Raw genomic sequence first — 57,671 nt, 5'->3', positions numbered from 1 at the left:
CCGGCCAACAGGACCGGGCGCCTGCCGACGTGGTCGGACAGCTGGCCGAACAGCAGCAGGGCCGCGATAACGCCCACGGCGTAGACGGCGAAGATCACTGTGATCATGAGCTCGGAAAAGCCCAGCCGCTGCTGGTACAGGTCGTAGAGGGGAGTGGGCAAGGTCGTGCCGCACATGGCGACCGCGAAGGCGCAGGCCGCCGCGACCATCGGCCACGTCTGTTCCGCCGTGCCGCGGGGCCTGGACCGGCGGTCGGGCTGTGGGCCGGAAGGGACGCCCTTCACCCTCACTCCTCACCTGGCTGTCTGCACCTGACTGTCGTGGCGCCGCACTCACGGGCCTGGCGGCCGTCGGCGGACCGTTTCGGCGGCTACGCCTCCTTGAGGGTCTCGCCCCAGGCGTGCCAGGTCTCGATCTCGATCCAGGCGTTCACACGGGGCCGTACCCGGTCGGGATAGGGCTTTCCGGTGTAGAGCTGGGAGAGCCGGTCGATGCCTTTGCGGTCGGTGTCGTCCTCGAAGCGCGTCACCCGGCCCTGGACACTCACGTGGGTGTACCAGTTGTCGGAGTCGAGTGCCGTGAGCGAGACACGCGGGTCTGCCTTCATATACGCCAGACGGCGCCGTTCGGCGTCCATGTTGACCAGGATGCGTCCGTCGTCCCATGCGTACCAGGTGGCCACGGTCACCGGTGAGCCATCCGGGCGTAGCGTCGCGATGACCGCCGGGTTGGGACGCGAGAGCATGTCGATCACGTGCGGGGGGAGCGGGAGAGCGGGCATGACGGTTACTCCTTGATTGGTCGCTGCGTACGGCCTGGTGCCGGTCCGCCTCGTGTCGACGGCGTGCCGCTGACTACCGATGCGGGTGTGATTTGAATGGTGTTACTCGTTGTCCTTCTCCGCGACTCGGTAGACATCGGTGGACTGCGGCCGGGAGCGGGGGTCAGAGGAGTTGGTCGCCGAGGACGCGTCACCGGCCTGGCGGGGCCGGTGACGCATGCCGTATGAACCACGCACACCGAGCGAAACGTTTGCGTTTCGTCCGTATGCGATCTATATTCGGAATTAGTACGAAACAGTTTCGATTCGATGGGAGAGGGAGGTGGGAGATGTCCGCCACCGCGGCCCAGGCCGAAGGTGCCCGCCGTACCCGCCTCACCCCGGAGCGCGAGGGCGAGCTCTACACGGCCGTACTCGACCTGCTCCGCGAGGCCGGCTACGACGCACTGACCATGGACGCCGTCGCGGCCCGCTCCCGGTCGAGCAAAGCTACCCTCTACCGGCAGTGGCAGGGCAAGCCCCGACTGGTCGCCGCAGCATTGCGGCATCAGCGGCCGCCCCTGGACCGGCTCGATACCGGCTCGCTCCGCGGAGACCTGCACGAGCTGGCCGGGCGATTGGGTGAGGCGAAGAAAGACGTCGCCGTGCTGCAGGCCGTCGCCCCGGCCGCCCACAAGAACAAGGACCTTGCCGAGGCCCTTCACGAGGCCCTGATCCAACCCGAGCTGGACGTGCTCCAGGCGATGCTCGACCGGGCGGTGGCCCGGGGCGAGGCCGAGGCGGACGCGCCGGCTCACGAATTCTTCCCGCACCTGGTGACCGGTGTCCTGATCGCCCGCCCGCTGATCGAGTGGTGCGAGGCGGACGCCACCTACCTCAAGCGCTATCTGGACGCGGTAGTCCTTCCGGCGCTGTTGCGGAACTGACAGCAGAACTGACCAGAGTCACCCCGGAGGACCCCACATGTCATCCACCTCTGTCGAGGCGCGCGCCACAGCCCCCGGGCGGGCGCACGCAAAGCCCCCCAAGGAGGCGGAGCATCACGTTCCGCACCGCTGGTGGGTACTGGCCGTCATCGGCCTTGCCCAGCTCATGGTGGTGCTGGACGCGACCATCGTGAACATCGCCCTGCCGTCCGCGCAGCAGGACCTGGGCTTCTCCAACAACGGCCGGCAGTGGATCGTCACCGCGTACGCGCTCGCCTTCGGCAGCCTGCTGCTGCTCGGCGGCCGCCTGGCCGACCTGATCGGCCGCCGGACGACCTTCCTGATCGGCCTGATCGGCTTCGGCACGGCCTCGGCACTGGGTGGCGCGTCCAACGGCTTCGTCATGCTGGTGATCGCCCGTGCGTTGCAGGGCGTGTTCGGCGCGATGCTGGCGCCGTCCGCGATGTCCCTGCTGACCACCACATTCACCGACGTCAAGGAGCGCGCCAAGGCGTTCGGCATCTTCGGTGCGATCGCCGGTTCCGGCGGCGCCATAGGGCTGCTGCTCGGCGGTCTGCTCACCGAACACCTCAACTGGCGCTGGACGCTGTACGTCAACGTCGGGATCGCCGTCTTCGCGGTGGCCGGCGCTATCGTCTTCGTCCGCCGTCAGGTGCCCGCCGAGCGGCCCAAGCTCGACCTCCTGGGCGTCGTGCTGGTGGCGGCCGGGCTCTTCGGCCTGGTCTACGGCTTCTCCAACGCCGAGACGCACAGCTGGGGCAACTGGATGTGCTGGGCGTTCCTGGCCGCTGGCGGGGTCCTGCTGGCGTCCTTCGTGTTCTGGGAGACCCGGGCCCAGCACCCACTGCTGCCACTGCGCGTGCTGCGCGACCGGAACCGGGCAGCGGCCTACGTCAGCATCTTCGTCTCCGGCGCGGGCATGTTCGGCGTGTTCCTCTTCCTCACCTACTACCTGGAGGTGACCCTCGCCTACTCGCCGGTGCAGACAGGTCTGGCCTTTCTGCCGATGGTCGGCGCGCTGATGGTCACCGCGCAGCTCGCCATCAACGTGCTGATCCCACGGATCGGCCCCAAGACGGTCGTGCCGGTCGGTATGGGACTCGCGGCGGGCGGCATGGCCTGGCTCACCGCGCTCGGCCTGAACAGCGGGTACGTCGCGCATATCCTGCCGCCGCTGCTGATGATCGGCCTCGGCATCGGCCTGGTGATGCCTCCGGCCATGAGCCTGGCCACGCTCGGCGTCGCACCCGCCGACCAAGGCGTGGCGTCGGCCATGGTCAACACCATGCAGCAAGTGGGCGGTTCGATCGGCACCGCGCTGTTCAACACCATCGCGGCCACCGCGGCGACCAGCTACGCCACGAGCCACCTCGGCACCCCGAACCTTGCCGCGCATGCCAGCTTGCACAGCTACGCGGTCGCCTACTGGGTGGCGGCCGGGTTCTTCGCGGCCGGTCTGGTCATCTCGCTGCTGCTGTACCGGCGGGGCCGTCCGATGGCCCAGGATGCCGCCCCCCGGGTTGAAGCGCCGGCAGCAGAGGCCGCCGGGCCGGGAACCAACCCCGTTGCCCCGCTCGTGGCCACTGCGGCCGTGCCCGGCGACCTGCCGGCCAGGCCCTTCACGGGCATCCGGGGCCGCGTGCTGGCCGCCGGCGGTGTCCCGGTGCCGCGCACTGCGGTGACCCTGATCGACGCGAGCGGTCGTCAGCTCGCCCGCACCATCGCCGCAGAGGACGGGCGCTACTCCGTGGACGCCCCGCGGCGCGGAAGCTATGTCCTGGTCGCCTCGGCCTCCGGCCACCAGCCACAGGTCGCCACGCTGGCCGTGGGATCCGCCCCGGTCGACTTCGACCTGGTACTGGCCGGGGTCGGGGGTCTGGCCGGGACGGTCCGCGCGGCGGGCACCCCGCTCCCCGGCGCGCTGGTGGTGGTCACCGACGAGCGTGGCGAGGTGGTCGGCTCGACCACCAGCGATGCCGACGGAGGATACCTACTGGCCGAACTGGTGCCGGGCGGCTACACCCTGACGGTCAACGCGACTGGCCACCGGCCCTTCTCCGGCCCGGTGCTCGTCGCGGGCGCCGCGCCCACACGGTACGACGCCGAGCTGCGCTCCGCCGCCGCGATCCACGGCACGGTGCGCAACCGCGCCGGGCAGCCGGTCGAGGACGCCCTGGTGTCCCTGCTGGACTCGGCGGGAAGCGTGGTCGGGACGCGCACCACCGGTACCGACGGCGCCTACGCCTTCACCGATCTGGCAGGCGAGGAGTACACGATGATCGCCACCGGCTACCCGCCGGTGTCGGCCCGGGTGACGGTCGCCGGGAGCAATCTGGAGGGCTTCGACCTCTCCCTGGGGCACAGCCACTGACAGTGAGCGCCATCCGGTCGGCGTGTCGCGGACATGCCCTGGTCGGTTGCGCGCTCCGGAGCGGTCACAGCGTTCGTGCTCGGTACACCTCAATCAGCTTGTCGCTGAGCGCATTGACGCGCGGGTCAACCTGCCGTCGGCCGGAGTCCTCATCGTGCCAGGCGATGATCTCCCTGGCGCCCTCGGAGAACGGAACCTGTGCCACGAAGTCGGGCACGATGCTCCGGATCTTCGAGTTGTCGAAGACCATCGAGTGCGCCTTGTCACCGAGCAGCGCCGCCCCCCAGGCTTCGTCCATGGCCGCGACCGCATCAGAGGGGACGTGGACCAGCCGCGCCGGAACACCGGCGGCTTCGGCCATCGTGTTGTAGATCTCGTTCCAGGCCGGGGCTTCGTGGGAGGTGATGTGGAAGGCATCACCGATGGCGGCCTGCTTGCCGAGGAGCCCTACGAAGCCCCGGGCGAAGTCGTGGTGATGAGTGATCGTCCACAGAGACGTGCCGTCACCGTGGACCAGCACCTCCTTGCCCCGGCGCATACGGTCGATGATCGTCCATCCCCCGTCGAACGGAACGAGCGTCGAGTCGTACGTATGGGAGGGGCGAACGATGGTGACGGGGAAGCCCTGATCCCGGTAGGCCTTGACCAGAAGGTCCTCACAGGCGATCTTGTCCCGTGAGTACGCCCAGAAGGGGTTGCGCAGGGGAGTCGACTCGATGACGGGGAGGCGGCTCGGGGGCGTCTGGTATGCCGACGCCGAGCTGATGAAGACGTACTGGCTCGTGCGCCCGGTAAAGAGGTCGATGTCAGCCTGGACCTGCTCCGGGGTGAAGTTGACGAAGTTGACGACAACGTCAAACTCGTGGGCGCCGAGGGCGGCGCGCACCGATTCGGCGTCACGGATGTCCGCACGGAGGACCGGTACCCCTGGCGGGACGGGCCGCAGCGACGAGTTGCCCCGGTTGAGCAGGTACAGATCGATGCCGGTGTCGACGGCCCGTTGCGAGCAGGCGGCGCTGATGACGCCCGTTCCGCCGATAAAGAGGACCTTGAGAGAGGTCATGAGAGTCCATCCGGTGTCTCATCGTTGCAGGATGCTTAAGGAGATCTCTTGGTGTTTTGGCAGTGCTCCAGGTACCCGAGGTGGGCAGCCGGTTGATGCTTCAACCGTGCCAATAGACAACGTTGGTCCCTGTCTGTCAATGTTCGATGGTGGTGCACCTTCCGGGCGCTCCTCATCCTCAGGCGGAACACCCGGGCCGTTCGCGTCGCCCGGCACGGTCGTCGCCTCCGAGACCTCAGCGTCGCCCTCGGCGACGGCGAACGACCAGGCGTTCGGGCCGCTGACGTGCAGGGCGGCATGCGGATGCGGCGCAGCCGGCGCGCTTTGAGGCGGTCGCTGGGCTTCCCCTACTGCTCGCGCTGACGCGCCCGCCGGGTCGGCCGGGGGCTCTCGGCGGGGGTGGCCAGATGTCCGTCGACCAGGTGGTTCAGTGCGCGAAGCAGGGCCTCCCGGTCGCCGTCGGGGAGTGTGGTCAGTGCCCTCCGGTGTATGCCGTCGACGATCTCCTGGCTCCGACTGGCGATGCGGGCCCCCTCCTCGGTGACCGCGATGATCCGGGCTCTCCGGTCCTGGCTGGAGGGCTGCCGCTCGGCGAGACCGGCCTTCTCCAGGGCGTCGACCGTCACCACCATCGTGGTCTTGTCCATGTCCCCGAGTTCGGCGAGCTGGGCCTGGGTGCGCTCTTCCTCCAGGGCGTGGACCAGTACGCAGTGCATGCGCGCGGTCAGCCCGATCTCGGCGAGCTCCGCCGACATCCGGGTTCGCAGGACATGGCTGGTGTGATCCAGTAGGTACGACAGGTCCGGTGCGGTGCGCGCCGGTGTCATGGCAGTCATGTCCACCAGCGTAGCAATTCGATCTGTGGCGGATTATCCGGAAGAGGACTGTCCTGTCTCGGGCGTGTGCGGGTGGGACGAAGCTGTGACCGGCTCAGTCTTGTCCCTGCCCGGTGGCCGGCTGGTGGCGGTAGGCCGGGAGGGTCACAGCCAGCCGCGGCGGGCCGCTGTGAGACTGGCCTGGAAGCGTGTTGTGGCGCCGAGTTGACTCATCAGCCGGTGGATCCGCCGCTGGGTGGTCCGCTCGCTCCAGCCCTGTGAGCGGGCGATGGCCGCGTCGGTGAGGCCGGAGGCGAGCAGAGCCAGCAGGGAGCGGGTATCCGGATCCGGCTGGACGGGAACGGCCCCGGGCCATTGCGTCCCGTTGCCGGCAGGAGGCGGTCCGGCGTCGGACAGCGCGACGGCGCGCTCCCATTCGGCTTCGAACAGGGACTCCAGGGCGACGAGCATGGGTGACGGGTGGATGAGATAGGCCGCCGACTGACCGCCGGCCGCGAGGCTGAAGGGGATGATGGCCGCCCGGCTGTCGCTGATCACCAGCTTCAGCGGCAACTCCGGGCGTACCCGGGCCTTTTCCCCCGCCCTGATGCTGGGTGCGATGTCGTTGTGCATCCTGCCCGGCCAGGCCACCGCTTCCCGGTCGTAGATCACCCGGTGGACCACGCCGTGCCGTTGCCGCTGGATCTGCAGGTCGAGGTTGCTTCCCGGGCGGTCGATATACGGCGGCCGGTCGAACGCGCGCACTTCGCGTCGGGCCTCGGCTGTCAACCGGCCCACCGCCGAGCTGATGTCGTCCCGGTCGGTGAGCAGTTCCACGGCCATCTCCGGATGCGCGATCCGGGCCGCCTCCCGGTAGGTCTCCATCAACCGGTGCACCAGGGAACGCGCTTCGCCGAGGCGGTGTTGCTGCTCGTCGATCAGAGCGGTCACCGCGACGTCGGGGGCGGTGGCGGAGAAGCGGGGCGGCCGTCCGGCGGTCCGGGTCGCGAGGCCATCCCTGATCAGCACGGACAGTAGCCGCCCGACGCCGGCCGGGGACAGTCCGCAGGCCTCGGCCAACTCGGAGGCGGTGCAGCGCGGATGCCCTACCAGGGAGGTGTAGACGTGCTCTATTTCCTCCGTAAGTCCCAGCACGTTAAGTTCCATGGCCCCTCCGCCGTGCTTGTGGCGACTCTCCGCCATCCGGCGTACTTCAGTCACCATCATTGCCTTGCGTCACTTCCGTCTCGGTTGACATCTTCCACCAGTAGGAAGGCAGCGCCTTGCCTACCCCTGCAAGTGGCAGTGCCTCCCTACAGGCAGCCTGCCGTGTTCCACCGGAAAGGCTTGCCCATGCTCCATGCGCATCCCCGATACAGACGGCACGGCGCCGCAGCCCTCGCGCTGGCGGCCCTGGCCGCAGCCGTGGTCTCCGGCACCGCGTCCGCGGCTCCGTCGGCCGCCGCCGCCTCATTCGCGCCCGCCGGTTCCGGGCAACTGCCCACCGGCGAAACGCCGCTGGACGGCACCTCGAAGGGCACCGCCGAGCCGCCCGCCCAGCGCCAGGGCGTGGTGCCGGGCCAGGTGCTGGTCACCCTGGACCCGAACACCTCGGTCACCGGGCCCGCGCTGTCCGGAAAGGCCCAGCACCAACTGGCCGCCCGCGCCCCGCAGACCAGCGACACAGCGCTGGACGCCAAGCTGCGCGCGGTGGGCGCCACCTCCCTGCACCCGCTGTTCCCCTCACTGTCCACAGCCGCCACCGGCTCGCTGACCGAGGCGGCACGCGGCCAACTGGGCGCCGGCGCGCCCGACCTGTCACGTACCTACGTGGTCAAGGTGAAGCAGCAGGACTCCACGGCCGTCGCCAGTACCCTCCAGGGCACCTCCGGAGTCGCGCACGTCGAGCCGGACCGCTACGTGAACACCATGAACGCCGGAGCGCAGCCGCTGCCCGCCGCCGCCGTGCGATCCGCGGCGGCCCCCGCCGCCCGCGCCGCGAAGGCCCCCGCGACCACGCCCGCCGCCGGGACCAGCCCCGCTGACGTGCCGTCGAACTACGCCCTGTCCTCCTCCGCCCAGACGTTCCTCAACGCCGGGGGAGTCAATGCGGTGGGCGCCTTCTCCACCCTTCAGGGCGGCTACGGCCAGCAGCCCGGCACCGGCGAGACCATCACCAATGTGTCCATCGGCGACCTCACCGACCAGTCGATGGCGGACGCCGGGGACAACTACGTCAAGGGCAACGGCCCGACCACGGTGCTGAAGGACGGCAAGCGCTACCTCGACCTGCCGTCGATGCCGCTGATCCCCACCTACGTGGCCGGTACCGACGGCACCCTCGACCCGTCCGGCTCGACCGAGAACCAGGACCCCTCGCTCGGCGAAGTGCTCCTTGACTTCGGTGTGATGTCCCCGCTCCCGCACGACCAGCAGCGCCAGGGCGCCACCGGCAGTGCCTACACCGACCTGCTCGGCATAGCCCCGGGGGCCGACTACCGCCTGGTCGTCCCCCAGGAGCCGACGATCGAGCAGATAGCCGGCGCGCTGCTGGCCGCCGCCAACCAGTCGCCGCGCCCCGACGTCATCACCGCGAGCCTCGGCTTCGGCACCGACTCGGAGGGCTTCCCGGGCCGCTACCTGGAGGACGACCCGTTCGTCCGGTCCGTGGTCGCCTCGATCGTCCAGAAGGACGGCATCGTGGTGTCGATCTCCTCCAACGACGGCACCCGGCTCTACACCCCCGCCGCGGTCGGCCCCGACGGCGGCAGTACCCCCACCGACACGGCCGTGAACTCCGCCTCCGCCACCACCATCGATGACGACGCGCAGACCACCACCCCGTCCAAGGTGCCCGACAGCGGCGCCATCGCCGCGGGCGGCACCACCCTGGACGACACACTCGCCGTACCGGCGAACTCCAGCAGCGCGCAGGCCGGCACCGGCACCTTCGCGGAGACCCGGATCAGCGGCTTCGGGGTCTTCTCCTCCGGATTCGGCAGCCGGGTGGACCTGTCCGCCCCCAGCGACAACATCATCGCCTTCGAGCACAAAGGAGGCGGCAGCGCGCAGGCCGTCACCCCGGTGTTCAACGGCGGTACGTCGGCGTCCGCGCCCGAGATAGCAGCCGCCGCGGCCGTCGTGCTCCAGGCCGGCCGGCTGGCCGGGCACCAACTGAGCCCCAAGCAGGTCCGGGACCTGCTGGAGCAGACCGGCCGCGCGGTCCAGACCCCGCCGCAGATCGACCGGACGCTGCACGTCGGACCACAGATCGACGTGACCGCCGCCACCGAGAAGGCGCTGGGCGGCAAGCTGAAGAGCCACGGCCCCTCGGTCGTACGGCTCTCCGTCGCCCACCGGGTCACCCAAGGCGGGCTCGGCGGCACCTTCCTGGAGACCACCGACCAGAACCGTATCGACCTCGGTGACATGGCCTCCGGCGGCAACGGCGAGGGCCTGGTCGGCCCGGTGACCTTCGCAGCCGACGTCACCGGACTGCCGCAGGGCGCCAAGCCCCGGTACACACTCACCGTCGCCGCCGGGCATCCGGTCACCTTCTCCTCCGGCACACCGGCGATCCGGGTGACACCCAGTCAGCTGCTGTCGGCGGCAGGGCTCCCGGTCGTCTCCACCACCGACCGCAGCGTCGATCTCACCTTCCAGGTGCTCATCGGCGGCAAGGCACAGGCCACCGTGCACCGCACCCTGGCCATCGGCCCGAGCGACGGCCGCTACGTCGAGTCCACCGCGCCGCTGGCCCCCGCTACCGCCCAGGCCGGGAAGACGGTCACCGTCTCCTACGACCTCACCGGCGTCAGCACCGCGACCGCCCCCGAGCTGGTCGTGTCCACCGTCGGCCACTGGAGCCCGGTCCTCGGCCCGATCTTCTCCGCTGCCTGGCACCAGACCCTGACCGCGACCACCGGCACCGTCACCATCCCCGCGGACGCCTTCAAGGGCGGCGGCGGGATCTACGGCATCGGCATCGCTCTGTCCGGCTTCGGCGGCAACCCCAGCTACATCAAGTACGGCGAGTTCGCCCCGATCCGGATCTCCGGCAGCACCGCCGCCACCCGACCGGACGCACCGACCATCGCCGGGACCACCGGCCTTGAGAACGGACTGAAGAACGGCACTTACGCGCACACCGCCGAGGTCACCCGCACCGCCCCCGGCTTCGGCCTGCGCTATGACGTACGGGGCATCCCGGGCGCGAAGTCCGCGATCGCCGAGTTCTCCGCCCCGGCACCGACGCTCTACGGCTCGCTGAACACCTTCAGCAACGCCAACGGCTCGGCGCTGGACAACGACGCAGTGGACACCCCCTCCACCGCGAGCAAGACGCTGTCCGCCGCCTCCGGCACCGTCCGTCTCGACGCGCTGTCCCTGGGCCTGGCCACCTCCGCGACCTACAGCGTGCGGGTGCTCGCCCTCGACAGCCACCAGCACGTCATCGGCCAGGCATCACCCGTCTCCAACCTGTCCGTTGACGACGGCCTGGCCCCCGACGGCAGCACGCTGCTGAGCTTCACCGCCGCGGGCAAGGACTCGATCGCCGCACTGCGCACCACCGACGGCGGCACCGAGGTACGGCACTACTCCACCGCGACCGGTGCCTACGGCGCCGTGCTGACCTCGGACTCCGGCAGCGGTTCGGACTACCAGGTGATCGGCGTCGCCACGGACGCGCACCGGGTACTGCTCGGGCACGCGACCCAGGCCGGCGACGTCCAGCTGGAGACCTGGAACACCGCGACCGACACCCTGGTCGGCAGCTCGACACTGCGGGCCGCCGACTACTGGGTGGTCGCCGGACGGGTCGACGCCAAGCGCGACCGGGCCGCCGTACTGCTGCGCGCCAAGGTGGGCAACGCCGACTCGGTGCTCCCCGTCGACCTGGCCACCGGCACCACCGGCGACCCGATCCCCGCCGACACCGGCGCGATCCCGGTCGGGACGTACAGCCTGCTGGACATCGACCAGTCCACCGGCGATGTGTTCCTGGGCAAGATCGCCACCGCGTTCCTCTGCCTCGGTGGTGTCGCCCCGGCCCGGGTGGACCTCGACACCAGGACCGTGACCGCCTCCGGGTCGGTGTCCGCCTGCGGCCATGGCATCGCCTCGGACGGCTCGGGCACCCTCTACAACCTGTCCGCCGGCACGCTCAGCACCAAGATCGCACCGACCGCCACCCTCACGCCTTACGACGAGGGCACCCAGACCACCGGTGCCGGGTTCGCACTGCGCAAGGGCACGCCCGTATCGCTCGCCGTGGACGGCGTCCATCACCTCGCCCTGGTGTCGTTCGCGGCCCCGGAAGGCACCGTGTACTTCGGCTCCCAGCAGGGCGTCGTATCCGACAACAACGCGACCAGCCAGATAGAGGTCGTCGACCTCACCACAGGACAGCCGGTCCGCACCTTGAACGCCGTCATCGTCAAAGGCCGGAGCGGCATCATGCTGCACGGCGTACAGGACCCCTCGATCCAGCTCGACCCGGCCACCCGCACTGGCTGGACCTACGGCCCGGACGGCACGCAGATCCAGCAGTTCTCCTACTGATGACCTGTTGACCCCCACCTGACACGCGGGACGGGGAGCGGCCACGCCGCTCCCCGTCCCGTCCGCGTCATGGTCCCCCTGCTCGGCATCGCCCAGGCTGGGCGCCGGCAGCGGCGTAGAGCGCGCCGGCTCAGTGGTGCGTCCCCCGGCGCGGGGCGGTGAGGGGCAGCAGAACTTCGCGCACGACTGCCGCGATCTCGTGTTCGGGGATGGTGCCGCCTGCCATGTGCTGGGAGACCAGCAGCCGGTAGGCCCACGGCCGCGATCCGGGCGGTGACCGTCGCAGGGCCGGCCTCACCGCGTTCCGCGCCGGCCCGCAGGATCCCGCCGCGGATGCCCGGTCGGCAGCAACCTCCTCGGAGACGACCAGCCCGCCAAGGTCGACGCTTTTCACGCCGAACCCCTGGCCTGGCTCAAGAATGAGCCGACCGCGGCCCATCCGGCCGATAGCTGACCCCGGAGCCAGTGGTGCTCGTGAGGCTCAGACGTAACTGAGAGGTTCGTGTGAGACGCTGAATAGGTTCTCGCCTTCCGTAGTTCGTGCCTCCGGATGACGGATCACTTGGTGCCCCCACGGGCCCGGACGCGCACCGCCCCACGCTGCCGTCCGCGCCTCCAGGAGATCGCGTCTTTTCCGCGCGGACGCGGTGGGCCAGCCCCCCCAAACAGAGAAGCCCTTCATGAACCTCACCGTCATCAACGGACTGCCCGCGCACGTCCTGTTCGTGCACTTCGTGATTGTGCTCGTCCCCCTGACCGCTTTGGCGCTCGTGGCGTGCGCCATCTGGCCCGGGAGCGCCCGGCGGCTGGGTCTCCTGCTGCCGATCCTGGCGTTCGTGACATTGGCGAGTGTGCCGGTGGCCACGCACGCGGGTGAATGGCTGGAATCACACGTAGGGCGCGACCCGCTGGTGCGCGCGCACGCGCAACTCGGCGACGGCCTGCTGCCGTGGGCCCTCGGCCTCTTCGTGATCTCGGCCGTCGTGTGGTGGACGGCCCGCCGCTCGGCGCCCGCCCCGGGCGGCTCGTCGGGCGCCGCATGGTCGCCCTCGGTACTGGTCCGGGGTGTGATCACGGTCCTTTCGCTCGCCGTCGCGATCGGCGCGGTGGTGGACGTCTACCGGATCGGAGACTCGGGCGCCAAGGCCGCCTGGCACGACGCCTATTCCAAGACGGCCACGAGCAACCACGGCGGCTGACGGACGAGGCCGGCGGCCGGCCGGCAAATATCGTCATCTCGACGATAACCATCGGCCCCCTTATTGTCTTCCTGACGACAAGGGGGCCTCCGTGGCCGACATCAGCAAACGCTTCGGGCTGCGGCACCTGCGCGCGGCACCTACCTCGCACATCCGCCACCTGCGCCGCGGCCAGGTCGCCCGCGACGGCGCCGGGCTCGCCTTCTGGTTCCGGCCGCTCGTCGCTGCCCTCTCCGAGGTGCCCGTCGACGACCGCGAGCTGGCCATGCTCTTCCACGCCCGCACCGTCGACTTCCAGGACGTCACCGTGCAGGCCACGGTCACCTTCCGGATCACCGAGCCGGCCACCGCCGCCGCCCGGCTCGACTTCAGCGTCGACCCCGACACCGGGATCTGGCGCGCCGGTCTACGCCCGGCACACGTCCAGGGGCTTCACCGCGCCGCCCTTCAAGAACCTGATGATGGTGATGAACGGACTGTTCGCCCAATACGGGATGCGGCAGGCGCGCCGCCACGGCACGATCGAGCGGCTGGAGCAACTTGCCGCCCGGAATGCCGCCGGCGGAGGGGCTGGGGATGTGCGGGTCGCCAAGGGCGCGGGCGAGCCGGGCGACGCTGTGCCGGGCCAGGGCCTGTCCGGCGGATCAGGGTCGGATAGGCCGCGGCGTCCGGTGCGGTGCAGCGCAAGGCGCCGGAGCGTCCTGATAGCGGAGCTGTCCGGGCCCGGCCGCGCCGGGGGCCCATGGGGCGCAGCCGGCAACGCAGCGAGGTGCCGTGCCGGACGCCGCGGGCCCGGCCATGATCCGCCGGACAGGCCCTAGGCGCTCGCTTGCCGCGCGCGCCGCAATGTCACCGACCGAGGGACACCGCCGGTTCAACCTGAGTAGGGTCTGTTGCTGTGCGGTCGGCGGGCGTCATCAACAGTCTTACCGAGTCTGTCGGGAAGCCGTCGGGACGATTCGAAGTGCTGCGGCGGCACCGGCAGTGGCTGTTTGTGCTCGTCGTGGTCGCGCTCCTCGCCGAGATGGCGGTCGCCATGGTCACGACGGCCGTGGAACAGACCCCGACCATCGACGAGCCCGTGTACGTGGGCACGGCGGTGGTCTACGTGCAGCAGCACAGCCTGCGCTACAACCCTGAGCATCCGCCGCTGGGCAAACTGATCATCGCGACCGGGCTGGTGTTCGCACACCCGTATCTCGACCGCACCTTCGTCGGCGACCAGACGGCGCTCGGGCAGCATGTGCTGTACGAATCGGGCAACGATCCGTGGCTGCTGATGCTGCTGGCACGGCTGCCGGTGATCGTGCTGACGCTGCTGTTCGGGCTGGTCGTCCTGGCGTTCGCCGGTGATCTCGTCGGGCCCGGACGCGCCTTGGTGGCACTCGCCCTGTACGCGTTCTCGCCCGACCTCATCACCCACGGGTCGCTGGCCACGCTCGACGTGCCGGAGGCCGGCTTCCTGCTGACGTCGGTCTGGCTGCTGTGGCGGGCGCGGCTGCGGCCGTTCCTCTATCTCCCGCTCGCCGGGCTGGCGCTCGGCGCGGCCGTGGCCACGAAGATGAGCGCGCTGCCGGCGGTTCCGGTGCTGATGCTCCTGGCCGTCCTGTCGGTCTGGCACGCCCGCCGGACGGACGAGACCGGCACGCGCGGGAAGGCGCGGCTGCTCGCGCTCGGCGTGGTGGGCGCCGCCGTCATGGCGCTGGTCGTGGTCGTCGTCGTGTGGGCCGCCTACTTCGCCGTCGACCCGCGGCTGCGCTGGGCGCCGCCCGCGGACCTGCCGGCCGCTCACGGGCTGCGCGGGCTTGCCGTCGGCTGGCTGCCGTTCCCGCAGCCCTACCTGGACGGGATGCGCATCCAGTTCGGCTTCGAGGGCGGGAGGTGGGAAAGCTTCCTGTTCGGCCGCCACTACGTCGGTTCGCTGTGGTATTACCTGCCGGCCGCGCTGCTGGTGAAGACGCCGCTCGGCATGCTCGCGCTGTGGCTGGCCGGTGCCGTCACGATGGTGAAGGTTCCCCGGCTGCGGCCCGCGGCACCGTATGTACTCGTCCCCACGGCAGTGCTGCTGGCCTCGGCGATGACCGGGTCCCGCAACCTCGGTGTGCGGTACGCCCTCTTCGTGCCGATGTTCCTGGCGGTCGTGGCGGCCGGTGTGGTCGCGGTCCGACGGCGGTGGGTACACGTCGTGACGGCGGTGCTGGTTCTGTTCGTCGCGGTCAGCTCGCTGAGTACGTACCCGTACTACCTGCCGTACTCCAACGAGGCCTTCGGCGGGCCGTCGAAGACCCATCTGCGCCTGCACGACTCGAACGTCGACTGGGGCCAGGACCTGGGGCGGCTGGCCGACCGCCTCCGGGAGCGGTACCAGGGCCAGAAGGTGTGGCTGGTCTACAGGGGCAGCGGGGTGCCGTCCTACTACGGCATCGACGCGGCCGACCCGCTCACGGTGCCTGCGAGCGAGGTCCACGGGCTGCTCGTCGTGTCGGACTCCTCGATCGCCAAGTCCGAGGGCCGTTCAGTCACCGTTGCCGAGGGCCGGTTGGCGGCGCTGCTCGACGGCAGCCGGCCGGTCGACGAGGTCGGCCGCTCGATCACGATCTTCCGCCGGGCGTAGCACGGACCGCGGCTGACGGACCGTGCTATGCCCGGCGAGCGGTTACTTGGACTTGACCGACGAGGACGTTGACGGTGACACGGACGCGGACGTTGACGGGGACGCGGACGGCGTGGAGGCCGCCTGCGGACCGTACGCGGTCAGGAAGCGGTTGCGGAAGGTGTCCATCCGCCAGACCGGGGCGTTATGGGCGGGCTGGAGGCTGTCCGTCCAGCCCCAGCTGGAGATCTTGTCGAGCACGGACTTGTCGTGGGCGACGATCGCGACCGGCACGTCACGACTGGCGGTGATGCTGCCGGTTACGGTCGTGACGGGCTGGTGGTCGCCGAGGAAGACGAGCACGGTGTTCTTGTTGGCGTATTTCATCATGAAGTCGGTCAGGTTGGTCACCGAGTACTGGATGGCCTTCCCGTACTCGTGGCGCACGCTGGCCGCGCTCTTCCAGACCTGCTCGGGGTCTGTGCCCTGCTTCTTCTGCGCGGTGTAGACCGAACCGTTACCGACCTGGTTCCAGCCGATTGTGTAGGGCAGCGGCGACCAGGGGTTGTGGCTGGTGGCGAGGACGATCTCGGCCATCAGCGGCCCTCGGTTCTTCTTGCCGTACGACAGCTGCTCGAAGGCCTTCAGGGTGTACTGGTCCGGCACCGGCGACCAGCTGAACTTCGGGCCCGTGTAGCCCATGTTCCTTGAGTCGTAGACCTTGTTGAGGCCGAAGAACTTCCCCTCCGGCCAGGCCCGCGTGACGCCCGGCATCATGCCGACCGTCTGCCAGGCGCCGGTCTGCTTGAAGGCACTGGTGAGGGTCAGGCGGTTGCTGGAGGTGACGTTGCGGTAGCGCTGCTGGTTCTGCACCCACAGCCCGGACAGGAAGGTGGTGTGCGCCAGCCAGCTGCCCGCGCCCGTCACCGGCGAGGTGAGCCAGCCGCTGCGGGTGGCGAACCCGGCCTTCTTCAGTGCTGTGGTCTGCTTCGTGAGCACCGCGTCGACCCCCGGCGCCATCGCCGGGTCCTCGACCGCGCTGCGGCCGTAGCTCTCGATGAAGGTGAAGATGACGTCCTTGCCACGCAGCCCGGTCAGCAGCTGGCTGGCCGGGGTCTTGGCGAAGGCGTCGTGGGCGGCCTGCTTGGCGAACACTTTCTCGTCCTTCAGGGTCGTGCTCACCCGGTCCGCACGGTCCTGGACGCGCTGGGTGGCGCTTCTGGAAGCGATCGGCATGCCGGCGAAGAACTGCACACCGAGCGTCGCGCAGGTCATCCAGACGGTGCCGAACATCACGGTGGTACGGGTCGCCGTGGCCCGGTGCCGGACCATGAGGTTGCTCAGCCGGACGACCGTCAGCACCATGAGGACGAGCACGGCGATGACGAGGACCGCGAGCCCGATCACGGCACCGATCGTGCCCGCCTGTCCGATCGAGTCCTTCAGGAACGACTCGCCGTCGCCGAACAGAGTCCAGTCGAGCACCGGGTCGAACGGACGGCTGAGGACCGAGTAGAAGCCCATGTCCACGCAGTTGAGGATGGTCAGCAGACCAAGGATCAGGCCGGAGACCACCGCCACCACCCGCCGCGGCCTCGGCGGCAGGATCAGCAGCAGGGCGGCGACGAGGATCCCCTCCACCGGGATGCGGATGAACCTGCTGAGTGTGAGGAGCTCGAGCCGGTTCGGCATGAGGAGGGCGAAGAGCACCAGCACAGTGGCCAGCGTGGTGGTCCCCGATGACACGGCCCGCGCGGCACCCGGGTGTTTGTCCCGCCAGCCACCGCCGGTGGCTGGCTGGCCCGGTGGTTCGTCACTGGTGGCGTCACTGGTGGCGTCACCTGCGGCGGTGTCCGCACGGGCGGCCTTGCCATCACTTGCCGTGGCGCCGCCTTCGACGTCCGCCTCCAGGTGGTTGCCGGGCAGGTGATTGCCTGGTTCCTCGCCGGCGTCGTCGTCGCGCACGCCGTCGGTGTCGTCCGGGTGGTCGCCGGTGGTGGCACCCGCGGTGGCGTCCTGGGGAACTCCGCTGCCATCACTTGTGACGGTGTTCTGGCCCTCGGCGGTGTCGTCCGGCGTGTACTGCGGGAGAGCGTCCGCCGTCGGGCCCTCCTGTGTGTTTGTCTCGTCCGTTTTCGGCAGCTGATCGGAACTCCTGGAGAGCGACAACCCGACGGTCCTTCCGTGCGAAGCATGGTGGTGGGATGGTGGATCAGACTCGGGAGGTCGGGCCACCGTTATCTGTACGGCTCTGCGACGGCGTCAGTTCAATCCCCAGGTTCACCGGCACGGGAAAAGTACCCCGGTGGGATGAACCGGATGGCGGATTCTGCGCGACATGCGCCCTGACGCGCCAGAGCCACCTGATGTCGCGCCCGAAGGACCAGACGAGCAGGGCCAGCGCCAGGAGGACCGCCGCGAACGCCGCCGGGCGCGGGATGATCCCGGCGCCGGCCACGAGCAGCACGATCCCCTGCAGCGCGGCCACCGCCTTGCGAGCCGTGCTCGGAGGCAGCGGGCCGCGCAGCCACGGCAGTACCCGGGCCGCCGCCACGAAGACGTACCGCATGACGCCGATCAACAGCACCCACGCGCCCAGCGGTACGGCGACGTAGACGCTGAGCACCAGGATGAGGACGGCATCGACCTCCATGTCGAAGCGCGCCCCCAGGAGGGTCGCTGTCCCGGTACGCCGGGCGACCTGGCCGTCGACCGCGTCGAGGATCAGCGCGACCGTGGCGAGGGCCACCAGGACCGCGACCGATGGCGGGCTCTCGAAGGAGTCCGCGACCAGGGTGGTAACGCCCCCGACGAGGATGGCCCGGGCCAGCGTGACCCGGTTGGCCGGTCCGAAGGACGGAGGCCGGGGCCACGACCGGGACAGGGCGTGGGTGAGGATGGCCCAGGTGGCGAGCGCGAACGCCAGGCCGGTCAGCCACCCGGCCGGCCCAAGACCGATCGCCGTGCCGAGCAGGACCACCAGGAGGATCTGGGCGCCTGCTCCCGCGGCTGTCTCCTGCCGCAGTCTCAGCAGCCTCGTGTCGTACGTGTTGCTCAGGGCCACAGTGCACCCTTTCGGCTGGGTGGCAGAGTCGATGTTGAGCCGCGTACGGTGTGCACGGCTTCGTGATGAAGAGAACGTGAAGCGCCGCCCGACCGTTCAGCCCGACTTTTCAGGAGGACGCCGATGAAGCGCGCCGCCCGCGCCTTCTGGCTCCGCTCTCCCGGCCACGGCGAGATACGGGACCTTCTCCTGCCGGAGCCCGCCGACGGCGAGGTCATGGTGCGCACACTCTGCTCCGGGGTGAGCCGTGGCACGGAGACCCTCGTCTTCCGTGGCGGCGTACCGGAGAGCCAGCACAGCTCGATGCGGGCGCCGTTCCAGGATGGCGACTTCCCCGGGCCCGTCAAGTACGGCTATCTCAACGTCGGACTCGTCGAGGAAGGACCACCGCACCTCCTCGGCCGTACGGTCTTCTGCCTCTACCCGCACCAGACCCGGTACATCGTCCCGGCGAGCGCCGTGACACCGGTGCCGGACACCGTCCCCGCCGAGCGGGCCGTGCTCGCCGGGACGGTGGAGACCGCGGTGAACGCCCTGTGGGACGCCGCACCGATGATCGGCGACCGGATCGCCGTGGTCGGCGGCGGTATGGTCGGCGCCTGCGTCGCTGCCCTGCTGGCCCGGTATCCCGCTGTCCGGGTCCAGCTGGTCGACGCGGATCCCGCGCGCGCCGGCATCGCCAGGGCGCTCGGCGTCGACTTCACCCTCCCGGGGGACGCGGCCGACGACTGCGACCTTGTCGTCCACGCCAGCGCCACCGAGGACGGACTCGCGCGCTCACTGGAACTCCTCGCCCCGGAGGGGACGGTGCTGGAAATGAGCTGGTACGGCGACCGGCGGATCAGTCTGCCGCTGGGGGAGGCGTTCCACTCCCGCCGGCTGATCCTGCGCAGCAGCCAGGTGGGGGCGGTGTCCCCGGCCCGGCGCTCCCGCCGGACCTTCGCCGACCGGCTCGCGCTGGCGCTCGGTCTGCTCGCCGATCCCGCCTTCGACGCGCTGGTCACCGGCACCTGCGCCTTCGAGGAGCTGCCGGAGGTGCTGCCCAGGATCGCCGCCGGCGACCTCCCGGGCCTGTGCCACCGTGTCCTGTACGGGGCTTGAACAAAAAATGAACAAGGGCGACGGCCCGGCCGTACTACCCGATGTCGCTCCGTCCCAGGACAGACGTGCCACGCCAGGAGGGTCATCCGTTGTTCAGCATCACCGTCCGCGATCACCTGATGGTCGCTCACAGCTTCCGCGGCGAGGTCTTCGGCCCCGCGCAGCGGTTGCATGGAGCGACATTCATCGTGGACGCCACCTTCCGCCGGGCCGAACTGGACGCTGACAACATCGTTGTCGACATCGGACTGGCCACCCAGGAACTCGGCGCTCTCGTCAGCGAGCTCAACTACCGTAATCTCGACGACGAACCCGACTTCGCCGGCATCAACACCTCGACGGAGTTCCTCGCCAAGGTCATCGCGGACCGGCTCGCCGACCGGGTCCGGGCCGGGACACTGGGCGAAGGCGCACGCGGCCTGGCCGGCATCACGGTCACCCTGCACGAGTCGCACGTCGCCTGGGCGAGTTACGAGCGTAGCCTGTGACGGCCGGGCACCCGGTGCACTTCATCATGCCCGGTGACGTCCATGACCCCGCCGCCCCCAGCGGCGGCAACACCTACGACCGCCGGGTCTGCCGCGAACTGCCCGACGTCGGCTGGCAGGTCCACGAACACGCCGTCGCGGGCACCTGGCCGCAGCCCGGGGCCGCCGCTCGCGCTGAACTGAGCCGGATACTGGCCGGCTTGGCGGACGGCAGCGTCGTCCTTCTCGACGGACTCGTCGCCTGCGCCGTCCCCTACATCGTCGTCCCCGAAGCCGAACGGCTGCGCCTGGCGGTGCTGGTGCATCTGCCGCTGGGCGAGGAGATGGGGCTCGCCCCCGGCCGGGCGGCGGATCTGGACGTCCTGGAACGCAAGACCCTGCGCGCCGTGCCGGCGGTCGTGGCGACCAGCCGCTGGGCTGCCCTCAGGCTCGCGGCGCACCACGGGCTCGCTCCAGGCAGGATCCACGTCGCCGCCCCGGGCGCCGACATCGTGCCCGAGACGCCCGGCACCGACGGCGCCTCACGACTGCTGTGCGTCGCCGCCGTCACCCCGCGCAAAGGCCAGCACCGGCTGGTGGAGGCGCTGGCAGCCGTCACCGACCTGAATTGGAGCTGCACTTTCGCCGGCGGGCTGCGCCAGGCCCCCGACTACGTCGGCCGGGTCCGGGAGCTGATCGAGGAGTACGGGCTCGGCGACCGGGTACGCCTGCTCGGCCCGCAGGCCGGTGCGGAGCTGGACGCGAGCTATGCCGGCGCCGATCTCATGGTGCTCCCTTCGTACGCCGAGACATATGGCATGGCCGTGACCGAGGCGCTCGCGCGGGGCATACCGGTGCTGGTGACGGCGGTGGGCGGACTCCCGGAGGCGGCCGGGCGGGCGCCCGACGGCACCGTGCCGGGCCTCCTCGTACCGCCGGACGACCCGGCGGCCCTCACGGCGGCGCTCCGCCGCTGGCTCGACGAGCCGGACCTGCGCCGTCGGTTGAAGGCAGCCGCAAGCCGACGACGCGCCGTGCTGGACGGCTGGGAGACGACATCGCTGAACCTGGCCGGCGCGCTGGAGCAACTCCGGCGGGAACAACTCCGGAGGGCCGCGTGAGCACCGCAGATGCGACAGAAATGCCCCGGTACGCCCCGGAGTGGCTGGAACTGAGAGAGGGCGCCGACGCCGCCGCCCGGGCGCCCGAGGTCCTGGAGCCGCTCAGCGGTTTCCTGACCGCGAACCCGCTGGTGATCCGCGATCTCGGCTGCGGCACCGGCTCCATGGCGCGCTGGCTCGCACCCCGGCTGAACGGCCCGCAGCGCTGGATCCTCCACGACCGCGATCCCGGTCTGCTCGACCTGGCCGCCGCGCGGGCGCCCAGGTCGGCCGCCGACGGCAGCCCCGTCACAGTCGCGACGGAACACGGTGACATCACCCGGCTGACCGAGGGCAGCCTTGCCGGCACTTCTCTGGTGACCGCCTCCGCCCTGCTGGACCTGCTCACCCGCGACGAGCTGGAGCGGCTCGCCATGGCCTGCGCCGGAGCCGGATGCCCGGCGCTGCTGGCACTCTCCGTGGTGGGACGGGTCGAACTGACCCCGGCCGACCCGCTGGACACCGAGATCGCCGACGCCTTCAACGCCCACCAGGGCCGCAGCGATCACGGCCGTCGCCTGCTGGGCCCCGACGCGGCGCGGATGGCCTCCGAAGCCTTCAGGTGGCATGGCATGACGGTACGGACGTACGCCAGCCCGTGGCGGCTCGGCGCCGCGGAGTCCGCGTTGACGGCGGAGTGGCTAGGCGGCTGGGTCGGCGCGGCCTGCGAGCAGCGGCCGGACCTCGCACCGCGCGCCGAGGCGTATCTGCGGCGCCGCCTGGCGGCTTGCGCGGGGAACGAGTTGCGGGCGGTGGTGCACCACAGCGATCTGCTGGCGCTGCCGCTGCCGACGGGCGGGACCCCGTGACCGGCCGGGCGATCCGGTCCCGCCTCGGCACGCTCGCCGGAGCGGGCATCCTCGTGCTGCTGCTGTGGCGGATGGGCTCCGGCGCCTTCCTGGACGGGCTGCGCAGGATCGACGGCACCTCCCTCCTGGCCGCTGTCGGTCTCGGCCTGCTGACGACCGTGTTCAGCGCCTGGCGCTGGTGCCTGGTGGCCCGGGCCCTGAACATCCGGCTGCCACTGCGCCGGGCCGTCGCCGACTACTACCGCGCACTGTTCCTGAACGCCGTGCTGCCCGGCGGCGTCCTCGGCGACGTGCACCGCGCGGTACGGCACGGGCAGCACGCCGGTGACATCGGCCGGGGCGTGCGCGCGGTGTTCCTGGAACGGACAGCGGGTCAGGTGGTCCTCATCGCGGTCGGCGCGGTCGTCCTGCTCGCCGAGCCGTCCCCGGCCCTGGCGGAGGCCGGGCACCTGGCCCATCGCCTCCCCGCGACACCAGGCGCCGCACTGGCCTCCGCCGCGGTCTGCGCTCTCGTGGCCGCGGCCGCCGTCCGGCTCCGCGGCCGGCCCGGCGCATCGCGGTGGCGCCGAGCGGCCCGCGCCGCGCTGGCCGAGGCGCGGGCCGGGCTGCTCACCCGCCGGAGTCTGCCGGGGGTGCTGATCTCGTCCGTAGCGGTGCTGGCGGGGCATCTCGCCACGTTCCTGCTCGCCGCCCGGGTGGCCGGATCCTCCGCACCGATGGCCCAGTTGATGCCCCTGGCGGTGCTGGCGCTGCTCGCGATGGGGCTGCCGCTGAACGTCGGCGGCTGGGGGCCCAGGGAAGGCGTCACCGCGTGGGCCTTCGGCGCGGCGGGGCTAGGGGCGGCCCAGGGACTGACCGTCGCCGTGGTGTACGGGGTGCTCGCCTTCGCCGCCGGCCTGCCCGGTATCGGGCCGCTCGCCGGCCAGTGGTTCGCCGGGCTGCGGCGTTCCCAGATCGATGTCGAAGAGCGTGTCCTCTCCGAGGGCGGCGCGTCGCATCGGCGGACGCAGAGCGTCCCGCATCACCTGCGGACCGGTGAAGCGCAGCCCGGGGACACCGTCGCCGAGCAGGACCGGTGCCACGGTGACGTAGAGCCGGTGCAGCGCCCGCTCATGGAGAAAACGCGACACGGTTATGCCGCCGCCCTCGATCAGCACCCGGCCCAGGCCACGGCGCGCGAGCGCCCGCAGCAGCGGCCGGGGGGCGAACGCCCCGTCGTCCGGCAGGACCAGTACGTCCACGCCGCCGCTGCCGCCGACGCCGTGCCCGAGGCCGTCGGGAACGACCGGCAGCCCACGCTCACCGGCAGCGCCCACCACCCACAGAGTGGGTGCTGACCCATCCGTGAACACCCGGTGCCGAAGCGGTACCCGGCCGCGCGGATCGAGGACGACGCGCACCGGGTTGGTCCCCGCGCAGGCGCGCACCGTCAGCTGGGGGTCGTCCGCGACGGCGGTGCCGGCCCCGACAACCACCGCGTCGGCGAGCGCGCGCAGGCGATGCAGATGGCGGCGGTCCTCCTCGCCGGTGACGTAGTCGGCGTCGCCGGTACGGGTCGCGATGAAACCGTCCAGGCTCTGCCCGAGCTGGGCGAACGCCAGGCGCGGGCCGGCCAGGCACAGCGGCAGATAGCGGTCCGCGAGCAGCACCGCCTCGGGCGAGGCGTCCTGCCCCCATCGCCGTCCGCCGTCCGCGCCCCGGACCAGCCCGGCGGCTTCCGCGTCCGTGGCGGACCGGATGCCGCGCAGCCGCTCCCATGCCTCCGCCGCATCCAGTACGCCGGAGCCGGTCCATTGGGTCATGGGTACCTTTCGTCATGGTCGTTGCCGACGGCCGGGAGCCGTCGGATTACTCGCCTCTGTCTACCGCACGGATTCTGTCACCGGGTGGCCGCACAAGGCTCACTCGAAACTGACAGGCAGGGAGAGTTCACGTTTCCGGAGCGAGGAGTGAGAGGTACTCACCGAAGGAATCCACCAGGCCGGCCAGCAGTTCCTTTCCCTTTACCGCGGATGCCATTGACGGGCGGCCGATGACGCCGGACTCCGTGTAGGCATGCATACCGAGGGTGAGCAGATGCTTCCGGTCGTCGGCGGTGCAATCGGAGGTTTCATAACCGGGGCGGACCAGTTCCGGATGCGCATGCAGCAGGATGGATGTCTCCACTTCTCCCGCGTGCATGTCGCTGTGCGACCGGGTCTGCACACCGGCCCTGTTCCGCGCCGCGTCCCAGTCCGCCGAGCCCGGGAATAGTGCCATGCGGGTACCGCTGCCGGCGGACTCCTGAACCACGTTGCGCAGCACGTAATTGCCGCCGTGCCCGTTGACCAGAACCAGGGCACCTATACCGGACCGGCGCAGCGAGTCGGCGATGTCCCGCACGACCGCATTGAGGGTTGCGGCGGAAATGCTGACGGTTCCCGGCCAAGCCGCGTGCTCGTGCGAGCAAGAGATCGTTATCGGAGGGAGGTGGTGGACCGGATACGCGGCGGCGACCTCCCGGGCGATGGCGCAGGCGATGACCGTGTCGGTCACCAGCGGAAGAAACGCGCCGTGTTGCTCGAAGCTGCCGATGGGAAGCACGGCGACACCGGCCCGACCAGCCCTCACATCCTCGGTGGTGTCCAGCGGCAGCAGGCCGGAGGCCGTCTGTCGCGTTCCCGAACCGTTCATGATTCCGGCCTTTCGTTCTTCGGGATGAGTCCGCGGCACGGACTGAATGCGGGAGCACGCAGACGGACATTACGTGGGTGGGTGCGCATAGGAGCAGGGTACGCGGCAACGGCGGGCGCACCCACCCAACCTGATCAACCGTCCGCCAGTTGACGCTCCTTCGTCATTCCGGGCACCATGCCTGAGTAGAGCGGATAGGGTCGGCTCATGAAAGAACGTGACGGCATGTTCGACGGTGATACTCGTCTGGCAGGTGTCGAGCGAGTGGTGAATGTCCGGCTACCCACCGTGTACGGCGTTTTCCTCGCCGTCGGCTACTTGGATCTCAATAGCGGGCATGAACAAATAGCGCTGGTATACGGCGATATCACAGGAGAAGGGGCGCTTGCCCGCGTGCATTCGGAGTGCCTGACGGGAGATGCCTTCGGGTCCATGCATTGCGAGTGCGGCGATCAACTGTCCGCGGCCCTGGGCGCCATCGCGGAGGAAGGGCGCGGCATTCTCGTCTACCTCCGGGGGCACGAGGGGCGGGGGATCGGTCTGCTGGCCAAGCTTCAGGCGATGAAGCTCCAGACGGAGGGACTGGATACCGTCGAGGCGAATCTCGCCCTCGGACTCCCGGCGGACGCCCGCGACTACGGGGTGGCTGCGGAGATCCTCCACGACCTCGATGTGCAATCAGTGCGACTGCTGTCGAACAACCCGCGCAAGCGTGAGGCGCTGCTGCGGCACGGCATCAAAATCACGGAACAGGTTCCGCTGCTGATACCGCCACACGAGGAGAACATTCGCTACCTGCGGACCAAGCGGGAGCGACTGGGCCACCACCTGCCGCACTTGGACGACGCGGGCGAATGAGTTTGAGACGCACATGACCGGGTCGGCGCCATCGAGGTGATCGAGCGAACGGCTCACCGCGCACTCCATCCGGCCGGGAGCGCGGTGGCGCCCGCGCGGTCCCGGGGCCGACCGGGGCCGCCTGCCTCCTCCGTCATCCGCTTCCAGGTGCCCTGACGTGCGCCCGCAGTGCGTCGCCGCGCCCCTCGCGGGTGCTTCCCCCGAAGGGCGGCGACCGACGATGATCGCCCTGGGACCGGATGAAAGGCGTGAACCTTGACGGTGCGGGTCAATTCATGGAATGGCTGGGACCCCCTTCGGCACACCATCGTCGGCCGGGCCGACGGGACGATGGTGCAGGCGCCCGAGCCGGCCGTGCGGCGCGACTTCCCCGAGGACGGTTTCCCGCTGGGCAGTTACGGGCCCCGGCGTACTGGTCACCGACTGGACGGCCGAGGAGGGCGCCGACCCCCGTTGGCACGCCGACCGGGCCGCCGCCGAGCGGTCGTACAAACTGTCCGTCCATGATCCCCGCGCCCGCACCGCCACCTATGACCGGCTGGCCGGGCTCCAACTGGCCCGTGGCTGCCGCCTGCTCGCCGCCGGCCGCGCGGTCGTCACCGACCGACTCCACGGCCACCTGCTCAGCCTCCTGCTCGGACTCCCGCACGTCGCCCTACCCGACTGGCACGGCAAGCTCACCGACCTCCGCGACACCTGGATCGCGCACTGGCCCACCGCCCGCCTCGCCCACACCCCCGCCGAAGCCCTGGCGCGTGCGCGTCAAATGGCGGGGGCACGGACCGCATGAGCCGTCCCGAGCGCAGACGGCCGAGGGCGCCGAGGCTACGCCCGACGCGGTGCCGGCACTGGCCGACAGCATCGCCGGGCTGCTCGCACTGTGCGCCACTTTCGCCCCGTACCACCGTGAGCGCACCGGCGCGGGCCGGCGGACTCGGGCGGCCGGCTACGCCGAGGCGCTCGGCGCCCGTTGCAACAGCGTCTGCCCGCCGCCTACCGGTAGTGAGTTCGCCGGCGCCGCCCCGCAGCCGCCCGGTCCTCCCGGCGTCGATCGCGACGGACCCGTCCGTCCCATTGCTCCAGGTGCCGCCGCGCGTACACTGTGTAGCCGCCGCACGTGCGTGCGATCAAGTCGAGTGGAGGCAGAACATGGCCCGTGCCTGGGAGGCCGACCCGGACATCTGGCAGCTCGACAACGGCGACATCGCGGTGATCGGCAGGGATCTCACGGCCGCCTACCGCCCTCAACTGCCGGAGGGCGTGGCTCTCGCCCCGGACGAGCGGCTGGTCGTCATCCCCGGGAACATGCTCAGCGCGGCGAAGGCAGACATCGCCGATGCTTGATCTTCGCGCCCCTACCCCTCGCCCCTGAACAGGGCGAGGGGCATGCCGGCGTGACTTCCGGCAAAGCGATCAACGCGGCCCTAGGCTTCGCGATCCTGGTGCTGGGGGCGCTGCTCACCACCGCGGTTGCCGTTTCGCCGGCCTGGTGACCGTGTCGGTGCGGCGGGGCGGGCTGCCCAGGGACCGGCGGTCGGTGCGTTGGGGCTGAGCACTTCTTCGCCGTAGAGATCCTGCAGCCAGTTGGTCTGGTAGATGGTCTCGAGGTAGCGCTCGCCGAGGTCCGGGGCGATGGCCACCGAGGTGAGGTCACGCGTTTCATGCCGGGCCAGCCAGCCCATCGCGCCGCTGACCACCGTGCCGGTGGAGCCGCCGAACAGGAATCCGCGTCTGGCCAGACGATGGCAGGCACGGATGGTGTCCGCCTCCTCGACGTGGATCACCTCGTCCACATAGGACTCGTCGAGCAGCGGCGGATGGACGCTCATGCCGAGTCCGGGAATCATCCGACGGCCCGGCGCACCGCCGAAGGTCACGGAGCCGACGCTGTCCACCGCGACGATCCGTACCGGCCGGTGCCACTCCCGGAAGTAGCGGGCGCAGCCCATCAGGGTCCCGGTGGTGCCCGCGCCGACGAACAGTACGTCCACGCGCGGGAACTGGCGGGCGATCTCCGGCGCCGTCTTGCGGTAGTGCGCCTTCCAGTTGCCTGGATTGGTGTACTGGCCGAGCCACACGTACCGGTCGTCGGAGGCACACAGTGCGCGGACGTAGTCGATCCGCGCCCCGAGGGAGCTGCCGCTCGTATCGAGCTCGGAGATGATGTGCACCTGGCTGCCCAACGCCCCCATCAGCAGCCTGGTCGACAGGTTGCAGCGGGCGTCCGTCACGCACAGGAACCGGTAGCCCTTGCTCGCAGCGATCACGCTCAGTGCCACGCCCAGGTTTCCGGACGAGGACTCGACCAGGACCGACCCCGGCGTCAGGACTCCGTCCCGCTCGGCGGCCTCCACCATCTCGGTCGCGGCTTTCAGCTTCACCGAGCCGGCGAAGTTGAAGCCTTCACACTTCAGGAAGAGTGAGTGCCCGAAGATCGACCGAAGGTCGACGTAGAGCTGCTCCTCGTTGAAGGCATGGGGAACAGATATGACCGGCACGATGGCCTCCTTGTCTGCAGCAGAGCAAGTTCGGAGCTTTTCCATCCGGTCGTGATGGGCTTCACGCTTTTCTGGGTGAGGCCCTGTGTCCAACCAGGCCGGACGGAGGATCCCTGCGTCAGTGGTTGCGGTGTCGTGCACTGCTGACCTGCGGCGACTTCACTTGTGATCTTTCCCGGGAGCATTGCTGCATAAGCCTCCTTGCATCGGGCATCGGGGTTCAAGCCGCTCATCCGTAGCGGCTCAGCTCATGGAAGAAGTCGTCGACGACGTGCAATTCTCCGGAGCGGACGACCTCGTCGTAGACGTACTTGCCGGCCGCGAGGTCGAGCACTCCGAGGCCGAAGGGCGAGAACACCAGCGGCCGGTCCGCCGGTACCGTCACCCGCCCGGCTATCACGTCGTCCAACGTGCCGTGCAGGAAGTCCCGGTTGCCCGTGAGCTGTTCGGCCAGATGCGGTGAGGTGTTGGCCTTCAGGCAGTGCTCGATGTCGTCGACGATGTTGCTCGAGGCGAGCAGGATCTCCGGCGCGAGGTCGCGCAGCGACACATGCAGCACCAATGGGTTGTGTTCGAACCACGACAGGTCGCTGACATGCGGCTGACCGGCGACGGTGGCGAAGACCACCAGGTCGCTGGAGCGGATCAGCTGCTCGGCGCTGTCGTACACGGTGATCCGGGCGGCGGTGTCCGACTCCTCCAGGTAGCCGCGGAAGCCGGCCGCGTTGCCGGCGGACAGGTCGTGCACGCCGATCTCGTCGAACGACCAGCCGGTGCCGGCCAGGAAGGTGTGGATGTAACGGGCGATCAGGCCCACCCCGAAGAACCCGACGCGCGGCGGGCGCCGCCGGCCGCGGCTGAGCCGGTCGGCGGCCAGAGCCGCCATCGCGGCCGTCCTGGTGGCGCTGATGATCGAGCTCTCCAGGCAGGCGAACGGGTAGCCGGTGTCATGGTCGTTGAGGATCAGCACGGCCGAGGCCCGCGGGATGCCGGCCGCCACATTCTCCGGGAAACTGGAGATCCACTTCAGGCCGTCCACCCGCACCTGGCCGCCGATCGAGGCCGGCAACGCGATGATCCGGGCGGACGGGCGGTCGGGGAAACGCAGGAAGTAGGACGGCGGGTTCACCGAATCACCGGCGCTGTGCAGCCGGTAGGTGGCCTTGACCAGCTCCACGATCTCTTTCTCGCGGCCCTGCAGCGCTTGCTGGACCTGGGCACCGGAGATCACCGCGAACGGTGGCACGGTGATCGGCCCGGACATCGCGGGCTCTGTTGCGGTGGAACGGACGGTGGTCATCCGGCGGTCACCTCGACGGTCGGCGAGCAGTCGGCCAGGCGCACCCCGTCGGCCATCGCGACGAGCACTTCGCGCGGCCCCTCGAAGGGCTCCCTGCTGTGCGCGGTGCGTATGTTGTCGACCAGCATCAGGTCGCCGGTCTGCCATGGCTCGCGGGCGGTGTTGGACTCGTAGACGCTGTTGAGGAGCTGCACGACCTCCTCGCCGATCGGGTCGCCGTCGCCGAAGCGGGTGTTGAACGGCAGCCCCTCGGCGCCGTAGACGTCCACCAGGTACTCGTGCACCTCGGGGGCCAGCGTCCACTCGTTGAGGAACGCGATCTGGTTGAACCAGCAGCGCCGGCCGGTGCCCAGGTGACGTACCACGGCGCTGCGGCGCTGCCTGGTGCGCAAGGCCCCGTCCGGTTGCCACTCGAACTCGATCGCGTTGGCGCGACAGTAGCTCTCGACGGCGCCACGGTCCTCGGTGCCGAACGCCTCGGCGAAGGACGCTCCGATCTCGTCGTTGTAGTTGCGGGTGAGCAGCCAGCCCTCGCGCTCGAACCGCTGGACCAGCTCGGTGGGCAGCGCGTCGAGCACGGCCGGCGAGTCGGCCACCGCGGTCGCCCCGCCGTCGGTGGGCGCGCTGATGCACGCGAACAGCATCAGGCCGGGGAACTCCAGCGTGTAGCTCAGTTCGTGGTGCATGCACATCGGCTGGTTCGGCGGCCACTTCGTTGAGGAGTACACGCCGTCGGAGTAGGTCCGCCGGGGCGCGAAGGCCTCCTTCTCGGTCATCAGACCGGTGGCCAGCTCCGAGAAGACGGCACCGGTCCCGGCCGCGTCGCGCAGCCCGAGGCCGCGGACCAGGACGCAGCCGTGCTCGGCGACGAGGGCGCGCAGCGCGTCCCGGTGCTCGGCCGCCCAGCTCGGCGCGTCGCCGGTGGCCTCGGCGCGCAGCACCGGGGGCGCGCCGGGTCGCAGGTCCATATCGAGCAACGATGCCGGGGATGAAGAGGATGACATCTCGATCTCCTTTCAGTTGCCACTCAGGGAAAAGCCGGCAATTGGGCGGCGCGCAGCACGGCCTGTGCCGCCCCGGCCGGACGGGTGCGCGGGAAGTAGTGGCCGCCGTCGGCGAGCTCGTGCAGCTCGACGTGCTCGGCCAGGAGCTGCCAGTCGCGGTGCCGGCGCGGGTACTGCGCCGTGCGCGGGTCGTCGGCGGCAACGACCACGGTGACCGGTGCGGAGAGCTTGACGGCCGGCGGGTTGTCCAGGGCCTCGGCGAAATAGCGGTGCGCGGACACGCAGTCGTGCCGGTAGGCGGCACCGACATGCTCGGCATGCTGCGGGTCCAGCTCACCGAGCTCGGTGTAGCCGCCGTCCGCGCTCAGCTCCGCGGCGATCTCGGCATCGCTCCGCCCGGTCAGCCCGGCGATGGCGGCGCGCCGGCCGGTGGCGTCACCCAGCAGCTGCGCGCCGAGGAACACCCGCTGGACCTCCACCCCGCGCTCCTGCAGCTTCCTGGCCGTCTCGACGGCGTACGCGGTGCCCGAGGAGTGACCCCACAGCAGGACCCTGGTCAGGCCACGCCGGGTGATCTCGGCGACGACCTGCTCGACCACCTGTGCCATCGACGCGAACGGCTCGTTCACGGCGGCCAGGTCGTGACCGGGCAGCTCGACGGCGTGGACCGCCGGCCCGCTGCCCCGCAGTGCCCTGGCCATCGGCTTGAAGTTCACCGCGTTGCCGCCGGCGTAGGGGAAGCACACCAGGGCACCGGCACGCGCACCGTCCGGTTCCGACAGTGGCTGCAGCAGCCCGGAGGACTGCTCGGACCTGCCGTCGACCAGCCGGGCCTGATCGGCGAGGACCGGGTGACGGGTGACGTCCTTGAGGGACACCGCGCGGTTCAGGGCGATCGCCAGCTTCACTGCCGACAGTGACGTGCCGCCCCGGTCGAAGAAGTGGTCCCGTCGGTCGATCCGGTCCTGCGCGATGCCGAGCACCTTCGCCCAGGCGGCCGCCAGCCGCTGCTCGGCCGGCGTACTCGGTGCGTGGTAGTCCTGTTCAGTGACGTCACTGCCGTCGAGTTCCTCGGCGAGTGCCGTCAGCGTCTTCATGTCGGTCTTGCTGTTGGCGGTCAGCGGCAGACTTTCCCGCCAGTGGAAGGCCGACGGGACCATGTATTCGGGCAGCGACTCACCCAGCTGGTCCCGCAGGACGTCGGCCTCCAGCGGCTGCGGGCCCGAGTAGAAGGCCACCAGGCGCTTGCTCCGGCCCGGCCGCTCGGTGACCACCACCGCACCGTCGCGGACACCGGGCACGCGCAACAGGGTGTGCTCGATCTCGCCGGTCTCGATCCGGAAGCCACGGATCTTGACCTGGGTATCGGCCCGGCCGAGGAACTCCAGCTTGCCCTCCGGCTGCCAGCGGCCGTAGTCGCCGCCCCGGTAGAGCCGCTGGCCCTCGCGATGCGGATCGGCCATGAAGGCCAGCCGGGTGCGCTCGGGGTCGTTGACGTAGCCGCGGCCGACGCAGACCCCGGAGAAGACGATCGCACCGGGGGCGCCGAGCGGCACCGGGGACAGGTGCTCGTCGACGACGTAGACGTGCACATTGTTGACGGGAGGGCCGAGAGGGACCCGTTCCCCGCCCGGCACCAGGTCCATGACCTCGTGATTGGTGTCGTCCGAAGTCTCGGTCAGCCCATAGGCGTTGACCAGCTTGATCTTGGGTTCGGCCGCGAACCAGCGCTGCGTGAGCTCCTTCTTCAGCGCCTCGCCGGTGACCGACACACACCGTAGGTCCGGCAGTTCGCGGGGCTGCTGTTCCAGATAGGACAGTACGACCTCGAGGTACGACGGCACGACCTGGAGCACCGCCACCCGGCCGTCAACGATCCGGTCGACGAACCGTTGGACGTCCAGGATCACCTCCTGCTCGACCAGCAGGGTCTGCCCACCGACCAGGAGCGCGGAGACCAGTTGCCACAGTGAGATGTCGAAGCACTGGGGTGCGGTCTGGGCGACCACCTGGCCCTCGCCGATCTCCAAGTCGTCGATCTTGGCGTAGAGGTGGTTGAGCATGCCCGCGTGCTCGCACATCGCACCCTTGGGCTCACCGGTGGAGCCGGAGGTGAAGTAGATGTAGGCGAGCTGGTCCGGCGCGACGCCGACGCCGAGATCGCCGTCGGCGTGGTCCTCCTCGTAGGCCGTGTCGACGAAGAGCGTCCGGACCCCGGACAGCGAGCCGAGGGCCTGGTCGAGCGCGGTGGTGCTGCCGGGTTCGGTCAGTACGAGCCCGCACTCGGCCCGGGAGAGTGTGGTCGCTATGCGATCGGCCGGGAAATGCGGCTCGATGGGCAGATACACGCCACCGGCCTTGAGGATGGCGATGACGGCGGCCATCCAGTCCAGATTGCGCTCGGTCACCACCGCGACGACGCCTTCGCGGCGCAGTCCCCGCGCCAACAGGGCTCGTCCCAGCCGGTTGGCACGCGCGTTGAGCTCCCGGTAGGTCCACTGCCGGTCTCCGTGCACGGCCGCGACGGTGTCCGGGTGTGCCGTCACCCGCTGCTCGAACAGCTCGTGGAACCGGCGGTCCGGCAGCTCCCGGCACGGTCCGGCGAGCCCTTCGAGCTGGAAGTGGAGTTCCTCGGCGGAGAGCAGGCTCTGCCGCCCGTGCCCGGCATCCGGATCGGCGGCGATCAGCGCGAGCGCGGTGAGGTGGTAGCCGGCGATCCTGGCGGCGCAGTCCGCGTCCAGCACGTCGGTCCGGTACCGCAGCCGCAGCACGCGTCGGCCGCCGTGTTGCGAGATCCCCACCTGTAGCACCGTGTCCTCGGCGGGCTCACCGCCGTTTCCGCTCGGATCGAACACGGTCTCGAATGACGGGTCCGCCAGGCCCAGCTCGCGCCTGAGATCACCGACCGGGAAGTCCCTGTGCGACAGCAGTTCCGACTCGGTTCGATGGGTGTCCAGCAACAACGCCCGCCAGGAGCCGGGTTCGGTCGTCAGCCGGCAGGGCAGTGGACGGCCGCCCTCCACGGCGACGTAGCCGGTCGCGACGTCGCGCTCGCCGGACAGGGCGGCGAGCACCTTCGCATGCGCGGCCAGCAGCACCGAGCTGAGCGGCACCGCCAGCTCGTCCGCCAGCCGGCACAACGCTGCCACGAGGTCGTCCGGGATGGCCGTCTCGTGCTCGACCACGCCAGCCACCGGATTGAGGGTCCATCGCGGGATCGCGGTGAACCCGCCGGCAACGAGCACACCGCGCCAGAATTCCCGGTCGGCCTCCGCTAGCATCCCCATCGGGTCTTCCCTCCGCTCACCATTGCCACGGCGCTACTCGTCGCTGACCAGGGCGGTGCCGTCGTTGTGGCCGCCGTCTCGGCCAACTGCGGATCGGCCGCGTTCTCCCGCATCTCCCTGGCCGGGTTTCCCCCCCAACGCGCGTGCGGCGGCATTTCCTCGCCTTTCATGAGAAAGGAGTCGGGGGCGAGCACCGTGCCATCGCCCATCGTCACGCCGTAGTGGACGAGGGCGCCGACCCCGAGGGTGCAGCCGGCCCCGAGCGTGCTGTGGTCGGACTTGAAGGTGCCGTCCTCCTGCGAGTGGCACTGGATCACGGTCCCCGCGTTGAGCGTGCAGCCGTTCCCGATGGTGGCGAGCGTCCTCTCCGGCATAAAGCAGCCGTCGTCGAATACCTTGCTGCCGAGCCGGACACCCAGCAGCCGCCAGATCATGTTCTTGAACGGGGTGCCGTTGAAGATCTGGATGTGCTCCGTGCCGGCAGCCACCTTCCAGTAGCGTTCATGCCGCCAGAAGCAGGGATCGTAGATCGAGCAGTAAAGCGGCTTCAAGGCCCGAAACCCGGTGACGGCACGTTCGACCAGCACGAAGTAGACGACGCTGAACAGGAGGGCAAAGACGTTGCCCAGCGCGATCACCGACGCGCCGAGCGAGTCGTAGACGTCCGCGGCACCCTGAGCGAGCAGGACCAGCCCGAAGAAATAGATCCATCGCACCAGCAGGTGGAACCCCATGGTTCCGGCATTGTGCTTGTTCTTGGCGCCGAGGTGGCAGCGCAGCTCGTCCCCGTTCTTCAGGTGGTCGAACTTGCTGTCGCGCTCGACCGATCGCGGAATCTCGAAGCTGGGGGATCCCAGAAGTCCGACACCCTCCCGGACTTCTCCGTCGACAGGAACCATGACCTTCGTCGCGAGAAGGCAGTTGTCGCCTGTCTTTCCCTGCGAGGGATAGGCGATGTGGTTTCCGAGGAAGTTATGCGGCCCGATCGAAACGCGGGTCACCCGGAAGGATGTGCTCGAGAAGTCGGCATTGATGATTGACAGCCCGTCAGCGACCATTGTTCCGCTGCCGATAGAACTCAGGTACGGGTTCTCGTGCTTTACCTCCGTGCCGAAGTTCGACCCGGTCTGCTCGACCCGGGAAAGGTCGTACCCGAGGTGGCGCAGATAGTGCACGATGCAGGAGCTGTCACCGAAGAGGGTTTTGAAGGACTTTCTATTGGTTATGCGTGCGATCGTCCGGTGGACCTCGTAATGGAAACCGTACAAGCGATAGACCTTGTCCGGCTTGATGGCGAGGTTGAGCATGCGAGGGACGGTGACGACGAAGAGCAGGCCGACGACCAGAGAGCCGAAGAAGAGCACGAAGGAGGCGACCAGGGCGTCGAGGTAGAACGTCCGGCTCGTGATAGCCAGCGGGCCCCCGTCCAGGAGCGCGGTGAACTGCGGGATCTGGGCGAGCAGCATGATCAGGCCGCCGACCATCAACGGAACCCACAGAATCAGCGCACTCAGCAACTGCACCCCGGCGTACGCGGCCCTGCGCAGGGTGCCGCAGCCAGCCGGGCCGACCATCCGGTAGTCAACCCCGGCCGGCTGCGCGGGGGACCCGTGCCACCGTTCGCCGCCGGGCACAGCCTGTCCGGCGTGCAGGGAGGAGGAATGGCCGAGTTGGGCCCCGTCGCCCAGCGAGGTCCTGATGTCGAGCACCGTCACCTCGCCGACGAACACGCCCTCCCCGAGAGTGACCGCGCCTGTCTGGATCAGGCCGGCGTGAGCTCGGTAGCAGGCGAAGAACGAGTCCTTGCGGATGACTGTGCCCTCGCCGATGGTGAGCAGGTCGGTGCACACGGGGACGTTCCGCGAGAAGATCGCGACGCCACGCCCGACTTTCGCGCCCAGCGCCCTCAGATAGAGCACGTAGAGCGGCGAACCGACGAACAGGACCAGCGGGCTCGAGCGGACCAGCGTCTTGACGCACCAGAAGCGGAAATACCCCAGACTCCAGATGCGGATCTCCTGGGGCTTCCACCGCCCGATGAGCACCCACTTCGCCACGATCGGAAGAGTGCACAGGCCAAGGAAAAGCGCGCCGCCGAACAGGACCGACCTCAGGTAGATGTCGGTCAGACCTGAGCCGGAGGAGATCCAGTCGGAGCCTTGGGTGGCGACAACTGCGGCCAGATAGGAATAGCCGAGGAACACCAGGAACTGCAGTGCTCCGCAGAGGACGTACTCCAGCGTGCCGGCCGGTGCTGTCATTTCGCTCGACGCCGGGGCGGACGCCGGAACCGATGCCTCACCAGGGGCGGGCGCGGCGTCAGCGAGAGCCGTCGCCAGGTCTCTGATCGTCGGACAGCGGTAGACGTCCTTCATTGACACCGACGGCAGATCCGGCCGCTTCCTGACCCGCGCACAGAAACGGGCCATCACCAAGGAGTCAGCACCCAGTTCATTAAAAAAGTGGCTGTCGACCGAGACTCGCTCGACGCTCACGATGCCGGCCAGTATCTCCGCGAGGATTGTCTCGGTTCTGGTCGTCGGGCCGGCGTAGCTGCCGTTGAGGGTTGAGGATTCGTCCGGATCGGGCGTCAGGGCCTCGACAGACTTTCCCACCATGCGAGCTCCTTGGGGAAATTTCGACACCATCGGCCAGTGCGGCCGGCACCCGGTGCCCTCCCGCTCCGGGGATGACCGGTGCGGGTAATCCGGAAGCCACGAGGTCGTGAGCTCTTATCTGGTCATAGAACCGTTTGCCGTTCTGCCCCTAGTCTCCACCGTCCGTCGTCTGGATGCCACTCGAACTCGATCGCCTTGGCGCGGCAGCAGGTCTCGACGGCGCGGTCCTTGGTGCGAACGCATCAGGGATTCGAGTGATGAGTCGTCACGAGGATCTCCCATTCAGAACGAGCTGGGCTGGGTGCGCACAACGGTCACCAATTTACGCAGCTTGACATCTCGCGCAAGTAAAGCTAACCGGACTCTGCGGTGGATCGCCGCGTTGTCGTTGCGCGATCGGCCGGCTCGGCGAGAATTGCATATACCGGATTGCACTGAGCTCGGCTAATGGCCTGTCACTGTTTGGATCAGGCTCCGCCTTGCCCGCGTTCTGCGGCCAGCAGCCGCGCCAGGCCCGGCGTGCTGAAGATGTCCCTGGTGGCGAGGGCGATACCGCCATGGATCCCGGCGCTCGTGCCGAGCTGGGTGGTGGTGATGGTGAGTTTGCGGGTGGCCAGCGGCAGCGCGCGCTGGTAGACCACGGCCCGGACCCCGGAGAGCAGGTCATCGCGCAGCTCGCTCAGCGGACCGCCAAGGACAAGGGTGCGGGGGTTGAACATGTGGACCAGCATCGCCACCACCTCGCCGATCTCGGTTGCGGCTTGGCGCAGAGCGTGCAGGGCACGCGGGTCGCTGTTGGCGACGAGCTGCGCGAGAGCGTGGGCGCCATGCAGCGCGTCCTCGCCCGTCGCCTCCGGAATGCCGAGGCTGCGCAGGAGCGCCCGGTGGGAGGCGACCGCGCCCACGCAGCCCACATTGCCGCAGCTGCACAGCACCTCACCGCCGCCGATCGCCCGGATGTGGCCGATGTCGCCGGCTGCCCCGTCGGCCCCTCGGTAGACGTCCCCGTCGGCGGTGATTATCCCGGCCCCGATACCGCTGGCGATCTTGATGCACAGCAGCGGTGTGTCGACGTTGTCCTGACTGGCCTCGCCGAGCGCCATGAGGTTCACGTCGTTGTCCACCACGACCGGGGCCAGGAAGCTTTCCCGCAGACGCTCGGCGACGGGGTAGCCGTCCCAGCCGGGCATGCCCGTCGGCCGTACCGCACAGCCCTGCTGGAAATCGACCGGCCCGGGGAGGCCGACCACCACTTCCCGCACCCGGGCCGGATCGCGGCCGTGTTCCGCCAGCAGCCCGAGCAAGCGCTCGGTCACCCCGTCCAGCACCGCCTGGGGTCCGGAGTCGACCGGGATGTCGACGGTGTCACGGGCGAGGACACGGTGGGTGAGGTCGGCGATCGCGATCTCGGTCGACAGGGTGTCGATATCGGCAACCGCGATGGTCCCGGCCTGGGGGCTGATCGTCAGGATCCGGGGCGGGCGTCCCCGGACCGACTCCCTGGCTTCGAGCTCCTGCAGGATGCCGCGGTGCAGGAGGTGGTCGACCTGCTGTCCCACGGTCGAGCGCGCGAGGCCGCTGCGCCGGGCGATCTCCGCGCGGCTGGTCGCCTCGCCGGAGACAACGAGATCCAGGACCCTGCGCAACGCAACGGGCACCGTTGGGGACGGCGTAGTCCCCCCGGCAACATATCCACCACTTTTATGCATTCCAAAGACCCTAATGCCGCTTTCTTCTGCCCGTCAACCGGCTCATAGGGCCGTCCGCCCAGGCGGACCCGGGTGCCATGAGGCGTACATGCTCGGCGCGCCGCCCATGGAGGAAACGTATCTCCCACCGACTGCGAGACCGGATGGCACAGCAAAGTTTCCGCCGTTTTTATGCCGGAAAGAAAACTAAATTAGTCCTCTTGTGTCATTTGCTCGAACTAAACGATGGTGGTTCGTAACGCGGCGTTCAGGCCGTAGCCGGACGGATGAGTCGGAGGTGTGCTCGTGAGTCGCTCCCCACGAGTGGTGGTGGTCGGGGCAGGAATGATCGGCGCCGTCCACGCCGCAGCCGTTCGTGCTGCCGGCGGGGCGCTGCGTGGGGTGGTGGCGTCGACCCCCGAGCGCAGCGCGCGGGTCGCCAGGGAGTGGGACGTTCCCGCCCGTTATCCGGACTTCGGGGCGGTCCTCGCCGACGACAGTGTCGAGGTGGTGCATATCTGCACGCCCAACGCCCACCACGTCCGGCAGGCCGAGGCCGCGCTGCACGCCGGCAAGCATGTGATCTGCGAGAAGCCGCTGGCCACGTCCGCCGCCGACGCCGAACGGCTGGACCGGCTGGCCGACCGGGCCGGGCTGCTACTGGCGGTCCCGTTCGTCTACCGCTACCACCCGCTGGTGAGGGAGATCCGCGACCGCCGCCTCCAGGGTGAGTTCGGAGCCTGGCAGCTCATCCACGGCAGCTACCTGCAGGACTGGATGCTCTCCGAGAGTACCGTGTCCTGGCGGGTGGACCCGGATGCGGGCGGCCCTTCGCGGGCCCTCGCGGACAGCGTGCGCAGCATTCCATACCGCAGCCAGAACTCGCTGACGTCATCTCGGTCGGATTTGACGCTCACTACGTCCTGCGCCTCGATGTACACGAACTGCCTGCGTTCGACGGTCTCCAGCAGCACCATCGGACCGTTGAGCCCACTGTGCGCCGCCCGTGCCGTCGGCATCACCTGGATCTCCACGTTCCGCATCTTCGCGCACTCCAGCAGCTCCCCAGCTGCCTCCTCAACACCTCAGGGCCGCCAACCGCCCGGTGCAGCACGGCCTCCTCGACGATGAAGACGAACACAATCGGTGGGTTCTTGCGTACGAGCAGAGCTTGCCGCGCGAGGCGAGCCGCGACGCGCTCGTCGACGGTCTCCTCGTCGAGCGGCGGGAAGTGCGCGCCCAGGAGCGTTCGTGCGTACTCCTCCGCCTGCAGCAAGCCGGGCACGAGCAGCGGATCGTACGAGAAGCGGCTGACCGCCTCCCCCTCCAACAGGGCGACGTCGCGGAAGAACGCAGGCAGCCGGGCCAGATCCACCTCCCGCCTGCACCGCCCGCAGCGCCCCGCCCGTTTCCAGCACCCGCTCAGCCGCCTCCGTGAACGCCGCCTTCGCCGGCCTTCGCCCCTGCTCGACCGAGGCGACCTGCTCGTACGAGTAGCCCACTGCCTCGGCCAGCCCCTGCTGTGTGAGCCCGGCCCGTTCCCTGAACAGCTTGACCAGCTTGCCGTAGCCGACCCAAATGGCCGGGCGCTCGTCGCCGTTGTCCCGTTTCCTCGGTTGGTTGTTACCCATGCGCCTCACGCCCCCCACTGTCGAGCCCCGCGGTGTCTGTCCAACTGGCCCGTCCCGATCCCGGACACGTTCCGCGGTCCGTACAACCCCGCCCCAGACCCGTACAGACCGTCCGGGTTCCGCTTTGTTGACGGCGAGTTCACCGGCCAGGGGGTTTCCGGCCTTGTGGTGGTCGTTTTCCGGTGGCCGGGGCCTGACTACGGTGCGCGCATGTTGGTACGGGACGTTGTCGCTGCTGTCGATCCGCGCCGCTGCCGGTTGCTCGGGTTCGCGGGCTCGGTGGCGATAGCGGCGGGCGGGATGAGCGTGGGGGCACTGCCGGTGCGGGATGCGGCCGGGCCGGACGACGGGTGGCTGGGGCTGGTCGCCTCGTACTTCGGGTTGGTGCTGCTGGTCGCCGCGTGGTGGCGGCTGGGGCGGGCGGTGCGGGGTCCGGAGCCGCCGGAGCCGCGGTTTCTGCTGGTGACGCTGGGGGTGTGGGCGGCGCCACTGGTGCTCGGGCCGCCGCTGTTCAGCCGGGATGTGTACAGCTATCTGGTGCAAGGCACGATGGCCGGCGCGCACATGGACGTATACGCGTACGGCGCCGACCGGCTCGGCGGCCGGCTCGCGGCCGAGGTGCCGCAGGTCTGGCAGCACACGCCGACGCCCTATGGTCCGGTCTTCCTCGCTGTCGCCAGGGCGGCGGCGCCGCTGGGGGTCACCGGCATGCGGCTGGTGGCGCTGGCCGGTGTCGGCCTGATGATCGCCATCCTGCCGGCGCTGGCCCGGCGCGGCGGCACCGATCTGCCGACCGCGCTCTGGCTGGGGGCGCTCAACCCGCTGCTTTTGTTGCATCTCGTCGCGGGCGCGCACAACGACGCGGTGATGCTGGGGCTGCTCGGCGCGGGGCTGGCCGCGGCGGCCGCCGGGTGGCCGCTGGGGGCCGCGGCGCTGGTCACGCTGGCCGCGCTGGTGAAGGTGCCGGCCGCGCTGGGGCTGCTGGCCGTCGCGTCGATCTGGTCTTACCGGCTGCGCGGACGTGCCCGGCTGGTCCGGGCCGGGCTGGCCACCCTCGCGGTCGCGGCGGTGACCACGGTGGCCGCCACCGCCGCCGCGGGCACCGGTTACGGCTGGATCAGCGCCCTCGGCACGCCCGTCTCCGCCCACAACTGGGCCCTGACCAGTGTCCTTGGCCGCCTCACCGGCGACGGACCCGCCTGGCATCTCCTCGGAGCCGCCGCCACCGCCGTGATCGTGCTCCTTGTGTGGCGCCGCCGCCACCGTCTCGGTCCCGTGTACGCCCTCGGGCTCAGTCTCGCCGCCGTCGCACTCCTCGGCCCCGCGATCCGCCCCTGGTACGCGCTCTGGGCTCTCTTCCCGCTGGCGGTGGCCGCGCCGAACGGGCGGACGCGCCGCTGGGCCGCCGTCGGCAGCTGCGTTCTGGCCCTCGCCGTCCTGCCGGACGGCTTCGAGCCGGACGCGCGGCAGCTGACCCTCGCGGTGTGCGGAGGCGGCCTGGCGGCGCTGGCGCTGCTGGCCTGGCGGACGGCGTCCCGGCTACGGGCGAGGACGACGGAGGCCCTGCCATGACCCGGCCGGCCCCGGACCGTACTGCCCGCCCCGTCCGGCCCGACCGCCCCGTCCGCTCCGCAGGCTTGCCCGGCGGCGGCCTGGCACGCTGGCGACGCCGGGTGTCCCGTATGCCGGCCGTTGTCGCGGTGACCGCGGTGGCCGTCGGAACCGCGGTGTTCATGGCCACGGTGCCGCAGTACCGGGACTGGTTCGACGTTTACGTCTATTACGGGGCCGTCGATACCTGGATCCGGCACGGTGGCGGGATCTACGACTACGTCCGGCCCGGGACCGGCTACGGCTTCACCTACCCGCCCTTCGCCGCCGTCTGCATGCTGCCGATGCTGGTGCTCGGCCGCACCGCCGCCGTCATGGGCAGCGTGGTGCTCAACGCCGCCGCGTCGGCGGTGCTGTTGCGCCGCCTGCTGGGAGGACTGCTGCGCGGGCCCGGCGCGTGGGTGGTCGCGGGGTGTCTGTTCGTGATGCTGGAGCCGGTCCGGGACACCTTCAGCCTCGGGCAGGTGAACCTGGCGCTGATGGCCTTGGTGTACGCCGACCGGGGGCGCGGCCGGTTCGCGGGCGTCGGCATCGGCCTGGCGACGGCGGTCAAACTCACGCCGGGGATCTTCATCGGGTACCTGCTGCTCACTGGCCGGCGCAGGGCCGCCGCAGTCGCCGCCGGCACGGCCGCGGCCGCGACATTGATCGGCGTGGCGGCGGCGCCTCACGAGTCCTGGGTGTTCTGGACACAGGCCCTGTGGAACACCGACCGGGTCGGCACCCTGGACTATGTGTCCAACCAGTCGCTGCAGGGCACGCTGGCCCGCCTGGACGCGGGCCGCCCGGCCTGGGCACTGGCCGTCCTCGCGGTGCTCGCCCTCTGGGGGTACCGCGTGCGCCAGGCGGCAGCGGCGGGTGACGACGCGGCCGGACTGGCACTGACAGGCCTCGCGGGGTGCCTCGTCAGCCCGGTGACATGGGTGCACCACCTCGTGTGGGCCCTGCCTGCCGTCGTGTGGCTCGCCGCGGCGGGCCGTCGTGCGGCCGCCGCTGTCCTGTATGTGGTGCTGTGCAGCAGTGTCGTGTGGCTGTGGCGCGAGGACGCGTCCGGCGTGGACGGCTTCCTCGGCGGCAGCGCGTACGTATGGATCTGTCTGGGGCTGCTGGCGCTCTGGCCGCGACTCCCCGCACCGGATCGCGCCGCGCACCTCCAGGCCACCGCCCGGCCCGCCGATCGTCGGCCGTAGGACGCCGGGACGTCGCGCACGCTGGGAAAGCTGACCCCGGGAACGCCTCCCGCCAGGTGCGCGAAAACGTGAGAAGCACGGACGACGGAGACCGATGGCCATAGCCCGCACATCCCTTCCACGGCGGTTGCCGCTGCGCGGGATCGTCTGCCTCGTGCCGATCACCGCGGTCGGCGTCTGGGTGGTCCGGAACTGGCCGGTCTTCGCCTCGGGCGGCCGTGATCTCCTCGGCGCCAACCACTACTGGCTGCTGGCGGCGGTGACGGTCACCGGTCTGGGCTGGGTCGCGGTGTCCTGTACGCGCCAGGGAGCGGTCCTCGAACCGCTCCCCGCCGGACGGCTGCTCGCCACCCAGCTCGCCGCGAGCGCCGCCAACCACCTACTCCCTGCGGGACTCGGCGCGGGTGCGGTCAATCTGCGCTTCCTCCGGGGCTGCGGGATCCCGCTGGCCCGGTCCTCGGCCGCCCTGGCGCTGTACTCGCTGGCGGAGTCCGCGGGGAGGGTCGTGCTCCTGCTCGTACTGCTGGCTGCCTTCCCCGACGCACTGCGGCTGGACGCCCTCATCCCGAACGGGACCGGCCTGCTGCTCGCCTCGGTGGCGGCAGGGCTGGTCTGCTCGGTGCTGCTCGCGGTGACCGCCGTACGTCCGCTCCGCAGGATCGTCCGCGCCTTCCTGGACACCGCGCTGACCGACGCGCGCTCCCTGCACGCCATGCCCGCCCGCGCGCTGGCCCTGTGGGGCGGCTCGCTGGCCTTCCCCGCCCTGCAGGCCGCCGGGCTGGTCGCGGTCGCCCTCGCCCTCGACGTGCCCGTACCCGTGGTGCACGTCGCGATCGCCTATCTCGCCGCCACGTGCGTGGCCGCCGCCGTGCCGACCCCCGGCGGCATCGGATCCGTCGACGCGGCGCTGGTCGTCGCCCTCGTCACCGCCGGAGCCCCGGTCGCCGTCGCCACCTCAGCGGTCCTCGGCTACCGGATCGTCACAGTCTGGCTGCCGCTGCTCCCGGCGGCACTGGTGCTCGGCGTCCTGGTGCGCCGCAAGGTGGTCTGAAGGCCGGGCGTTACGGCCCGGAGCGGGCGGCCGGTCAGCGGCGAGCCCTTGACCGGTCGAGTGCGGCGATGCCGACGGCGGCCAGGCCGATCTGGATGAGCCATTCGATCCAGTCGATGCCCTTGGTGTCCGCCACCCCGAGTTTGTGGGCGATGGCCGCCCCGACCAGCGCCGCCACGATGCCGATCAGGATCGTCCAGATCACGCCGATGTGCTGACGGCCCGGTACCACGAGCCGTCCCAGCACGCCGATGATGAGGCCGATCACGATGGCGCTGATGACACCCGCTATCTCCACAGCTGCCCTCCCTGGACTGGAACTCCTGCTGGGCTTGTGCCCGCTGCGGCAACGGGCACTCCGGCTTTCCGGCATTGGTTACGATCGGTATCGGCTCCGCCAGATGCCTTACCCGCTCCATAGACGCCCCCCAAGAGACTTTGATGCGGCATCAGGGGCGATACTGGTCACGCAACGTAAACGTAACGACCGCCATCTGTCCTCCACCCCTCACCCACTGCGACAGTGGGACGAACAGCTGTCAACTATCCCCAGCAGAGCCGGAGTCCGTCTTGGTCGAGCAGCACCGGAGGAGCCTCAGACTGCTGTCGACCCTGCCGTACGCCGTCATGGCCGTCGTCACCGCGGTGGATCTCGTAGCAGGTCCGGGCGCTGGATTCCTTCCCCTGCTGTCTTTGGGGCCCGCCTTCGCCAGCCTGGTCGGCGGCCTGCGCCGCTCCGCGGCGATCGGGCTGCTGGCCGTCGCCCTCTGTGTCGTGCTCCGCCTCTATGACGGCCAGTTCCACGCCCTGCACGGCTACACCGCCGTCGTCTCCGTTGCCGGCGTCGCCATCGCCGGCCTCGCCGCGACCGCCGGACGCCAACGGCGCGAGGCCGAACTCGCCACCGTCCGCTCCATCGCCGAGGTCGCCCAGCGGGTGCTGCTGCGCCCGGTGCCGCGCAGAGCCGGGGATCTGCGGATAGCGGTCTCGTACACCTCCGCCGCGGCCGAGGCCCGTATCGGCGGCGATCTGTACGAGGTGGTCACCTCACCCGGCGGGGTCCGGGTGATCGTCGGCGATGTGCAGGGCAAGGGCCTGGAGGCGGTCGAGACCGCGGCGATCGTACTGGGTGCTTTCCGGGAGGCCGCCCATGACGAACCCGATCTCGCATCGGTCAGCGCCCGCCTCGAACGGGCCCTGAACCGCCGCCTGACCGGCGAGGAATTCGTCACCGCTGTCCTGGTCGAAGTCAATGACAACCACACCGTCACCCTTCTCAACTACGGCCACCCCGATCCGCTCGTCCTCCGCGCAGACGGCACGCAGACCTTCGCGGAACCGCCCCAGCCCGCACCACCCCTCGGGCTCGCCGACATCGGCCCGAAAGGGCCGGTTCCGTTCCAGGTGCCGTTCGCTCCCGGCGACCAGATGCTCCTGTACACCGACGGGGTGACCGAAGCCCGGGACCCCCGGGGCCGCTTCTACCCGCTCGACGAGCGGGCCTTCCTCCTCAAGGACCCCGACCCGGACACCGCCCTGGAAGCTGTCCGCCAGGACCTGGAGCACCATACGCAAGGGCCCCTGCACGACGACGCGGCCATGCTTCTGCTCCGCTACCGCGACTCCGGCTGACCGCGTTCGCCGCCCCAGGGCGTTGATACGACTTTCGCTACGGGCTCCTCCGGCGCGGGCCCTTCCCCTCTGCCGGGGTTGCCGCTTTGTCCTCAAACGCCGGACGGGCTGGGTCTGCCTTGCTGGGCCGGCACGGTTCCGCCCCGTCTGCCGGGGTTGCTGTCGTGCGTTCCGGCACGCGATGTGGTGGTCGGGGTCGGGGCCGCTGTGGGGTGATCTCCTCGGGGCTCGCGCGTGCGGGTCCACAGCCCGCTTGCCCAGGGTGCATGTGCTCGTCCCCTGCGGGGACACCCCGGCGCGTCCCCTCCCGGCCGGATGGGCGCGTGACCGCCTCGCCGTGGCGGAAACCGTAAAACCAAAGGCACCGCACCCGGTGGTTTGGACCCAAGGGAACCACGCACCGCAAGGCGCTGAACCGGGCCGGAGGGGGCGGTGCAGGGGTGTCCCCGCAGACTGTGTCGCCCAAGTGCCGCCGGCGATGGCGCATAACGTCCCGGGCCCTGGCACACAGTCGTGGGGGCACCTCCCGGCCGAAGGTTGGGGGAGAGTCACCCCGGAGGCGCCACCGACCCAACCACCGAACAAAGCGCACCCGCAAACGGCGCAGAGCACCAAAACCCAGCCCGTCCGGCGTTTGTGGGGGCACCTCCCAGCGGCAGCTGGGGAGGATCGGCAACCCCAACAGAGGAAGCGGAACGCACCCCGGGCGCCGCCCCTGCGTGGCGTATGCACATGCGGGGAAGGGCAGACGTCATGCATGCCGTACTGCACGCGCTGTCCATCGCCGGGTCCATGACGTGGGAGATCACGTGGGCGCTGATCCTGGGCTTCGCGCTGTCGGCGGTCGTCCAGGCCGTCGTGCGCAAGTCGACGGTCGTGCGGCTGCTGGGCGATAACCGGCCCCGTACCCTGGTGATCGCCTCCGCGCTGGGGGCGGCGTCCTCGTCCTGTTCCTACGCCGCCGTCGCGATGGCCCGTTCGCTTTTCCGTAAGGGCGCCGACTTCACGGCCGCCATGGCCTTCGAGATCGCCTCGACCAATCTGGTCGTGGAACTCGGTGTGATTCTCGCGCTGCTGATGGGCTGGCAGTTCACCGCCGCCGAATTCGTCGGCGGCCCCATCATGATCGTGGTGCTGGCGCTGCTGTTCCGCCTCACCCTGCGCGAGCGGCTGCTGGACGCCGCGCGCGCACAGGCCGAGCGGGGCCTGGCCGGGTCCATGGAGGGGCACGCCGCGATGGACATGTCGGTGCGGAAGGAGGGTTCGTTCGCCCGGCGTCTGCTGTCGGGGGAGGGCCTCACCGCGGTCGCGCATGTCTTTGTCATGGAGTGGGCCGCGATCCTCAGGGACATCGTGCTCGGCCTGCTGATCGCCGGCGCCATCGCGGCCTGGGTCCCGGACTCCTTCTGGCAGACGTTCTTCTTCGCCGGTCATCCGCTGGCTGCCAAGATCTGGGGACCGCTGATCGGCCCGCTCGTGGCGATCGCCTCATTCGTGTGTTCCATCGGCAATGTGCCGCTCGCGGTGGTGCTGTGGAAGGGCGGCATCAGCTTCGGGGGCGTGGTCGCGTTCATCTTCGCCGACCTGCTGATCCTGCCGATCCTCAATATCTACCGGAAGTACTACGGGACGAAGATGGCCCTCTACCTCCTGGGCACCTTCTACGCCGCCATCGTCGTCGCGGGCTACGTCGTGGAGTTCGCCTTCGGGGGCCTTGGTCTCATCCCTGACCAGGGCGACGCGAAGATCCCCATGGAAGGCGTGTCCTGGAACTACACGACCTGGCTCAACATCGTTTTCCTGCTCCTGGCCGCCGCCCTGCTGATCCGCTTCGCCCGTACCGGCGGCCCGGCCATGCTCCGCATGATGGGCGGATCGCCCGGAACCGGTCACGGTGACCACGAGGGCGGGCACGGGCGTTAGCGCGGCGTCGGCGGCGCGTTAGCGGAGCGCGGCAGTCTGTTCGCAGGGGAGTTCGGCGGCCGGGCACCTCTTCCCCCCACGATGCCCGGCCGCCGATCCTCTCAGCGAGTTCACCGAACCGAGAGGCGGCGATCGCGATGATGGCGATATCGGAGCTAATGGCAGGCCTCCGGCAGGGTGGTCGGCGCACGGTACCCGTTCCAGCCGAGTGCTAGGCCCGGAACGGGATGCTGAGGTGTCATCATGTGCTGACGACGCGATTGCCTCGGTTATCACAGTTGCCCGGTCTGCCGTGGCTGGGGAGAGGTGATCCAGCTCGCCGACGGCCGGCTGGTGGCCGGGTCCGGAGGGCCCCGCTGCCGGCCCTGCCCGAGGTGTGCGCCATCGCCGCAGCAGTCGGCCTCCGAGGCGGCCGGTCAGCCCGAGGTGTCCGCCCCTGGAGAGGCCGCTTGACCGCCGTCGCGCTCCTCCACGCCGAGGAGCGTCGCGACCGCGGCGGCCTCCGTACGGTCACCCAGCTGGGCGTAGATGCTCAGCGACTGCCGGAGCGACTGTGCGGCCTCCGCCTCCTGGCCGAGTTCCCGCTGGAACTGCCCGATGAGCCGCAGTGCCAGCGCCTCGTAGGCCGAATTGCCGTACGCGCGGGAGAGCACGCGCCAGGCCCGGTCCGCCCGTGGGCCGTCCGCGGAGGAGGTCACCAGCGCCTGCGCCGCCGCCACCTCGGTACGGAACCAGGCCGCGGAGGCGTCGGCGCCGCCCGCCAGCGGCGGGGTCCCGGCGGCCGGGGGTACCGGCGGCCGGTGAAGCAGGTGCTTCTGGGCGATGAGGGGCTCGGCCGCGGTGGCGGTGACGTCGAGGTAGTAGTCCAGCAGACGGTCCAGCGCGCGGTCCCGCTCCTGCGCGGACAGGTCCTGCTCGGCCAGCCGCACGGTGTACAGGCGAACCAGGTCGTGCCGGGCGAACCGGCCGGTCGAGGTCTCCTGGAGCAGATGCGCCGAGACCAGGTCGGTGAGCGACCGCCTGGCATCGGCGAGCGACTGTCCGGACAGCGCCGCCGCGGTCCAGGCGTCCACATCCGCCCCGGGGTGCAGGCCCAGGAGCCGGAAGAGCTCGGCAGCGGGTTCCGGCAGCACGCGGTACGACAGCCGCAGCGCGGCCTCGACACCGGAATCCGCGTCATCCGTGGTCAGCACCGACAGCCGAGCCTGCTCGTCGGAGAGGTCCGTGACCAGCTCGGACACCGTCCAGCCAGCGCGCATCGCCAGCCTGGCCCCGGCCACCCGGAGGGCGAGCGGCAGTCCTTCGCAGAGTCGGACGAGTTCGGCGGAGGCCGCCGCCTCGGCGGCTATCCGCTCCGGGCCCACCGTGCGCGCCAGCAGCGCGCGGGACTCCTCCGGCGGCAGCGCCTCCACCCGCACCACCGCCGCCCCCTCCCGGGCGACCAGGCCGCCCAGCAGGTTGCGGCTGGTCACCACGGTCGAGCAGCCCGGACCGGACGGCAGCAGCGGAAGCACGTCGCCGACGGTGCGGACATTGTCCAGCACCACCAGGACGCGGCGGCCGGCGAGGAGGGAGCGGTACAGCGCGACCCGCTCGTCCAGGTCGGCCGGGATACTTCCGTCCGCCGCGCCGAGGGCCCGCAGGAACCCCGACAGGACGGAGGCGGCCGAGACGGGGGAGCCCGCCGAGAAGCCCCGCAGGTCGGCGAAGAGCTGGCCGTCGGGGAAGGCGGCGACGGAGCGGTACGCCCAGCGCAGGGTCAGGGCGGTCTTGCCGACCCCGGCGGGCCCCACGACGAGAACCAGCCCCTGTGCCGCGCCGAGCGCCCCCAACTCAGTGGCCCGGCCGACGAAACCGGCGGCTTCCCGGGGCAGTTGGGCGGGTGCCGGGCGGCGGGGCACCGGGAGCGGAGGAGGCGGTGGGGGAGTGGGCGGACCGGCGCGCAGCACGGTCTCGTACGCGGCGCGCAGCGGCGTACCGGGGTCGACGCCCAGCTCGGTGTCGAGCAGCTTCCGGGTGCGGTGGTAGAGGTCCAGCGCGGCGGGTCTGCGGTCCGCCTGATGGAGGGCGAGTAAGAGCAGCCGGACCAGCGGTTCGCGGAACGGCTCCGCCCGCACCGCCTCCTCCAGCTCCGGCACCGTGTCCCGGCCTTCGGTGAGCCGCACTTTGCGCTCCGCCCACCCCTCCAGCGCGGCGAGCCGGGCCTGGCCGAGCCGGGCCGCCACCTCGTCGCGCAGCGTGGCGCTTGGCAGGTCCGAGAGGGGCGTGCCACGCCACAGGGCGAGAGCCCGGCCGAGCAGCCCGGCGGCGGCCCGGTCGTCCACCGCGCCGGAGGCCTGCTCGGCCAGCGACCGGAAGAGGTAGAGGTCGACGTCGTCGGCCGTGCCGAGCAGGGCGTACCCGGGTTCCCTGGTGGCCAGTTCGAGCCCCGAGCCGCCGTCGCTCAGCAGCCGCCGCAGCGCGGACACATGCCCCTGCACCGCGGTACGGGCCCGTGGCGGCGGGTCGCCGTCCCAGATGAGGTCCAGCAGACGGTCTATCGGCACCACCTGGTTCAGCTCCAGGGCCAGCACCGCTAACACCGCCCGGCGCTTGCCCGCGGCGATGGCTACGGGCGCGCCATCGCCGTTCGTCAACTCAACCGGCCCCAAAAGCCGTACCCGCATGATCGCCTTTCGATCGTCCTCGGTCCCCGAGCGGCCGTGCGAGAGCCGCGGTTGGTCGGTGCCGCGGCGAAGAAACGCTTGAGGATGCAGAGTAACGGGATGCCTGGGCGGCCGGGTGGAGATTGCGGCTCGGCCGCGCTGTTCTGCGGGCCCGGGGTTCGCCGAGCTTCGGCTTGACCCCGGGCCGACCCGACGGCTACTTCTTGGCGAGGATGGTCTCGCTCTGCGTTTTCATCTCCTTGAACACGTCGTCGTTGCGGGAGCCGGCGAAGTACGCCTCGAACAGCGGCTCAAGGGCGGCCTGGAGTGCCGCTCCGTTCCCGTAGACCATCGCCGGGTAGAGCACCTTGTTCTGCATCGCGTTCGTGAAGACCGACAGATCCACGCCCTGGGCGGCCATCTTCTTGGCGGAGGCGTTCATGGCGGAGGGGATGGACGGGAAGAACGTGCCGGTGCTGGACGCCATCGTCTGGCATTCCGGCGAGCCCATGTAGGAGATCCACTTCCACGCCAGGTCCGGGTTCTTCGTGCCGGCCCAGATGTTGTTGCCATTGGAGTTGCTCTCCATGGACCGGGTCTTGCCGTCCGGACCCAGTACGGTGGGGGCGATCCCCACCTTGACACCGGGCAGTTTGGCGAAGGTCGAGGCCTCCCACGAACCGGCCGTCTCCATGGCCACCTTGCCGGAGCCGAGCTGGTCGACGTCGCTGACCGTCGTGAAGGAGCCGATCTTCGGGGCGAAGCCCCGGTCGGTCAGCGAGCGTATCCAGTCCATGGTCTTGACGAACCGCGGGTCGGTGTACTCGAGCGTGGTCGGCCAGGACTGCTGGTCGCCCTGCCGCCAGCCCAGGGTAGAGACGAAGGGGTTCCAGGTGGTCTGCCCGCTGAAGTCCTTGGCGGCCATGGCGCCGAAGCCGTACGTGGCTACATGGTTCTTGTCGAACCCGGGCTGGTCGCCGCGCACGCCCTTCTTGTCGATCGTCAGGTGGGCGATCATCTTGCCGACGGTCCCGCCGTTGTCCGGGTTCCAGTTCAGGTTCTCGACGTCGTGCTTGGTGTACCCGGCCTTGGTGATGGCGGTCGTGTTGTAGTACAGGCCGGTCGCCGCCCAGTCCAAGGGCAACCCGTACTGCTTGCCGTCGGTGAACTTCCACGAGTCGACGCCGACCGAGAACCTGGACATGTCGAAGTTGCTCTTCTTTATGTAGTCGTCCAGCGGCAGCAACTGATGCTGCGCGGTGTACGCCTGGAAGAACTGGACGCTGTTCTGGAAGGCGTCCGGGGCGTTGCCCGCGACGAAGCCCGCGGTCAGCTTGGTGAAGTAGTCGGTGACGGCGTACTGCGAGATCTTCACGGTGACGCCGGGGTTGGCCTTCTCGAAGGCCGTCGCGCACTGGCCGTAGGCCGCGGCCTGCTTGTCGTCCCAGGTCCACCAGTTGACTGTCTTGGAGCCGGAAGCGGAGCTGCTGCCGCTCCCGCAGCCCGAGACCACCGCCGCCATCACCGCTGCCATGGCAAGGGTGGAAAACTTTCGGATCTTCATTGTTCCTCGTTTCCTTTTCTGTGCGGGGTGCGCTGTGTCGCGGGGGCGAGCAGCGGCCGGAATTCCGCCAGCGCGATCGCCAGGTCCTCGGCGCCGCCGGCTTCGTGGCCGTTGTAGTCCCACGTCCGTATCTGTTTGGGGCCCTGGTAGGCGTGGAAGGCGCCAAAGGCCGTGGACGGTGGGCAGAGGTCGTCCATCAGCCCGGCCGAGAACCAGGCCGGGGCGTTCGCCCGGCGGGCGAACGCGATGCCGTCGAAGTACGCGAGCGTCCGGAAGACCTGTTGCACCGAGTTCCGGTGTGCGGCCAGATAGCCTGTGATCTCCGCGTACGGCATGGTCGAGGTGATCGTCGTGGCGCGTCGGATGTCGCACAGGAACGGCGCCTGCACATGGACGGCGGTGAGGTCGGGGACCAGCCCCGCCATCGCCAGGGCGATGCCGCCGCCCTGGCTGGCGCCGACCACCGCGACCCGCGCGGAGTCCACGGCGTCGATGCTGCGGACGGCCTCGACGGCCCGCACCGCGTCGGTGAAGACGCGGCGGTAGACGTATGTCTCCTTGTCCTCGATGCCGCGGGTGAGGAAACCGGGGTAGGAGGGGCCGCTGCCCACCGGGTCGGCGGTGTCCCCGCCCGCGTGGTTGCCACCCTGGCCGCGCGCGTCCATCACCAGATGGGCATAGCCCGCGGAGGCCCACAGCAGGTCCTCGACGGGGGCCCCGCGTCCGCTGGAGTACCCGTGGCTCTGCACCACGGCCGGCAGCGGGCCGCCGCGCTGCCGGGGCAGGCGCAACCAGGCCCGGATCGGGTGGCCCCCGAATCCCGCGAAGGTCACGTCATAGACGTCAACGGTCTCCAGGTCCGTCTTCACCGGGGCCACTTCGAGCGCCAGGTCGTGTTCCCGGGCCTCAGCGAGGGTGGTGTGCCAGAACGCGTCGAAGTCCGCCGGTTCCCGGTAGGCGCTGCGGTAGTCCTCCAGCGCGGGCCGGTCCAGGTCGGTCAGCACGGCGGCGTCGCCTTCTCCGCGTCGGTGGTCGCTTCGAGTGACGCACCCAGACGGATCCGCTGTCCCATGTTCAGAGTCAGCTCCGCCTCGTGCTCGCGGTACCGGACGCGCACTGTGCGGTCCGGATCGCCGCCGAGCCGCCGTACGGTGAGCGTGTCGAGCGCGCCGGCCCGCCAGTTGAGGTCGACCGCGAGCCCGCCCCGGCAGCGGATGCCGCGGACCGAGCCGTCCGGCCAGGCCGCGGGCAGGGCGGGCAGCGCGCGGATGACGCCGCCGTGGCTCTGCACCACCATCTAGGCCAGCGCCGCGGCGAAGCCGTAGTTGCCGTCGATCTGGAACGGCGGATGGGTGCTGAAGAGGTTCGGCAGCAGCCCGCCCCACTCCGAGCCGTCCACCGGCGCGTTCGTGGCCGGATCGTCGGTGAAGGGACGGGTCGCCTCCAGGAGGAGCGAGCGGGCGGTCTCCCCGTCGCCGAGCCGGGCCCGCAGCGCGATCTTCCAAGCCCAGGACCAGCCCATGGCGCCGGGACCGCGCCGGTCGAGCAACTGTGCCGCGGCCGCGGCCAGTTCCGGTGTCCGCTCCGGATCGATCTGCCCGAGCGGGTACACCATGACCGTCTGCGACACGTGCCGGTGCGCCGGGTCCTGCTCCGGCAGGTCCTCGGCCCACTCCTGCAGCCAGCCGCCGGAGGTGACGACCGGCGGGCGCAGCCGTGGCAGCGCGGCCCGGATCTCGGCGCAGACCGGGTCGTCCACCCCGAGTGCCTCGGCCGCGCCGAGACAGCGGTCGAACAGGGCCCGGATCAGAGCGATGTCCATGGCCGACGAGTAGGTCACTGATTGGGGCGTGCCCTCGGGGGAGAGGAAGAGGTTCTCCGGCGAGGTGGAGGGGATGGTGTCCAGCCGGCCGTCCGGGCCGTCGACCAGCCAGTCCAGGCAGAATTCGGCGCAGCCTCGCAGCAGAGGCCAGCCCCGCTCGCGCAGGAATACGGTGTCGCCGGTGAAGTCGTAGTGGTCCCAGACGTGTTGGGTGAGCCAGACGCCCCCCATCATCCAGATCGCCCAGGAGGGGCTGCTGTGCCCCATGCCGACCGGGAGCGCCCAGCCCCACATGTCGGTGTTGTGATGGGCCACCCAGCCACGCGCGCCGTAGAGCTGCCGTGCCACCGGGCCGCCGGTGTCCGCGAGCTTCTCCAGCAGGTCGAACAGCGGAAGGTGGCACTCGCTCAGTCCGGTGGGCTCGGCGCACCAGTAGTTCATCTGGGTGTTGATGTTGATCGTGTAGTTCGAGGACCAGGGCGGCCGCAGGTCGGCGTTCCAGATGCCCTGCAGGTTGGCCGGCGGGCCGGAATCCGGCCTGGAGGCGGAGGCGAGCAGATAGCGGCCCAGCTGGAACATCACCGTGGCAGTGAGCTGTTCGTCCGTGCCGGACAGGACGTCCGTGGCGACATCGAAGACGCCGGCCCGGCGGGGGCCGATCCGTAGGGCGGTGGCGCCGAGCAGCGCGCGCAGGTCCGCTTCATGGGTGTGCAGCAGCTTGTCCGCGCCGAGTGCGAGTGCCCGCGCGGCGGTGGCGGCCGCGTCGTCCAGTTGTTGCTGCCGGGAGCGGGCCTGGCCGGTCGCGCCGGACCATGCGTCGGCGGCGCTGGTCGAGGTGGCGAGCGTGAACAGTGCCCGGGTCATGCCGTGCACGGTGGCCGTGCCGCCGTCGTCGGCGGCCACCTGGCCGTCGGTGTCGATTTTCACGGCTGCGGCGCCGAACGGGTCGTACCCGCCGACCGGGCCGTCGGCGTAGCGCAGCGGCTCGGCGACCTGCGGCTCGTGCTCGGGAGCCCCGTCGACGGGGAGCTCGACGCCCAGGGCGAGTCCGGTGGCGTCCGCCGTCCGGTGCGCCACCCGCAGTGGCGAGGACAGCTCCAGCCGCAGGTCGATGCTGCCGCCTTCGACGACAACGGCGACACAGACGGTGCCGGCCGGACGACTGGCCCAGGTCAGGCGGCGGACGGTGTGGCCGCCGATGGTGAGCCGCTCTTCCACGACGCCGTTGTCGAGGTTCAGCGTCCGGCCGTGGTACTCGGTGTCCTGGCCGGGGGCCGGGGACATCCACAGGTCGGCGAAGGGCAGGTACTCCTGGCTGTAGGGCCCCTCGAAGGACATCAGCAGCGCTTCGGCACGCCGGTGGTCTCCGGCCCGGATCGCCGCGCGTACCTCTTCGAGGCGCTCGGGTCCGGCTCCTGCCGCCAGCACGTCGGCCAGGCCCTCGGCGGGTCCGTGCGGGGTGCCGGACCAGGCCGTGGAGTCGTTGATCTGGAATCTGGCGTGCTCGGCTCCGCCGAACACCATGGCGCCGAGCCTGCCGTTGCCGACCGGCGCGGCCTCTATCCAGTCCGCGGCCGGCCGTGGCCAGGCGAGGAGCAGGTCCCCGGGGTGATGTGTGTGCGTCATTTCCTTTTCCAACTGTGTGCTCTGTTGCTGGGGGTTACTTGATGCCGGAGAAGCCGATGGAGTTGATGATGCGTCGGCCGAAGACGACGAGCAGCAGGAGCATCGGCAGCGCGGCGAACAGCGTGGCCGCCATCAGCCCGGCCCAGTCCGGCGCCGCCTGGGGCGAGGACTGCTTGAACACGCCCAGCGCGAGCGTCAGCGGCTGGACGCTCGCGTCGTTGGCCACGAGCAGCGGCCAGAAGTAGTCGTTCCAGGCGTTGATGAACAGCAGCAGCGAAATGGTGGCGAGCGGCCCGGCCGACATCGGCAGGATGATGCGGAAGAAGACCCGCAGCGGGCCGGCGCCATCGATGATCGCGGCTTCCTCGATCTCCTCGCTGATGCCCAGCATGAATTGCCGCAGGAAGAAGAGGCCGAAGGCCGAGAAGAACGCCCCGGGCAGAATGATGCCGGCGAAGGTGTTCGTCAGACCGAGGTCCTTGATGAGGACGAAGTTCGGCAGCATGGTGAAGACGGACGGCACCATCAGTGCGCCGAGCAGGACGCCGAACACCACGTTGCGGCCCCGCCACCGCAGCCGGGCGAACGCGTAGGCGGCCGTGGCGGAGCAGAAGACGATGCACACCGTCTGCACGCCGGCGTAGATCATCGAATTGCGCAGATACAGCGCGATGTTCAGCGATGCTCCCGAGCCGCCCTGGGCCTGTGCCTCCGCGATGCTGGCGAGTCCGAGGACCCGTTTGAACGCACCGAAGGTGAAGCCCACCGGCAGCAGGGAGGACGGGTGCGTGGCCAGACTGTAGTTGTTCGACAGGGCTGTGCGAAGGATCCAGTAGAAGGGGAACAGCGTGATGAACACGACGATTGCGAGGTAGGCCCAGGCAAGGGCGCGGCCCGGGGAGAACCGCCGGAGGCGGGCCCCCCTCACTGTGACTGCCGTGGTGACCGACATGATGGGATCTCCTTCAGCTCAGGTCGGATTCGTCGGCGCGGGCGAGCCGCATCTGGGTGAAGGTGACTGCGATGAGCAGTGCCAGCAGGGCGAGCGACATCGTCGCGGCGTAGCCGAAGTCGAACTGGCTGAAGGCCTTGTCGTAGATGTACATCTGCAGCACGTTCGAGGCGTTCGCCGGGCCGCCCTTGGTCGTCACCTCGATGATGTCGAAGACCTGGAAGGCGTTGATCACGGTCAGGATCACGACCATCACCAGGATCGGCCGCAGCAACGGGATGGTCAGCCGCCGGAACATCTGCAGCTCGCTGGCGCCGTCCACCCGGCCGGCCTCGTAGATCGTTGGCGGGATGGTCTGCAGGCCGGCGAAGATGAGCAGGGCGTAGTAACCGAGGTACTTCCACACCATGATCGCGGCGAGCGAGGGTATCGCCCATCCTCCGCTGCCGAAGAACATGATCGATTGGCCGGTCAGCTTCTCGATCACGATGTTGATGATTCCGAGCTGCGGGTCGAGCATCCAGGACCAGACGAGCGCGGCGACGACATTGGAGATCAGGAACGGCAGCATGATCATCCCGCGGATGACGGTCGATGCCGACAGCCGGTGCATGATCACCGCGGTCATCAGCGAGATGAGGGTGCCGAGGACCACGGAGAGAATGACGAAGTACACGGTGACGCCCAGCGAGTGCCAGAAGACGTCGTCATGCAGCAGTTCGCGGAAGTTGGCGAGTCCGACCCATTTCGGTGGGGTGAGGACATGGAAGTCCGTGAAGCTGAGGTAGATGCCGCGAACCGTCGGATAGGCGTAGAACACCAGGAATCCGACGACGGCAGGAGCGATCAGCACCCAGGCCAGCCGCCCGTCGTTGCGGCGGGCCGGGGACGGCTTTGCCGTCCGCTCGTGCCACCGCGACTTCAGCCGGCCTCCGTGCGGACCGGCCGTGGTGGCGGCCTTGCCGGTCGGGTCGGCCGGCGACGGCACTGGCGGCACATGATTGTCCTGCGAGGTCACCACCACGGCACTCTCCTTTGAGTAGCGGTTGAGTAGCGTCTTTCGGGGGTCCGGTGACGGCGAGGCCGTCCCGGCCTAGAGAGTGATCTTGTCGATGTCGGAGACGTAGTCCGTCGGATTGCCGAATTCGACGGTGTTGGCGCCGGCGTGCAGCGTCACGGGCACCGTGACGGTCTGCGCGGAGCCCCAGTCGTTGTCGTTGGTCCCCGCGAACGGCAGCTTGAAGGCGGTCCCGTTCACTGTGACGACCGCGGTGCGGCTGGAGTCGCCGTCGACGTAGGCGACGTTCATCAGGTACGTGCCGGCCTGCGGCGCGGTGACATTGTTGAACGTCAGCGTGCCGGTGCCGCCCAGATTGCCGATCTTCTTGCCGCCGGAGCACCCGGAGCAGTCCGCGACGGAGGCCCCGCCGGCGACGGTGTTCGCCGATGCCTCGGCCTCGTAGGCCGTGGGGCCGCCGGAGGCCGGGGTGGTCACCGTGAGCGTTTTGCTCGCGGCCGACTTCCGGCCGTCGGCGCCGACCGCGACCACGGTGAAGCGGTGGCTGGTGGCCGAGGTGAGCCCGGTAACGGTGGCGGAGGGGGTCCGTACGCGGGTGGCCTTCCCGCCGTCGGCGCGGACCTCGTAGGCCGCCGCCGGTGCCCCGTTGTATGTGACGGCGTCCCAGGCCAGCGAGACGCTCGACGCCGTGGAGCCGGTGCCGTGCACCAGCACCGGTGTGGCCGGCCCGCTGCTGCCGCGCGGCGTGATGCGGAGCAGACGCGAGCCGTGCGCCGGCAGGTCGGCGCTGAAGCTGCCGGTCGAGTTGCCCAGTTCGGTATGGCTCCACAGGTCCCGGACGCCGGCGGCTCCGGTGATGCCCAGGTCGCTCCAGTCGGCGGTGACGGTCGTGGGGCTGCCGCTCTGGTTGAACAGGGCGACGACATAGCTTCCGTCGGAGTTACGGGAGAACCAGACCTGCTGGTCGGAGTTCTGGTTGACCGGCTTCGCCGGGTTGCCCGCCTGGTCGACGGCGAGGACCTCGTCGTTGCTGAGCAGCGAGAGGCCGTAGTCGTCCAGCTTGGTCAGGTCGTCACCCGCGTAAAGCGGTGCCGACTCGATGGCCCACAGGGTCATGTAGCTCTGCCGCTCGGCCTGGGTCAGGCCGT

42 protein-coding genes and 4 pseudogenes (2 of these 46 cut by a window edge) are annotated in these 57,671 nt (G+C 70.1%); 20 read left to right on the top strand and 26 right to left on the bottom strand.

What is annotated here, in order from left to right; genetic code table 11:
• Positions 1-209: the 5' portion of an MFS transporter gene (locus FCI23_RS26755; protein ID WP_136726506.1), read on the bottom strand. The gene continues 970 nt to the left of window position 1, outside the view; only the first 209 of its 1,179 coding nucleotides appear in the window; its start codon is at positions 207-209; its stop codon lies off the left edge, out of view.
• A 161-nt stretch (positions 210-370) separates the two neighbouring features.
• Positions 371-781, bottom strand: coding sequence for a PPOX class F420-dependent oxidoreductase (locus tag FCI23_RS26750; protein WP_136726480.1), 411 nt, complete (start codon positions 779-781; stop codon positions 371-373).
• 329 nt (positions 782-1,110) lie between these two features.
• On the opposite strand from FCI23_RS26750, the gene FCI23_RS26745 reads away from it, so the two are divergent.
• Together FCI23_RS26745 and FCI23_RS26740 are read left to right on the top strand one after the other, a co-directional pair.
• Positions 1,111-1,707: a TetR/AcrR family transcriptional regulator gene (locus FCI23_RS26745; protein WP_136726479.1), complete on the top strand. Its 597-nt coding sequence runs from the start codon at positions 1,111-1,113 to the stop codon at positions 1,705-1,707.
• Between the two features lie 37 nt (positions 1,708-1,744).
• Complete coding sequence (locus tag FCI23_RS26740) at positions 1,745-4,099, top strand: MFS transporter (protein WP_136726478.1); 2,355 nt, start codon at positions 1,745-1,747, stop codon at positions 4,097-4,099.
• A gap of 64 nt (positions 4,100-4,163) precedes the next feature.
• Here the strand turns inward: FCI23_RS26740 and FCI23_RS26735 are convergent, their stop codons facing one another.
• The 3 genes from FCI23_RS26735 to FCI23_RS26720 all read right to left on the bottom strand — a co-directional run bounded on the left by FCI23_RS26735 (position 4,164) and on the right by FCI23_RS26720 (position 7,144).
• Positions 4,164-5,162 (bottom strand): NAD-dependent epimerase/dehydratase family protein, encoded by a 999-nt coding sequence (locus FCI23_RS26735; protein WP_136726477.1) that lies wholly within the window; start codon positions 5,160-5,162, stop codon positions 4,164-4,166.
• A 347-nt stretch (positions 5,163-5,509) separates the two neighbouring features.
• Positions 5,510-5,998, bottom strand: coding sequence for a MarR family winged helix-turn-helix transcriptional regulator (locus FCI23_RS26725; RefSeq protein ID WP_136726476.1), 489 nt, complete (start codon positions 5,996-5,998; stop codon positions 5,510-5,512).
• Between the two features lie 144 nt (positions 5,999-6,142).
• On the bottom strand, positions 6,143-7,144 hold the full coding sequence (locus FCI23_RS26720) for a winged helix-turn-helix transcriptional regulator (protein ID WP_136726475.1): 1,002 nt from the start codon (positions 7,142-7,144) through the stop codon (positions 6,143-6,145).
• Positions 7,145-7,330: 186 nt separating this feature from the next.
• On the opposite strand from FCI23_RS26720, the gene FCI23_RS62455 reads away from it, so the two are divergent.
• Complete coding sequence (locus FCI23_RS62455) at positions 7,331-11,539, top strand: peptidase S8 (protein WP_136726474.1); 4,209 nt, start codon at positions 7,331-7,333, stop codon at positions 11,537-11,539.
• 130 nt (positions 11,540-11,669) lie between these two features.
• On the opposite strand, the gene FCI23_RS26710 is transcribed toward FCI23_RS62455, so the two are convergent.
• Complete coding sequence (locus FCI23_RS26710) at positions 11,670-11,933, bottom strand: hypothetical protein (RefSeq protein ID WP_136726473.1); 264 nt, start codon at positions 11,931-11,933, stop codon at positions 11,670-11,672.
• Positions 11,934-12,219: 286 nt separating this feature from the next.
• Here FCI23_RS26710 and FCI23_RS26705 point away from each other — a divergent pair, with 286 nt between their 5' ends.
• From FCI23_RS26705 to FCI23_RS26695, 3 genes and pseudogenes are all read left to right on the top strand, one after another.
• Positions 12,220-12,738 carry a DUF2231 domain-containing protein gene (locus FCI23_RS26705; protein WP_136726472.1) on the top strand — a complete coding sequence of 173 codons (519 nt, stop codon included), beginning with the start codon at positions 12,220-12,222 and terminating at the stop codon, positions 12,736-12,738.
• Between the two features lie 91 nt (positions 12,739-12,829).
• A pseudogene (locus FCI23_RS60120) lies at positions 12,830-13,138 on the top strand (SPFH domain-containing protein); the annotation flags it as partial.
• Positions 13,139-13,762: 624 nt separating this feature from the next.
• Positions 13,763-15,352: a phospholipid carrier-dependent glycosyltransferase gene (locus FCI23_RS26695; RefSeq protein WP_136726505.1), complete on the top strand. Its 1,590-nt coding sequence runs from the start codon at positions 13,763-13,765 to the stop codon at positions 15,350-15,352.
• Between the two features lie 42 nt (positions 15,353-15,394).
• Here the strand turns inward: FCI23_RS26695 and FCI23_RS26690 are convergent, their stop codons facing one another.
• Together FCI23_RS26690 and FCI23_RS26685 are read right to left on the bottom strand one after the other, a co-directional pair.
• A complete protein-coding gene (locus FCI23_RS26690) occupies positions 15,395-17,500 on the bottom strand; it encodes an alkaline phosphatase family protein (protein ID WP_169316950.1) in 2,106 nt (701 codons plus the stop codon).
• Between the two features lie 43 nt (positions 17,501-17,543).
• On the bottom strand, positions 17,544-18,395 hold the full coding sequence (locus FCI23_RS26685; RefSeq protein ID WP_136726470.1) for a CDP-alcohol phosphatidyltransferase family protein: 852 nt from the start codon (positions 18,393-18,395) through the stop codon (positions 17,544-17,546).
• Positions 18,396-18,518: 123 nt separating this feature from the next.
• Here FCI23_RS26685 and FCI23_RS26680 point away from each other — a divergent pair, with 123 nt between their 5' ends.
• From FCI23_RS26680 to FCI23_RS26660, 5 genes and pseudogenes are all read left to right on the top strand, one after another.
• A complete protein-coding gene (locus FCI23_RS26680; RefSeq protein WP_136726469.1) occupies positions 18,519-19,496 on the top strand; it encodes a zinc-dependent alcohol dehydrogenase in 978 nt (325 codons plus the stop codon).
• Between the two features lie 89 nt (positions 19,497-19,585).
• The gene (locus FCI23_RS26675) at positions 19,586-19,984 is read left to right on the top strand and encodes a 6-pyruvoyl trahydropterin synthase family protein (protein ID WP_136726468.1); all 399 of its coding nucleotides are present in this window, start codon (positions 19,586-19,588) and stop codon (positions 19,982-19,984) included.
• Positions 19,985-20,010: 26 nt separating this feature from the next.
• Positions 20,011-21,084 (top strand): glycosyltransferase family 4 protein, encoded by a 1,074-nt coding sequence (locus tag FCI23_RS26670; protein ID WP_136726502.1) that lies wholly within the window; start codon positions 20,011-20,013, stop codon positions 21,082-21,084.
• Positions 21,085-21,104: 20 nt separating this feature from the next.
• Positions 21,105-21,932 (top strand): class I SAM-dependent methyltransferase, encoded by an 828-nt coding sequence (locus tag FCI23_RS26665; protein WP_136726503.1) that lies wholly within the window; start codon positions 21,105-21,107, stop codon positions 21,930-21,932.
• Positions 21,933-22,003: 71 nt separating this feature from the next.
• Positions 22,004-22,762 (top strand): annotated as a pseudogene (locus tag FCI23_RS26660) (lysylphosphatidylglycerol synthase transmembrane domain-containing protein); the annotation flags it as partial.
• Positions 22,763-22,765: 3 nt separating this feature from the next.
• On the opposite strand, the gene FCI23_RS60115 reads toward FCI23_RS26660, so the two are convergent.
• Both FCI23_RS60115 and FCI23_RS26650 read right to left on the bottom strand, forming a co-directional pair.
• Positions 22,766-23,734, bottom strand: coding sequence for a RibD family protein (locus FCI23_RS60115; RefSeq protein WP_136726467.1), 969 nt, complete (start codon positions 23,732-23,734; stop codon positions 22,766-22,768).
• A 127-nt stretch (positions 23,735-23,861) separates the two neighbouring features.
• Positions 23,862-24,605: a creatininase family protein gene (locus tag FCI23_RS26650; protein ID WP_136726466.1), complete on the bottom strand. Its 744-nt coding sequence runs from the start codon at positions 24,603-24,605 to the stop codon at positions 23,862-23,864.
• A gap of 207 nt (positions 24,606-24,812) precedes the next feature.
• Here FCI23_RS26650 and ribA point away from each other — a divergent pair, with 207 nt between their 5' ends.
• The 3 genes from ribA to FCI23_RS26635 all read left to right on the top strand — a co-directional run bounded on the left by ribA (position 24,813) and on the right by FCI23_RS26635 (position 26,807).
• Positions 24,813-25,463 (top strand): GTP cyclohydrolase II, encoded by a 651-nt coding sequence (ribA, locus tag FCI23_RS26645; protein WP_136726465.1) that lies wholly within the window; start codon positions 24,813-24,815, stop codon positions 25,461-25,463.
• 280 nt (positions 25,464-25,743) lie between these two features.
• Positions 25,744-26,253 (top strand): polysaccharide pyruvyl transferase family protein, encoded by a 510-nt coding sequence (locus FCI23_RS56680; protein WP_169316949.1) that lies wholly within the window; start codon positions 25,744-25,746, stop codon positions 26,251-26,253.
• A 359-nt stretch (positions 26,254-26,612) separates the two neighbouring features.
• Positions 26,613-26,807: a hypothetical protein gene (locus FCI23_RS26635; protein WP_136726464.1), complete on the top strand. Its 195-nt coding sequence runs from the start codon at positions 26,613-26,615 to the stop codon at positions 26,805-26,807.
• Positions 26,808-26,887: 80 nt separating this feature from the next.
• On the opposite strand, the gene sbnA is transcribed toward FCI23_RS26635, so the two are convergent.
• From sbnA to FCI23_RS26605, 6 genes are all read right to left on the bottom strand, one after another.
• Positions 26,888-27,961 carry a 2,3-diaminopropionate biosynthesis protein SbnA gene (gene sbnA, locus FCI23_RS26630; protein ID WP_136726463.1) on the bottom strand — a complete coding sequence of 358 codons (1,074 nt, stop codon included), beginning with the start codon at positions 27,959-27,961 and terminating at the stop codon, positions 26,888-26,890.
• A gap of 229 nt (positions 27,962-28,190) precedes the next feature.
• Entirely contained in the window at positions 28,191-29,261 is a 1,071-nt protein-coding gene (sbnB, locus tag FCI23_RS26625) for a 2,3-diaminopropionate biosynthesis protein SbnB (protein WP_136726462.1), read from the bottom strand.
• Positions 29,258-30,265, bottom strand: coding sequence for a TauD/TfdA family dioxygenase (locus FCI23_RS26620; protein ID WP_136726461.1), 1,008 nt, complete (start codon positions 30,263-30,265; stop codon positions 29,258-29,260). The genes sbnB and FCI23_RS26620 overlap by 4 nt, the downstream gene beginning before the upstream one ends.
• Before the next feature lie 23 nt (positions 30,266-30,288).
• Positions 30,289-33,552 (bottom strand): non-ribosomal peptide synthetase, encoded by a 3,264-nt coding sequence (locus tag FCI23_RS26615; protein WP_136726460.1) that lies wholly within the window; start codon positions 33,550-33,552, stop codon positions 30,289-30,291.
• Positions 33,540-36,170, bottom strand: a complete 2,631-nt coding sequence (locus FCI23_RS26610; protein WP_136726459.1) for a Pls/PosA family non-ribosomal peptide synthetase — start codon at positions 36,168-36,170, stop codon at positions 33,540-33,542. Before FCI23_RS26610 ends, FCI23_RS26615 begins: the two co-directional genes overlap by 13 nt.
• Before the next feature lie 467 nt (positions 36,171-36,637).
• Complete coding sequence (locus tag FCI23_RS26605; RefSeq protein WP_136726458.1) at positions 36,638-37,879, bottom strand: ROK family transcriptional regulator; 1,242 nt, start codon at positions 37,877-37,879, stop codon at positions 36,638-36,640.
• Between the two features lie 279 nt (positions 37,880-38,158).
• Here FCI23_RS26605 and FCI23_RS60110 point away from each other — a divergent pair.
• A pseudogene (locus FCI23_RS60110) lies at positions 38,159-38,515 on the top strand (Gfo/Idh/MocA family protein); the annotation flags it as partial.
• Positions 38,516-38,619: 104 nt separating this feature from the next.
• On the opposite strand, the pseudogene FCI23_RS26595 reads toward FCI23_RS60110, so the two are convergent.
• Positions 38,620-39,489 (bottom strand): annotated as a pseudogene (locus FCI23_RS26595) (helix-turn-helix domain-containing protein).
• Between the two features lie 210 nt (positions 39,490-39,699).
• Here FCI23_RS26595 and mptB point away from each other — a divergent pair.
• The 3 genes from mptB to FCI23_RS26580 all read left to right on the top strand — a co-directional run bounded on the left by mptB (position 39,700) and on the right by FCI23_RS26580 (position 43,341).
• A complete protein-coding gene (gene mptB / locus FCI23_RS26590; protein WP_136726457.1) occupies positions 39,700-41,061 on the top strand; it encodes a polyprenol phosphomannose-dependent alpha 1,6 mannosyltransferase MptB in 1,362 nt (453 codons plus the stop codon).
• The gene (locus FCI23_RS26585) at positions 41,058-42,290 is read left to right on the top strand and encodes a glycosyltransferase 87 family protein (protein ID WP_246144022.1); all 1,233 of its coding nucleotides are present in this window, start codon (positions 41,058-41,060) and stop codon (positions 42,288-42,290) included. Before mptB ends, FCI23_RS26585 begins: the two co-directional genes overlap by 4 nt.
• Before the next feature lie 94 nt (positions 42,291-42,384).
• Entirely contained in the window at positions 42,385-43,341 is a 957-nt protein-coding gene (locus FCI23_RS26580) for a lysylphosphatidylglycerol synthase transmembrane domain-containing protein (protein ID WP_211265486.1), read from the top strand.
• 34 nt (positions 43,342-43,375) lie between these two features.
• Here the strand turns inward: FCI23_RS26580 and FCI23_RS26575 are convergent, their stop codons facing one another.
• Positions 43,376-43,639: a GlsB/YeaQ/YmgE family stress response membrane protein gene (locus FCI23_RS26575; protein WP_136726456.1), complete on the bottom strand. Its 264-nt coding sequence runs from the start codon at positions 43,637-43,639 to the stop codon at positions 43,376-43,378.
• 329 nt (positions 43,640-43,968) lie between these two features.
• On the opposite strand from FCI23_RS26575, the gene FCI23_RS26570 reads away from it, so the two are divergent.
• A complete protein-coding gene (locus tag FCI23_RS26570) occupies positions 43,969-44,973 on the top strand; it encodes a PP2C family protein-serine/threonine phosphatase (RefSeq protein WP_246144034.1) in 1,005 nt (334 codons plus the stop codon).
• Between the two features lie 753 nt (positions 44,974-45,726).
• Positions 45,727-46,896, top strand: a complete 1,170-nt coding sequence (locus tag FCI23_RS26565) for a permease (protein WP_136726454.1) — start codon at positions 45,727-45,729, stop codon at positions 46,894-46,896.
• Positions 46,897-47,312: 416 nt separating this feature from the next.
• Here FCI23_RS26565 and FCI23_RS26560 read toward each other — a convergent pair whose 3' ends face one another.
• The 8 genes from FCI23_RS26560 to FCI23_RS26530 all read right to left on the bottom strand — a co-directional run.
• Positions 47,313-49,562, bottom strand: coding sequence for an AfsR/SARP family transcriptional regulator (locus tag FCI23_RS26560; protein ID WP_136726453.1), 2,250 nt, complete (start codon positions 49,560-49,562; stop codon positions 47,313-47,315).
• 196 nt (positions 49,563-49,758) lie between these two features.
• Entirely contained in the window at positions 49,759-51,105 is a 1,347-nt protein-coding gene (locus FCI23_RS26555) for an ABC transporter substrate-binding protein (RefSeq protein ID WP_246144021.1), read from the bottom strand.
• The gene (locus FCI23_RS26550) at positions 51,102-52,109 is read right to left on the bottom strand and encodes an acetylxylan esterase (protein WP_136726452.1); all 1,008 of its coding nucleotides are present in this window, start codon (positions 52,107-52,109) and stop codon (positions 51,102-51,104) included. Before FCI23_RS26550 ends, FCI23_RS26555 begins: the two co-directional genes overlap by 4 nt.
• A complete protein-coding gene (locus tag FCI23_RS60105; RefSeq protein WP_246144020.1) occupies positions 52,103-52,402 on the bottom strand; it encodes a glycoside hydrolase family 95-like protein in 300 nt (99 codons plus the stop codon). The genes FCI23_RS26550 and FCI23_RS60105 overlap by 7 nt, the downstream gene beginning before the upstream one ends.
• Positions 52,403-54,553, bottom strand: a complete 2,151-nt coding sequence (locus FCI23_RS26545; RefSeq protein WP_246144013.1) for a glycosyl hydrolase family 95 catalytic domain-containing protein — start codon at positions 54,551-54,553, stop codon at positions 52,403-52,405.
• Positions 54,554-54,587: 34 nt separating this feature from the next.
• Positions 54,588-55,505, bottom strand: a complete 918-nt coding sequence (locus tag FCI23_RS26540) for a carbohydrate ABC transporter permease (protein ID WP_136726451.1) — start codon at positions 55,503-55,505, stop codon at positions 54,588-54,590.
• 13 nt (positions 55,506-55,518) lie between these two features.
• Positions 55,519-56,430 (bottom strand): carbohydrate ABC transporter permease, encoded by a 912-nt coding sequence (locus tag FCI23_RS26535; RefSeq protein ID WP_407646032.1) that lies wholly within the window; start codon positions 56,428-56,430, stop codon positions 55,519-55,521.
• A gap of 168 nt (positions 56,431-56,598) precedes the next feature.
• Positions 56,599-57,671, bottom strand: partial view of a CBM35 domain-containing protein gene (locus tag FCI23_RS26530; RefSeq protein ID WP_136726449.1) — the 3' portion only. 991 nt of this gene lie beyond the right edge of the window; only the last 1,073 of its 2,064 coding nucleotides appear in the window; its start codon lies beyond the right edge, outside the window; it ends in the stop codon at positions 56,599-56,601.

This window comes from Actinacidiphila oryziradicis (assembly GCF_005047355.1).
Classification (GTDB): Bacteria; Actinomycetota; Actinomycetes; order Streptomycetales; family Streptomycetaceae; genus Actinacidiphila; species Actinacidiphila oryziradicis.
This window is presented reverse-complemented; position numbering and strand designations above follow the sequence as displayed.

Coding starts and splice junctions, on each gene's coding strand:
- FCI23_RS26545 (WP_246144013.1), bottom strand. CDS start 54,553: ATGACGCACACACATCACCCCGGGGACCTGCTCCTCGCCTGGCCACGG.
- FCI23_RS26705 (WP_136726472.1), top strand. CDS start 12,220: ATGAACCTCACCGTCATCAACGGACTGCCCGCGCACGTCCTGTTCGTG.
- FCI23_RS26745 (WP_136726479.1), top strand. CDS start 1,111: ATGTCCGCCACCGCGGCCCAGGCCGAAGGTGCCCGCCGTACCCGCCTC.
- FCI23_RS26560 (WP_136726453.1), bottom strand. CDS start 49,562: ATGCGGGTACGGCTTTTGGGGCCGGTTGAGTTGACGAACGGCGATGGC.
- FCI23_RS60115 (WP_136726467.1), bottom strand. CDS start 23,734: ATGACCCAATGGACCGGCTCCGGCGTACTGGATGCGGCGGAGGCATGG.
- FCI23_RS26635 (WP_136726464.1), top strand. CDS start 26,613: ATGGCCCGTGCCTGGGAGGCCGACCCGGACATCTGGCAGCTCGACAAC.
- FCI23_RS26570 (WP_246144034.1), top strand. CDS start 43,969: ATGGCCGTCGTCACCGCGGTGGATCTCGTAGCAGGTCCGGGCGCTGGA.
- FCI23_RS26665 (WP_136726503.1), top strand. CDS start 21,105: ATGCCCCGGTACGCCCCGGAGTGGCTGGAACTGAGAGAGGGCGCCGAC.
- FCI23_RS56680 (WP_169316949.1), top strand. CDS start 25,744: ATGGCTGGGACCCCCTTCGGCACACCATCGTCGGCCGGGCCGACGGGA.
- FCI23_RS26735 (WP_136726477.1), bottom strand. CDS start 5,162: ATGACCTCTCTCAAGGTCCTCTTTATCGGCGGAACGGGCGTCATCAGC.
- FCI23_RS26605 (WP_136726458.1), bottom strand. CDS start 37,879: ATGCATAAAAGTGGTGGATATGTTGCCGGGGGGACTACGCCGTCCCCA.
- FCI23_RS26670 (WP_136726502.1), top strand. CDS start 20,011: ATGCCCGGTGACGTCCATGACCCCGCCGCCCCCAGCGGCGGCAACACC.
- FCI23_RS60105 (WP_246144020.1), bottom strand. CDS start 52,402: ATGGTGGTGCAGAGCCACGGCGGCGTCATCCGCGCGCTGCCCGCCCTG.
- FCI23_RS26555 (WP_246144021.1), bottom strand. CDS start 51,105: ATGAAGATCCGAAAGTTTTCCACCCTTGCCATGGCAGCGGTGATGGCG.
- FCI23_RS26585 (WP_246144022.1), top strand. CDS start 41,058: ATGACCCGGCCGGCCCCGGACCGTACTGCCCGCCCCGTCCGGCCCGAC.
- FCI23_RS26610 (WP_136726459.1), bottom strand. CDS start 36,170: ATGGTGGGAAAGTCTGTCGAGGCCCTGACGCCCGATCCGGACGAATCC.
- FCI23_RS26565 (WP_136726454.1), top strand. CDS start 45,727: ATGCATGCCGTACTGCACGCGCTGTCCATCGCCGGGTCCATGACGTGG.
- FCI23_RS26750 (WP_136726480.1), bottom strand. CDS start 781: ATGCCCGCTCTCCCGCTCCCCCCGCACGTGATCGACATGCTCTCGCGT.
- FCI23_RS26725 (WP_136726476.1), bottom strand. CDS start 5,998: ATGACTGCCATGACACCGGCGCGCACCGCACCGGACCTGTCGTACCTA.
- FCI23_RS62455 (WP_136726474.1), top strand. CDS start 7,331: ATGCTCCATGCGCATCCCCGATACAGACGGCACGGCGCCGCAGCCCTC.
- FCI23_RS26650 (WP_136726466.1), bottom strand. CDS start 24,605: ATGAACGGTTCGGGAACGCGACAGACGGCCTCCGGCCTGCTGCCGCTG.
- FCI23_RS26720 (WP_136726475.1), bottom strand. CDS start 7,144: ATGGAACTTAACGTGCTGGGACTTACGGAGGAAATAGAGCACGTCTAC.
- FCI23_RS26620 (WP_136726461.1), bottom strand. CDS start 30,265: ATGTCATCCTCTTCATCCCCGGCATCGTTGCTCGATATGGACCTGCGA.
- FCI23_RS26680 (WP_136726469.1), top strand. CDS start 18,519: ATGAAGCGCGCCGCCCGCGCCTTCTGGCTCCGCTCTCCCGGCCACGGC.
- FCI23_RS26615 (WP_136726460.1), bottom strand. CDS start 33,552: ATGGGGATGCTAGCGGAGGCCGACCGGGAATTCTGGCGCGGTGTGCTC.
- FCI23_RS26540 (WP_136726451.1), bottom strand. CDS start 55,505: ATGTCGGTCACCACGGCAGTCACAGTGAGGGGGGCCCGCCTCCGGCGG.
- FCI23_RS26580 (WP_211265486.1), top strand. CDS start 42,385: ATGGCCATAGCCCGCACATCCCTTCCACGGCGGTTGCCGCTGCGCGGG.
- FCI23_RS26695 (WP_136726505.1), top strand. CDS start 13,763: ATGGCGGTCGCCATGGTCACGACGGCCGTGGAACAGACCCCGACCATC.
- mptB (WP_136726457.1), top strand. CDS start 39,700: ATGTTGGTACGGGACGTTGTCGCTGCTGTCGATCCGCGCCGCTGCCGG.
- FCI23_RS26740 (WP_136726478.1), top strand. CDS start 1,745: ATGTCATCCACCTCTGTCGAGGCGCGCGCCACAGCCCCCGGGCGGGCG.
- ribA (WP_136726465.1), top strand. CDS start 24,813: ATGAAAGAACGTGACGGCATGTTCGACGGTGATACTCGTCTGGCAGGT.
- sbnB (WP_136726462.1), bottom strand. CDS start 29,261: ATGACCACCGTCCGTTCCACCGCAACAGAGCCCGCGATGTCCGGGCCG.